43 protein-coding genes and 2 tRNA genes are annotated in these 47,256 nt (G+C 39.7%); 19 read left to right on the plus strand and 26 right to left on the minus strand.

Annotated features, from left to right (window positions below; translation table 11 throughout):
• The 5 genes from AAEY68_RS17245 to AAEY68_RS17265 form a co-directional block, all read right to left on the minus strand.
• A tRNA-Gly gene (locus tag AAEY68_RS17245) sits at positions 1–72 on the minus strand.
• 212 nt (positions 73–284) lie between these two features.
• A complete protein-coding gene (pgsA, locus tag AAEY68_RS17250) occupies positions 285–830 on the minus strand; it encodes a CDP-diacylglycerol--glycerol-3-phosphate 3-phosphatidyltransferase (RefSeq protein ID WP_032827134.1) in 546 nt (181 codons plus the stop codon).
• Between the two features lie 42 nt (positions 831–872).
• A complete protein-coding gene (gene uvrC / locus AAEY68_RS17255; RefSeq protein WP_350586535.1) occupies positions 873–2,696 on the minus strand; it encodes an excinuclease ABC subunit UvrC in 1,824 nt (607 codons plus the stop codon).
• A gap of 9 nt (positions 2,697–2,705) precedes the next feature.
• Positions 2,706–3,356: a UvrY/SirA/GacA family response regulator transcription factor gene (gene uvrY, locus AAEY68_RS17260; protein WP_002963136.1), complete on the minus strand. Its 651-nt coding sequence runs from the start codon at positions 3,354–3,356 to the stop codon at positions 2,706–2,708.
• A 108-nt stretch (positions 3,357–3,464) separates the two neighbouring features.
• On the minus strand, positions 3,465–4,616 hold the full coding sequence (locus tag AAEY68_RS17265; protein WP_007587010.1) for a dicarboxylate/amino acid:cation symporter: 1,152 nt from the start codon (positions 4,614–4,616) through the stop codon (positions 3,465–3,467).
• 362 nt (positions 4,617–4,978) lie between these two features.
• Here AAEY68_RS17265 and cysK point away from each other — a divergent pair, with 362 nt between their 5' ends.
• Both cysK and AAEY68_RS17275 read left to right on the plus strand, forming a co-directional pair.
• Complete coding sequence (gene cysK / locus AAEY68_RS17270; RefSeq protein ID WP_002963138.1) at positions 4,979–5,947, plus strand: cysteine synthase A; 969 nt, start codon at positions 4,979–4,981, stop codon at positions 5,945–5,947.
• Positions 5,948–6,089: 142 nt separating this feature from the next.
• Positions 6,090–6,524 (plus strand): hypothetical protein, encoded by a 435-nt coding sequence (locus AAEY68_RS17275; protein WP_007587009.1) that lies wholly within the window; start codon positions 6,090–6,092, stop codon positions 6,522–6,524.
• Positions 6,525–6,600: 76 nt separating this feature from the next.
• Here the strand turns inward: AAEY68_RS17275 and AAEY68_RS17280 are convergent, their stop codons facing one another.
• Entirely contained in the window at positions 6,601–8,877 is a 2,277-nt protein-coding gene (locus AAEY68_RS17280) for an acyl-CoA dehydrogenase (protein ID WP_350586538.1), read from the minus strand.
• A 167-nt stretch (positions 8,878–9,044) separates the two neighbouring features.
• On the opposite strand from AAEY68_RS17280, the gene AAEY68_RS17285 reads away from it, so the two are divergent.
• Positions 9,045–10,892, plus strand: coding sequence for a M2 family metallopeptidase (locus AAEY68_RS17285; RefSeq protein ID WP_350586540.1), 1,848 nt, complete (start codon positions 9,045–9,047; stop codon positions 10,890–10,892).
• 67 nt (positions 10,893–10,959) lie between these two features.
• Here AAEY68_RS17285 and AAEY68_RS17290 read toward each other — a convergent pair whose 3' ends face one another.
• The 8 genes from AAEY68_RS17290 to AAEY68_RS17325 form a co-directional block, all read right to left on the minus strand.
• Positions 10,960–11,763, minus strand: a complete 804-nt coding sequence (locus AAEY68_RS17290) for a putative porin (protein ID WP_024608066.1) — start codon at positions 11,761–11,763, stop codon at positions 10,960–10,962.
• Between the two features lie 666 nt (positions 11,764–12,429).
• Entirely contained in the window at positions 12,430–13,224 is a 795-nt protein-coding gene (locus tag AAEY68_RS17295) for a putative porin (RefSeq protein WP_024591302.1), read from the minus strand.
• A gap of 201 nt (positions 13,225–13,425) precedes the next feature.
• Positions 13,426–13,800 carry a PH domain-containing protein gene (locus tag AAEY68_RS17300; protein ID WP_007377979.1) on the minus strand — a complete coding sequence of 125 codons (375 nt, stop codon included), beginning with the start codon at positions 13,798–13,800 and terminating at the stop codon, positions 13,426–13,428.
• Positions 13,800–14,708 carry an ABC transporter ATP-binding protein gene (locus tag AAEY68_RS17305; RefSeq protein WP_024594118.1) on the minus strand — a complete coding sequence of 303 codons (909 nt, stop codon included), beginning with the start codon at positions 14,706–14,708 and terminating at the stop codon, positions 13,800–13,802. Before AAEY68_RS17305 ends, AAEY68_RS17300 begins: the two co-directional genes overlap by 1 nt.
• On the minus strand, positions 14,705–15,532 hold the full coding sequence (locus AAEY68_RS17310; protein ID WP_350586543.1) for an ABC transporter permease: 828 nt from the start codon (positions 15,530–15,532) through the stop codon (positions 14,705–14,707). Before AAEY68_RS17310 ends, AAEY68_RS17305 begins: the two co-directional genes overlap by 4 nt.
• Before the next feature lie 143 nt (positions 15,533–15,675).
• Positions 15,676–16,857 carry a cystathionine beta-lyase gene (locus AAEY68_RS17315; RefSeq protein ID WP_197189002.1) on the minus strand — a complete coding sequence of 394 codons (1,182 nt, stop codon included), beginning with the start codon at positions 16,855–16,857 and terminating at the stop codon, positions 15,676–15,678.
• Positions 16,858–16,866: 9 nt separating this feature from the next.
• Positions 16,867–17,787 carry an NAD(+) diphosphatase gene (gene nudC, locus AAEY68_RS17320; protein WP_024594120.1) on the minus strand — a complete coding sequence of 307 codons (921 nt, stop codon included), beginning with the start codon at positions 17,785–17,787 and terminating at the stop codon, positions 16,867–16,869.
• Between the two features lie 174 nt (positions 17,788–17,961).
• Positions 17,962–18,465 carry a LabA-like NYN domain-containing protein gene (locus AAEY68_RS17325; RefSeq protein WP_024594121.1) on the minus strand — a complete coding sequence of 168 codons (504 nt, stop codon included), beginning with the start codon at positions 18,463–18,465 and terminating at the stop codon, positions 17,962–17,964.
• Between the two features lie 150 nt (positions 18,466–18,615).
• Here AAEY68_RS17325 and AAEY68_RS17330 point away from each other — a divergent pair, with 150 nt between their 5' ends.
• On the plus strand, positions 18,616–19,239 hold the full coding sequence (locus AAEY68_RS17330) for a hypothetical protein (RefSeq protein ID WP_350586545.1): 624 nt from the start codon (positions 18,616–18,618) through the stop codon (positions 19,237–19,239).
• Positions 19,239–19,982, plus strand: coding sequence for a DUF3307 domain-containing protein (locus AAEY68_RS17335; RefSeq protein ID WP_350586547.1), 744 nt, complete (start codon positions 19,239–19,241; stop codon positions 19,980–19,982). The genes AAEY68_RS17330 and AAEY68_RS17335 overlap by 1 nt, the downstream gene beginning before the upstream one ends.
• Before the next feature lie 136 nt (positions 19,983–20,118).
• On the opposite strand, the gene AAEY68_RS17340 is transcribed toward AAEY68_RS17335, so the two are convergent.
• Together AAEY68_RS17340 and AAEY68_RS17345 are read right to left on the minus strand one after the other, a co-directional pair.
• Positions 20,119–21,513 carry a DEAD/DEAH box helicase gene (locus tag AAEY68_RS17340; protein ID WP_350586549.1) on the minus strand — a complete coding sequence of 465 codons (1,395 nt, stop codon included), beginning with the start codon at positions 21,511–21,513 and terminating at the stop codon, positions 20,119–20,121.
• Positions 21,514–21,713: 200 nt separating this feature from the next.
• On the minus strand, positions 21,714–22,553 hold the full coding sequence (locus tag AAEY68_RS17345; protein ID WP_007586986.1) for an isopenicillin N synthase family dioxygenase: 840 nt from the start codon (positions 22,551–22,553) through the stop codon (positions 21,714–21,716).
• A gap of 528 nt (positions 22,554–23,081) precedes the next feature.
• Between AAEY68_RS17345 and AAEY68_RS17350 the strand changes: the two genes are divergently transcribed.
• Positions 23,082–24,284: a bifunctional alpha/beta hydrolase/OsmC family protein gene (locus AAEY68_RS17350; protein WP_350586551.1), complete on the plus strand. Its 1,203-nt coding sequence runs from the start codon at positions 23,082–23,084 to the stop codon at positions 24,282–24,284.
• Positions 24,285–24,344: 60 nt separating this feature from the next.
• On the opposite strand, the gene AAEY68_RS17355 is transcribed toward AAEY68_RS17350, so the two are convergent.
• Positions 24,345–24,863, minus strand: coding sequence for a hypothetical protein (locus tag AAEY68_RS17355; protein ID WP_197184202.1), 519 nt, complete (start codon positions 24,861–24,863; stop codon positions 24,345–24,347).
• 12 nt (positions 24,864–24,875) lie between these two features.
• Positions 24,876–25,646, minus strand: coding sequence for an alpha/beta hydrolase (locus AAEY68_RS17360; RefSeq protein WP_350586553.1), 771 nt, complete (start codon positions 25,644–25,646; stop codon positions 24,876–24,878).
• 129 nt (positions 25,647–25,775) lie between these two features.
• Here AAEY68_RS17360 and AAEY68_RS17365 point away from each other — a divergent pair, with 129 nt between their 5' ends.
• Positions 25,776–26,099, plus strand: a complete 324-nt coding sequence (locus AAEY68_RS17365) for a hypothetical protein (RefSeq protein ID WP_007586981.1) — start codon at positions 25,776–25,778, stop codon at positions 26,097–26,099.
• Positions 26,100–26,171: 72 nt separating this feature from the next.
• Here the strand turns inward: AAEY68_RS17365 and AAEY68_RS17370 are convergent, their stop codons facing one another.
• The 3 genes from AAEY68_RS17370 to aspS form a co-directional block, all read right to left on the minus strand.
• The gene (locus AAEY68_RS17370) at positions 26,172–26,768 is read right to left on the minus strand and encodes a pentapeptide repeat-containing protein (protein WP_101163162.1); all 597 of its coding nucleotides are present in this window, start codon (positions 26,766–26,768) and stop codon (positions 26,172–26,174) included.
• 16 nt (positions 26,769–26,784) lie between these two features.
• On the minus strand, positions 26,785–27,015 hold the full coding sequence (locus AAEY68_RS17375) for a hypothetical protein (protein WP_007586979.1): 231 nt from the start codon (positions 27,013–27,015) through the stop codon (positions 26,785–26,787).
• Positions 27,016–27,133: 118 nt separating this feature from the next.
• Positions 27,134–28,912 carry an aspartate--tRNA ligase gene (gene aspS, locus AAEY68_RS17380; protein ID WP_350586555.1) on the minus strand — a complete coding sequence of 593 codons (1,779 nt, stop codon included), beginning with the start codon at positions 28,910–28,912 and terminating at the stop codon, positions 27,134–27,136.
• A 247-nt stretch (positions 28,913–29,159) separates the two neighbouring features.
• On the opposite strand from aspS, the gene AAEY68_RS17385 reads away from it, so the two are divergent.
• The 6 genes from AAEY68_RS17385 (at position 29,160) to AAEY68_RS17410 (ending at position 35,758) form a co-directional block, all read left to right on the plus strand.
• Complete coding sequence (locus AAEY68_RS17385) at positions 29,160–30,008, plus strand: DUF72 domain-containing protein (protein ID WP_350586557.1); 849 nt, start codon at positions 29,160–29,162, stop codon at positions 30,006–30,008.
• Positions 30,009–30,032: 24 nt separating this feature from the next.
• Positions 30,033–30,533: a M48 metallopeptidase family protein gene (locus AAEY68_RS17390; protein ID WP_007586965.1), complete on the plus strand. Its 501-nt coding sequence runs from the start codon at positions 30,033–30,035 to the stop codon at positions 30,531–30,533.
• Between the two features lie 230 nt (positions 30,534–30,763).
• On the plus strand, positions 30,764–32,938 hold the full coding sequence (locus AAEY68_RS17395) for a YbhB/YbcL family Raf kinase inhibitor-like protein (RefSeq protein WP_350586559.1): 2,175 nt from the start codon (positions 30,764–30,766) through the stop codon (positions 32,936–32,938).
• 69 nt (positions 32,939–33,007) lie between these two features.
• Positions 33,008–33,496 (plus strand): hypothetical protein, encoded by a 489-nt coding sequence (locus AAEY68_RS17400; RefSeq protein ID WP_350586561.1) that lies wholly within the window; start codon positions 33,008–33,010, stop codon positions 33,494–33,496.
• A 116-nt stretch (positions 33,497–33,612) separates the two neighbouring features.
• A complete protein-coding gene (locus AAEY68_RS17405) occupies positions 33,613–35,076 on the plus strand; it encodes an ATP-binding protein (RefSeq protein ID WP_502935712.1) in 1,464 nt (487 codons plus the stop codon).
• A 4-nt stretch (positions 35,077–35,080) separates the two neighbouring features.
• A complete protein-coding gene (locus AAEY68_RS17410; RefSeq protein WP_350586565.1) occupies positions 35,081–35,758 on the plus strand; it encodes a response regulator in 678 nt (225 codons plus the stop codon).
• 152 nt (positions 35,759–35,910) lie between these two features.
• Here the strand turns inward: AAEY68_RS17410 and AAEY68_RS17415 are convergent, their stop codons facing one another.
• A complete protein-coding gene (locus tag AAEY68_RS17415; RefSeq protein WP_007586957.1) occupies positions 35,911–36,597 on the minus strand; it encodes a DUF3334 family protein in 687 nt (228 codons plus the stop codon).
• Between the two features lie 116 nt (positions 36,598–36,713).
• Here AAEY68_RS17415 and cmoA point away from each other — a divergent pair, with 116 nt between their 5' ends.
• The 5 genes from cmoA (at position 36,714) to AAEY68_RS17440 (ending at position 41,061) form a co-directional block, all read left to right on the plus strand.
• Complete coding sequence (gene cmoA, locus AAEY68_RS17420; RefSeq protein WP_007378000.1) at positions 36,714–37,439, plus strand: carboxy-S-adenosyl-L-methionine synthase CmoA; 726 nt, start codon at positions 36,714–36,716, stop codon at positions 37,437–37,439.
• A gap of 12 nt (positions 37,440–37,451) precedes the next feature.
• Positions 37,452–38,420 (plus strand): tRNA 5-methoxyuridine(34)/uridine 5-oxyacetic acid(34) synthase CmoB, encoded by a 969-nt coding sequence (gene cmoB / locus AAEY68_RS17425; RefSeq protein WP_350586566.1) that lies wholly within the window; start codon positions 37,452–37,454, stop codon positions 38,418–38,420.
• Between the two features lie 190 nt (positions 38,421–38,610).
• Positions 38,611–39,663 (plus strand): phosphoribosylformylglycinamidine cyclo-ligase, encoded by a 1,053-nt coding sequence (gene purM / locus AAEY68_RS17430; RefSeq protein WP_002959993.1) that lies wholly within the window; start codon positions 38,611–38,613, stop codon positions 39,661–39,663.
• On the plus strand, positions 39,663–40,310 hold the full coding sequence (gene purN / locus AAEY68_RS17435) for a phosphoribosylglycinamide formyltransferase (RefSeq protein WP_002959994.1): 648 nt from the start codon (positions 39,663–39,665) through the stop codon (positions 40,308–40,310). The genes purM and purN overlap by 1 nt, the downstream gene beginning before the upstream one ends.
• Positions 40,311–40,326: 16 nt before the next feature.
• Positions 40,327–41,061, plus strand: a complete 735-nt coding sequence (locus AAEY68_RS17440) for a DUF3108 domain-containing protein (RefSeq protein ID WP_350586571.1) — start codon at positions 40,327–40,329, stop codon at positions 41,059–41,061.
• A gap of 309 nt (positions 41,062–41,370) precedes the next feature.
• On the opposite strand, the gene AAEY68_RS17445 is transcribed toward AAEY68_RS17440, so the two are convergent.
• On the minus strand, positions 41,371–42,135 hold the full coding sequence (locus tag AAEY68_RS17445; RefSeq protein ID WP_024591316.1) for a class II glutamine amidotransferase: 765 nt from the start codon (positions 42,133–42,135) through the stop codon (positions 41,371–41,373).
• 324 nt (positions 42,136–42,459) lie between these two features.
• Here AAEY68_RS17445 and fadE point away from each other — a divergent pair, with 324 nt between their 5' ends.
• Complete coding sequence (gene fadE / locus AAEY68_RS17450; RefSeq protein WP_007586946.1) at positions 42,460–44,916, plus strand: acyl-CoA dehydrogenase FadE; 2,457 nt, start codon at positions 42,460–42,462, stop codon at positions 44,914–44,916.
• On the opposite strand, the gene AAEY68_RS17455 is transcribed toward fadE, so the two are convergent.
• From AAEY68_RS17455 to AAEY68_RS17465, 3 genes are all read right to left on the minus strand, one after another.
• Positions 44,891–46,033: a DUF6136 family protein gene (locus AAEY68_RS17455; RefSeq protein ID WP_350586568.1), complete on the minus strand. Its 1,143-nt coding sequence runs from the start codon at positions 46,031–46,033 to the stop codon at positions 44,891–44,893. The two genes, fadE and AAEY68_RS17455, sit on opposite strands and share 26 nt — an antisense overlap.
• The gene (locus AAEY68_RS17460) at positions 46,030–46,620 is read right to left on the minus strand and encodes an ABC transporter ATP-binding protein (RefSeq protein ID WP_101163173.1); all 591 of its coding nucleotides are present in this window, start codon (positions 46,618–46,620) and stop codon (positions 46,030–46,032) included. The genes AAEY68_RS17455 and AAEY68_RS17460 overlap by 4 nt, the downstream gene beginning before the upstream one ends.
• Positions 46,621–47,175: 555 nt before the next feature.
• Positions 47,176–47,252: transfer RNA gene (locus AAEY68_RS17465), tRNA-Asp, on the minus strand.
• Positions 47,253–47,256: the final 4 nt, after the last annotated feature.

Raw genomic sequence — 47,256 nt, forward strand, 5'->3', positions numbered from 1 at the left:
GCGGTACACGAGGCTCGAACTCGTGACCTCGACCTTGGCAAGGTCGCGCTCTACCAACTGAGCTAGTACCGCATTTTATTTATCAGTTATTTGAATTAACACATGATGATTTATGTGAACATTCAGGTAACTGATTAATTACCGTTTTGTTTATCTCGGGGGCTATGCCCTCTCAACACGGACGCATTCTACAGAGATTATTAAACGCGTCAATACAAAAAATGCTAGTTTTGAACTGTTTGCTTGTTTTTTATCTAAAACGGTGCGTTATTATACATTTAGAGTTAATTTTTAGTCAATTCACCCCATGCTGCACGTAAATATTGCATCATAGAACTCAAGGTTAAAAAGGTCGCAATGTACAGTAGTCCAAAACTTAAATAGTTCATCCACGTATCATATTGCCAAATCAAACCGATAATGGCTAACATTTGTGCAGCCGTCTTTATTTTACCCATATTTGATACAGCTACATTACCACGCTTACCCTGCTCTGCCATCCATTCACGAAGTGCAGATATGATAATTTCACGGCTTATTATAATAAGAGCAGGTATTGTCATATACATTGACTGGTACTGATCAGATAACGCTACAAGTGCAGCACATACCATTACTTTGTCAGCAACAGGATCTAAAAAAGCACCAAAAGGAGTTGATTGCTCAAGCTTTCTTGCCAAATAACCGTCTAATATATCGGTGATCGATGCAAGCCAAAAAATAAAGGCGGCAGCAAAAAAAGCCCAGCTATAAGGCAAATAAAATATCACCAAAAAAACGGGGATAAGAAAAAGTCTAAATGTTGTGAGTGTGTTTGGAATATTCCACATAACTACTTGGATATGTCTTTTTTGCTATATTCGCATGTAGGGCTAGCCCTTGTCATGCAAATGGTTAAATATCTTCTCAGCCATGTCAGGGCTGATCCCAGGAACTTTCTTTAACTGTTCTATATTAGCAGCTTTTACACCCTGCATGCCCCCTAAATATTTTAATAATGTTTGGCGACGCTTAGAACCTACTCCATTTATTTCTTCTAGTAGTGATTGTGTACGTTGTTTTTGTCGTTTATTACGATGCCCTGCAATAGCAAAACGGTGAGACTCATCACGTATATGCTGAATCAAATGAAGCGCAGGCGCATCTGAATCCATCGAAATGGTTTTGCGTCCACCATCAATCAATAGTGTTTCAAGACCGGGTTTACGACTCGTTCCTTTTGCAACACCGACTAATAAAGGCATTTTAGTGTGCGGCCAATTAGAAAAGTACTGCTCAGCGCGTCCTAACTGCCCCTTACCGCCATCAATAAAGATAACGTCTGGAATTTTGTCTTCGTCTACTAACTTGTTATAGCGCTTGTTAAGTGCAAATTCCATTGCAGCATAATCATCGCCACCTGTAATACCTGTTACGTTGTAGCGCCTATACTCTTTTGTATTTGGGCCTTGTGAGTCAAATACAACACAACTTGCAACGGTGTTCTCCCCCATGGTGTGGCTTATATCAAAACACTCCATTCGGGTAATATCGTCAAGTCGCAGTGTTGCTTTTAATTGTGCATAACGTTTATTAATAGAGTCTTGGGTACTTTGTTTAACCGCAATACTGTTTAATGCATTTTTATTGGCCAGTTGTAAGTATTGCGCACGCTCACCACGAGTGACCACTTTAAGGATTACTTTGCGCTCACTTATTTGTGTAAGCGCTTCGCCTAGTGCCCCGCTCTCTTCTATTTCAAACGGTAATATGATTTCTTTTGCAATACGCCCTGTTGCTCCTGGCGCTAAATAGTACTGTCCTAAAAATGAAGTCAATATTTCTTGCTCACTCGAATCTTTAGGTACTTTTGGAAAATAGGTTTTACTACCCAGTACTTTATGATCGCGGATCATTAATAAATGAATGCCGTTTAACCCGTTTAAATGCGCAAAACCGACAACATCCATTTCTGCAAAGTTGCCAGAAATAAACTGTTGCTCCTGCATTTTACGAAGTAGCATTATTTGGTCGCGAACTTTTGCCGCCAATTCAAAGTTTAATTGCAGGCTGGCTGCTTCCATTTTTTTTATTAAATCAGCAATAACTTCGTGAGATTTACCCGTTAAAAATTTACGAACATAGTCAACTTGCTCACTGTAATCATCATCAGTTACTTTATTTACACATGGAGCTGAGCAACGTTTAAGTTGATATTGCAGACACGGGCGACTTCTTGCGCGGTAATAAGCATCTTCACATTGACGAACAGGAAATATTTTTTGCATTAAGCGCAAGCTTTCAGATACCGCTCCTGCGCTTGGGAAAGGCCCAAAGTACTCACCTTTAATTTTACGACTGCCACGATGAAATGCTAAACGAGGGTGTTTATGGCTAGTGAGTAAAATATAGGGGTACGACTTATCGTCGCGTAATAATATGTTGTACCGAGGCTGATATTTTTTTATTAGATTATTTTCAAGCAGCAGCGCTTCGGTTTCAGTATTGGTGAGGGTGACTTCAATGTTACAAATATTACTCACTAAAACGCGTGTTTTGCTATCGGTAATGTTACTTCTAAAGTAACTGCTCACACGCTTTTTTAGATGCTTTGCTTTACCAACATAAATAACTTGGTTGTCACTATCAAGCATGCGGTATACGCCCGGCTCACTTGATAGCGTTTTGAGAAAATGTACGTGATCGAATTCAGACATAAATTATAGTTAGTACGAAACGTCTATATCAATCATTTTATGACGAATAGCTAAATGGGTAAGCTCAACATCACCACCTACATTTAACTTTTCAAACATACGGTAACGATAGCTATTTACTGTTTTAGAGCTTAAATTTAAGCGTTCAGCTATATTTTGTGCTTTTTCACCTTTGGTGATCATAAGCATAATTTGCAGTTCGCGCTCAGATAAACTCTGAAAAGGGTTTTCATCTGTGCGGCCTGTCACTTGTGCAAGCGCTATCTGCTGTGCAATTTCAGGTGCAATGTAACGCTGACCAGCATGAACACAACGAATGGCACGAACCATTTCGTCAGAGCCTGCACCTTTAGTTAAAAAGCCATGTGCACCAATTTGCATTACCTTGCTCGGAAACGGGTCTTCACAATTAACAGTAAGCACAATAATTTTTACATCTGGGCAGTAACGACAAATCTTTTTAGTCGCTTCTAATCCGCCCATGCCTGGCATATTCATATCCATTAATACTATGTTTGGCGCATGCTGACGACAAAACTGTACAGCCTCTTCGCCAGTTTTAGCTTCGCCAATTACTTTAAACCCTCGTACGTCATCAAGAATACGCTTGATTCCTGTTCGTACAAGTTCATGGTCATCAACTAAAAGTACATTAATCAATGGAACATCCTCACTTACCTAACAACATGCAATTTAATTAAATTAATTTGCCACAGTAACATACATAAAGCGAAACAATAATTAATATTATTGCCTCGCTCTAATAGTTTAAGATGACGATTTTTCGCTAAATCTGTCAACCCATAACGCAATGATACCATCACCCGTTACATTACACGCAGTACCAAAGCTATCTTGTGCTAAATAAAGTGCAATCATTAATGCAACAGCACCTTCATTAAACCCAAGCATGCTTGTTAATAAACCAAGCGCCGACATGACTGCACCACCTGGCGCACCCGGTGCTGCAATCATTACTACACCTAACATCATAATAAACGGTAGCATACCCATCAATGAAGGAACTTCCATGCTTGGCGATAAAAACATAACAGCCATTGCACAGGTTACTATAGTGATAGTTGAGCCAGATAAGTGAATAGTCGCGCAAAGTGGCACTGTAAAGTTAGCTACATCTTCTTTAACGTTATTTGCTTTACTTGATTGAAGCGATACTGGAATCGTTGCTGCACTTGACATAGTACCTAACGCTGTAAAGTAAGCTGGTAGCATATTTTTAACTAATTCGATTGGATTACGTTTTAACAATATACCTGTCGCTATATATAAAACGCTTAACCATAACCAATGCATAACAAGCGCTGCAATTAGTACTACACCAAATGTTTGCAACGTATCTACCACAGTGCCTGCCACCGTCATTTCGGCAAATACGCCAGCAATGTAAAATGGTAAAGCAGGGATAATTACTTTTGATAATAACCCGTCCACTACATCACGACCCTGATCAGACACCTTTTTGAGCGTATCAAGTTCTAGTTGGCTCATGCCTATACCAAATACAAAAGCAGTCACTAATGCGGTCATTACACCCATCAGAGGTGGAATTTCTAAATCAATAAAACTACCTATTTCAGTAGCAACTTCTGCTTCAAATGTAATGCCACCACTTAAAAAAGGTATAACAGCACTTACTAATAAAAATGCAAGCGTACCTGCAATAATGGTAGAGCTGTAAGCAAACCCTACTGTTTTACCAAGTAAGTGACCAGACCCTTTTGGTAGGCCAGCAATACCCGATGCAATAAAAAATAAAATGATAAGAGGGATGGTAAAGGAGATAATTTGACCAATCAGCTCTTTTACTGTAAATAAAAGTTCAACACCAGTTATAGGTACATATAGTCCGACTAAGATACCGGCCACAATACCGGCAATTAATTTTAAGATTAACTTCATTGTGATTGCTTAATTGAATTTAGATACGTGTTTTTATCATGTTTTAGACGCATTGTGTGATAAAACTATTCAAGTTACATTCATATGCACAAATAACGAACAAATACAGCTTGATCCAATGCTCTTTCGAACATTTTTTGACTAAACGAGTTTTTACTCTTTAAATTTCAAATTAAGCCCGCACCTATAATAACTAAAGCACCGTTAATAATTGATTTTCATTTCGGCTGGTTATAAGCCCAATAGATATATGTTATAGCCAAACTTTACTTTAGTTTTTTTAAACTCACAGTAAAGTGTGTTTATATAGTTAGTAGCAAAGGCTATTAACACGTTGATCAGATTGCATCCAAAGGAACATTATGTCTACTATTTTTGAAGATAACTCACTAAGCATCGGTAATACACCGCTGGTAAAACTTAACCGTGTTACAGGTGGGAATGTATACGCTAAAGTTGAATCTCGTAATCCAAGCTTTAGTATCAAATGCCGCATTGGTGCATCGATGATTTGGGAAGCTGAAAAATCAGGTCAGCTTGTTGAAGGTAAAGAACTTATAGAACCAACATCGGGGAACACCGGTATTGCACTTGCATTTGTTGCAGCAGCACGTGGTTACAAGTTAACACTTACTATGCCAAACACCATGAGCCTAGAACGTCGCAAGCTATTAAAAGCATTAGGTGCAAATCTAGTGCTTACCGACGGTGCTAAAGGTATGAATGGCGCAATTGAAAAAGCAAAAGAAATTCAAGCAACAGCACCTGATAAGTATATTTTATTACAACAATTCGAAAACCCTGCAAACCCAAAAATTCACTTTGAAACAACAGGCCCTGAAATTTACGATGCGCTTGACGGCAAAGTAGACTTTTTTGTAGCAGGTGTAGGTACTGGTGGTACTATTACAGGTGTTAGCCGCTACCTTAAAACAGAAAAAGGTTTAAACGTTAAGTCTATTGCTGTTGAGCCAACTAACTCTCCTGTTATTAGCCAAACGCTTGCCGGTGAAGAAATTAAACCTGGCCCTCATAAAATCCAAGGTATTGGTGCTGGCTTTATCCCTGGCAACTTAGATATGGACTTAATTGATGGTGCCGAGCTTGTATCTAACGAAGACGCAATTGCAATGGCGCATCAGTTAATGAAAAAAGAAGGTATTTTAGTCGGTATTTCGTCAGGTGCTGCGGTTGTTGCAGCTAAGCGAATTGCTGAAAAACCTGAAAACGCAGATAAAAATATTGTTGTTATCCTACCTAGTGCAACTGAGCGTTACTTATCAAGCCCAATGTTTGATGAAGAATTTAGTGAGCAAGAGCTAGTACAATAAGTAATTTTAAGATTTTTAAAAGGATGCTTTAGGCATCCTTTTTTATTATTTATTATCCAATTTTCTATTTATTGCCCCCCATACCTTTACATCTTCCTAGATAAACCACACACTTTAGAAAAACTAATTAATAATAACTAATATGAAAAAAATCACGAGTTTATTAAGTTTGGTTATCTGTTTATTTTTATCAGCCTGTGGAGACGATACCAAAACACTTGGCGACACTCCTGGCGATACAGCAACCGCTTATTTTGATGCGCTTTATAACCAGCAAGACCTTCAAAAAGCCAGCACCATGGCAACACCCAATCTTACGCGCATCATGAAATCCTACGGCACTGCAAAACAGTTTTCCCGTAACTTAGTAAATATGCAATATGATGAAGTAACCATTGAAGTTGATATGACCAATATGAGCATCCGTGAACAATACGGTGATAACGCCAAAATAAACCTTATTTTTACCGGCTATTTAAATGGTGATAAAATTGACGAAATGCGCAGTGTAAAAATGCTTCGTAAAAAGGGCAAATGGTACATAGATAAAATAGTTGCCGACCCTTACGCTCGTTAAGATAAATGAATTAAACATAAAAAGGCCTTACATTTGTAAGGCCTTTTTCGCTTTAGTTAGTATTTAAAGTACTGCGCTACAGCTCACCTGGTTGAAAATTATCAACTGCAATGGCTTTCTTTCGTAACTTATTAGCGTGATGCATTGCATCAGCATCCGTTTGCTCTAATAACTTATTTTCAAGCGCATAATTTATAGCGCCTTCAATATCAAGCGTTGCAGGCACACTGCCCTTACGCTGCCATTGTTTTAGGTCTTTAAACTGCGCCTGCATATCATGCATAGCTAAAAATGCGCTTTCCATTACCCCTGTACCTGCATTTTCATCTACATAACATAAATGCGTTAAACGGTTTCTAAATACTCCAGGTTGAGTCATACGCTCGCAAATACTTTGTGCTATTTCATCACTTGGTCTGTGGTAATGATTTCCAAGCGGGAACACGATACGTTTAAGGGTAAAATTAACAACCGGATTTGAAAAGTTTTTAAAGAAGCCATTAAACGCTTGGCCAATTTCAAATAATGAGTTCTCAATTGCATATTTTACAAATGGTAAATCAGCTTGTTGGCGCCCTTCGTCTTCATAACGTTTTAAAACAGTTGATGCTAAGTACAAATGACTTAATACATCACCCAAACGTGCCGATATCATTTCTTTTCGTTTAAGCTCACCGCCAAGCATTAACATAGCCACGTCTGTGCAAATAGCTAAGCCTCGGCTCATTCTGCTCAGTTGCTTATAATAAACAGCCGTTTCACCACCTACAGGCGCTTTAACAAAGTAGCTACGTGTTAAGCCATGCACAAATGCCATGCCTGCATTACTTGCTGCAAATATAATATGGTTCATTAATAAACCATCAAATTGTTCAAGTGCTGCGTCGTCATCTTCCATTGCAGCGGCTTCCATTTCTTTTAAAACAAATGGATGACAGCGTGTTGCACCTTGGCCAAATATCATTAAGTTACGCGTTAAAATATTCGCGCCTTCAACCGTAATTGATACTGGGATACCCATATAGCCATGCGCCAAATAGTTATTAGGCCCTACTTGAATTCCTTTACCTGAATGAATATCCATTGCATCATTCATTACCGTACGACCCATTTCAGTCATATGGTATTTAGCAATCGCTGTTACAACCGACGGGCTTAATTTTAAATCAATCGCACCTGCGGTCATTAATCGGCACGACTCAAGTGTGTAAGTTAAACCACCAATACGTGCAAGTGCCTCTTGGACACCTTCAAACTGCCCTATAGATACACCAAACTGCTGGCGTACCATGGCGTATGCCGATGTCATTTTTGAAGCTAAATGTCCAGTTGCTGCACTTAATGCCGGTAGTGATATACCACGCCCTGCACTTAAACACTCAACAAGCATTCTCCAGCCACGCCCTGCACACTCTTGACCGCCAATGATCCAGTCCAGTGGTATAAATACATCTTTACCGTAAGTGGTACCATTCATAAAGGCCATATTAAGCGGATAATGACGCTCACCCGTTTCAACACCCGGATGATCGGTTGGTATTAGTGCACATGTAATGCCTAGCTCTTTCTTATCACCTAATAAAGCATCAGGGTCATACATTTTAAATGCTAAGCCGAGTACAGTAGCTACAGGTGCAAGCGTAATGTAACGCTTTGACCAATTTAAACGCAGGCCCATTACTTGCTCGCCATTGTGCTCACCCATACACACCACGCCCGAATCAGGAATGCTGCCAGCATCAGAGCCCGCCTCTGGTCCCGTTAATGCAAAACAAGGAACATCTGTACCATTAGCTAAACTTGGCAGCCAACGATCTTGCTGCTCTTTAGTACCATAGTGAAGAAGTAACTCGCCCGGACCTAAGCTATTAGGCACCATAACAGTGACTGCGGCTGTTAAGCTTTTAGTCGAAATTTTTGACACTATCGTTGAATTAGCAATTGCCGAGAACTCACGACCGCCAAATTTTTCAGGAATGATCAGCGCAAAAAAACCTTCTGTTTTTAGGTAATCCCACACTTCTTTTGGTAAGTCTTTGTCTTTTTGTACAATTTGATAATCATCAAGCATCGCCAATAAGGTTTCTACTTGGTTAGCCATAAATGCGTTTTCTTTATCGCTAAGCTCTGGTTTAGGAAAGCGGTGCAGTTTTTGCCAGTCTGGGTTACCACTAAATAACTCACCATCCCACCAAACATCACCTGCTTCCATCGCCTCTCGCTCTGTTTGCGATAATGGCGGAAGCACCTTTTTGAACATTTTAAACGTAGGACGACTAATCAAGTTTAGGCGAATATCTTTAACCGCAAAAATAACCACCACCACGACCAGCAATATTATAAATATTAACATGCGCACATTCCTTACACATTGAATGAAAATAGTAACTTAATTATGACCCATCTTAATTTAAATACAATCATTGCACGACGAGTCGTGAGCCTTAACGCATTCATTTTATTGTTTTAAACATCACTGCTATTATCAACGTTTTAATAACAATAAATTAAAGGAATAGCATGACCCCCTTTCGATTTAAACTAAGTATGAGCGCCTTAATGGTAGCAAGTACTCTTGCTTTAACGGCCTGCGATGCGCAAGTAACGATAGACACTACCGATTCACCACACACTAAAAAAGCTGTAACAGCTAAAGATGCAAAAACATTTATAACAAACACAGAAAAAGAACTGAGTGCACTTTATTTAGAATCGAGCCGTGCAGAGTGGATTTACGCAAACTTTATTACTCACGATACGTCGGCTCTATCGGCTGAAGTTAACCGTAAAATGACCGAAACAGTCGTGCGTTTAGCAAATGAAGCTGCAAAATACGACGAACTAGAGCTTGATTACGATGCTCGCCGTAAGCTTGATAAACTAAAACTAGCACTTACACTTCCTGCCCCACAAGACGCTGATAAAACAGCACAACTTTCACAAATTGTCGCAGAGCTTGGCGGGCTATACGGTAAAGGTGAATACTGTAAAGAAGACGGCACCTGTTTAAGCCTTGGCGACATGACTTCAAAAATGGCCACCAGCCGAGATTACAACGAACTACTTGATTTATGGCAAGGCTGGCGTCAAATATCAAAACCAATGCGCTCACTTTACGAGCAACAAGTAGTGCTGACCAACGAAGGTGCAAAGGAGCTTGGTTATGCCGATACGGGCGCTATGTGGCGCAGTAAATACGATATGCCTGCTGATGACTTCACCACTGAGCTTGACCGTATTTGGGGCCAAGTTAAACCACTGTATAACTCGCTACACTGTCATGTTCGCGCAAAGTTAGGTGAAAAGTACGGCACCGACAAAGTACCTCAAGATCAGCCAATACCAGCGCACTTACTTGGTAATATGTGGGCGCAAGCATGGGGTAATATTTACGATGTAGTTGCACCAGAAAACGCCGATCCGGGTTACGACGTAACCGAGTTATTAGCTCAAAATAATTACGACGAACTTAAAATGGTAAAAGGGGCTGAAAACTTTTTTACCTCAATGGGTTTTGACGCACTACCAGAGACATTTTACGAGCGTTCACTGTTTGTAAAACCAAAAGACAGAGATGTGCAGTGTCATGCATCAGCATGGAATATCGATAGCAAAGACGATTTACGCATTAAAATGTGTATTCAGCGCACAGGCGAAGAGTTTTCAGTTATTCACCATGAATTAGGTCATAACTTTTATCAACGCGCATATAACAAGCAGCCTTTATTTTATCAAGAAAGTGCAAACGATGGTTTTCATGAAGCCATTGGTGACACCATTGCCTTATCGGTTACACCGGGTTACTTAAAAGAAATCGGCTTACTTGAACAAGTACCTGATGAATCTAAAGATATTGGTTTATTAATGAAAATGGCACTTGATAAAGTCGCCTTTGTGCCGTTTAGCTTAATGGTTGATCAGTGGCGCTGGCAGGTATTTTCAGGGGAAGTAGCACCGGAAAATTACAATAAAGCATGGTGGGAACTACGTGAAAAATACCAAGGAGTGCAAGCTCCTATCGCACGTAGCGAAAATGATTTTGATCCGGGTGCTAAGTACCACGTTCCGGGTAACACGCCTTATACACGTTACTTTTTAGCGCATATTTTGCAATTTGAGTTTCATCGCAGCTTATGTGAAATTGCCGGTAACGATAAAGCCATTCATCGCTGCTCTATTTATAACTCAAAAGAAGCAGGGGATAAGCTAAACGCTATGCTTGAAATGGGTTCGTCTCGCCCTTGGCAAGAGGCGCTTGAAACTGTAACAGGTAAGCCGCAAATGGATGCAACAGCAATGCTCGATTACTTTGCACCATTACAAACTTATTTAGATAAACAAAACGAAGGCCGCAACTGCGGCTGGTAAATAGCGCTGAATAAAAAGCCCGCTCAAATGAGCGGGCTTTTTATTCATATTCTAATTTTCTGTTAAATTAGAACTGTAAGCTTACATTTGCAAAGTAGGCATCATAATCAGAATCATCCCAGTTATTGCCGTAACCTGCTTCTAAACCAACATTGTTGTTGAAAAAGTGTTGAGCACCAAGAGTGTAATCATCATTTTTATTAACTGTAACAAAAACCGATGTTGCTTTGCTGAAATAGTAGTTAGATGCTAATTCCCAGTTACTTGAACCGCCATCAACATCTTCAAATTTACCTTCAACAGTCAAGTAGTTACCTTGCTGTAAATCAACAAAGTACTTAGCTGCTACTGCACGGTAATCAAACTCATCATCTGCTGTTACTGTAAAGCCGATGTAATCAGTGCTGTTTAACTGATGGTTATATGCTAAGTCAAACACAAACTGATTGTCAGCATCTTCTACATCAACAAACGTTGCTTTTAATACAAGGTTTGGATTAAAGAAGTAACCCGCTGAAAGTTCAATTACATCCGTGCTTGAGCCAAAATCACTATCGAAATTATTGTACTGTGCACCTAATACAAAATCTTCTACAAAATACTCACCGCCAACGCTAGTAACATCTCCAAGATCATTATCACTGTATGCACCATAAACATTTGTTTGCTTATTGATGTATTCAAATTGATCGTAAGGACCTAAAGTCGCTTTTGGAGAAAAATAATATGTTGAGTCAACACTTACTGTGTCATCACCATCTACGTCCACATATCCTACATGGCTGATTGATTGGTAAGTATCTGCGGCTATTGCAGTGGTTGCAGCACTTGATAATAAAATGCTCGAAATGATAACGGCTAATTTTTTCATTTTAAATTCCCTATAAATATTACTTTTTATGCCTCAGCTGTCTAGCCAAAGTCGGGGCGCATCCTAACGCCAAAAAAATGAACAAAAACTGAATAAAAGGTCAGATTAAACCCGGCGGAGTTGTAATAATTTATATGCAAATGTAAATACAAAGTATCCATCAAATTTACAAGACAATATCATGTCATCATTTAAATTTAAAAAGTAACAAATGCGGTACAAACTGTCGCTAAATTGAACACAACTTAATTATTCGATAAACCTCATCAATATAATTTCCTCTCACTAAATTTTTCTAATTTCTCAAAAAAATTACTCTATTTAATTCATTATTTCTGTATTTATAATGAAAAATAGGTTTGTATCCGTGCATATTTTTATCTGTTTTTTCCAATAACCATTGTTTACTAGCAAAAACAACTCCAATACTTACTATTTTATAGCTATTATCATCGGCTGCACTTAATGACTTTAGTAATAATTAAGCCATTCATGGCGACTCTATTTATAACTTAAAATGAGTTATTTAGATGAGCAAAATAAAGGCCATAATTATGGCTGGTAAAAGTTTATAGTTAAAAGCTCAAACGTTTAAAAACGACAAAGCCCGCTAAATTTAGCGGGCTTTTTAATATTACTTTTGTATTAACTAAGTACGGGACTTAATTAAAACTGAAAACGCATGTTAGCAAAGTACGCATCGTTATCAGAATCATCAGCGTTGTTTTCGTAACCCACCTTTACACCAATATTTTTATTGATGAAGTGTTGAGCACCAAAGCTGTAAGTGTCTTGCTTGTTGTAGTTAGCAAATACAGATGTTGCCTTTGAAAAGTAGTAGTTAGTTTCTGCTACCCATTGGTTTTGGGCATCATCAATGCTTTCGTATTTACCTTCAAAAGTAAGGTAGTTACCTTGCTGTAAATCAATAAAGTATTTAGCAGCTACTGCACGGTAATCAAAATCGTCGTCTGATGTAAGTGTAACACCTACGTAATCAGTGCTGTTTAGCATGTAGTTGTAAGCTAAATCAAATAATGCGTAATCATCGCCGTCTTTGTTTTCAACTAGTGTTACTTTTGCAAGTAAATCAGGGTTGAAAAAGTAACCACCCGTCAGTTTATAAAGCTCACTGTTAGAACCTGAATCTGGGTCTAGGTTTTCGTAAGATGCGCCAACAACAAATTCATTAATGAAGTATTCACCACCAACTGATGTTAAATCGCCAAAGTCGTCATCTGCGTAGCCACCATATACGTTAGTTTGTTTATTGATGTATTCAAACTGATCGTACGGGCCTAAAGTTTTTTTAGGAGATAAGTAGTAAATAGAATCTACAGCAACGGTGTCGTTGTTATCGCTATTTTTATAGCTTAGGTTACTAATTGAATTGTAGCTGTCTGCAGCAGCCGCAGTGCTAGATAATAAAATGCTCGAAATAATAACTGCTAATTTTTTCATTGTAAGACTTCCCTATGTACATTGCTTTTTATGCTCTAGCTGTATTGCTAAAGTCGAGGCACATGCTAACGTTAGGAAACTGAATGAAAACTTAACTAACCAGTTGTATTTATTAAGTTAATTGTAAGGAAGTGTTGTAAACTGTAAAATTAAAGTAGTTGCAACATCTAGTCAACAACTACTTAAAACATGTACCGCAGCTTAAAGCGCGTGTTGGCTAATAATACGATAAACATCGTTAATATTATCGCCAGACTTAAACTCTTTACTAATTGGTGTTGGATCTGAGCCAACCCATATTTTTAGCTCGGCATCTAAGTCAAAATGGCCTGCACTTTCTTTACTAAACTTGGTAATTTTAGAGTAAGCAATACTCACCATTTCCATTTTAGAGCCGGTCATACCTTGCTTATCAATTAAGATTAAGCGCTTATTAGTAAAAATAAACATATCACGTACTACTTTATATGCTTTTTCTACTTGCTCGCCGTCAATTAATGTATTGGCGAGGATTTTCTCTAAATCAGAATCGTCAACTTCGCTTGCATTACCCATAAGTCCGCTAAGTAAACCCATTATACTTTCTCCTGTTTAAATATTTGATTCTCTAATGTGTGACCATTAACTAACTGCCTGTACTGCCAGTGTTGCTGATGACAAAAATTCAGTAGTGCAATATCAAGTGGATCGCTCGTTGGCTGATACTCAACAACATATTCTTTATGTTGGCTCATATACACCCGGCTCACCCCTGCAATTGCTTGAAGCTGTTGCTCAACATTTTGATAAGCTTCGCTTAGCATTAATGTATAAAAGTGTTTATCGGTATTGTTTGTTTTTGTTTGATGCTCGCTTAGTACGCCTTTATCTAAATGAAGCACCTGTGAGCATAGTCGTTCAAGCTCAGTTAAATCGTGAGAGCTTAAAATAAACGTAGCCTGTTCACTTAATTCAGATACTAGCTCGCGTACTTCTCTGGCATGAATCGGATCAAGCCCTGCGGTTGCTTCATCAAGCATTACAATTTGTGGCGCGCCAATAAGTGCTTGCGCTATCGTAACGCGCTTGCGCATACCGTGCGATAAATCCCCCGCACGCTGCTTTGCAATTTCTTTTAAGCCAACCAAGTCAAGTACACGTAGCGCCTCAGTTTGACTTTGCTTAGCATCCATACCTTGCAGTTTTGCATAAAAAGCGAGTTGCTTATCTATATTAAAACGAGGGTCAAGTTGCGCGTCTTGCGGTAATGCACTTACTTTATTAAATAAAGCAGCGCTCCCTGGCTTATGCCCTAATATTTCAAGGCTGCCTTTACTTGGCGCTATATAGCCGCACAACAAACTAAATAAGGTGGTTTTACCCGCACCATTTGGCCCAACAAGCGCCACTGGCGCGCCTTTATTAATCTCAAAGTCCACATTATTAAGCGCAAGTTTTGCACCATACGATTTACTCAAACCGCTGGCTGTAATTAATGGTCTCATAGTGAGCTCCTTGCAAAAATACGTTGAGCAACGCTTAGTAACACCGCAGTTTGCACAAGGGGAATAGCCACAGCGCTTAATAATGGTAAATTTTGCCCCGCTAATAACTCTATTTGCACACCCGGAAATAAATAATCAAGCAAGCCTAATGCGGGTATTTGCCATTGCAATATACCAACTACAATACCGCCTGCTGCAAAGTATAAAATTGCCAATACAATAGATAAACGCGATGAGCGAGCAAAGGTATTTATTAACGTCATAAGTGCTACAAATGGACACAGAGTAATCACTAATATTAAAAATATAGAAAGCGCACGGGCAAAACCACCAGCCAGTAAACTTGGATCTCTAAACCCTAGTACAGCAAGCGTAGCCACAAGAGTAATGCCCACTAAGCAGGCTAATACCGCTAATTGCCCTAAAAAACGACCAAACAGTATTTCAAAGCGAGTGGAGCGCAGTGATAAAAACCTTAGTGTGCCGCGCTCTCTATCGCCCACCGTTTGGTCGCTACAAATAAATAAACCAAAAACAGGAAAGCTATATAAGGCTATTAACCAGTACATAGCAAATTCGGCCTCAGGCCAATCAAGCAGCTTACTTAAACCAATGGAGCCTGATATATCAAGGGCTATTTGCTCAAAATCGGGTGCACTTACAATGCCTACTGCCTGCCCTATTGGGTAGCGCAGTATTATTAGCCACACCAATGCAAAGGCTGCTAATGCAATAAGTCCACGTTTTGTTAAAAACATACGTACAAGCTCAAATCCCGCTATTTGCGTTAATCGCCCTACGTTTATCGGTAATGGTGTTGCCATTGACTATCCTTAATGACTTTTTATTTTCTGTGTATTTATCCACACTAAGTGTAAACACCTTGAATTACCAGCAAAAAAAAGCCCACCTATGGTGAGCTTTGTAACAATACATTTAAATGTAACAGCATAAATTGCGATATAAATTATAAATGCTGCTTATAAACCTCAAGTGCTTGGCTTAAATCGCTAATTAAATCTTCAACATCTTCAAGACCAATATGCAAGCGAATAACCGGGCCTAAATCCCAACCTGTATTTGAACGCAGCCCTTTCATAGTTAAATTAGCGGTTACTAAACTTTCAAAACCGCCCCACGAAAAGCCCATTTTAATATGCTCAAGGCTATCTAAAAATGCATCAATCGCTTTTTGATTACCGGTTTTCATCACAAATGAAAACAACCCATTACTGCCATCAAAATCACGTTTAAAAAACTCATGCCCTGGGCAGGTTTCAAATGCAGGGTGGCGAATATGATCAACAAGCTCATGTTGTTCAAGCCATTTAGCTACTTCTATTGCTGCTTTTTCATGTTGATTTAAACGCACACCCATTGTACGCAGGCCTCTAAGCGCTAAATACGCATCATCGGCACTGGTACATTGCCCTAGTAAGTACGAGTTTTCGCGCAAGGTTGGCCAGTACTTTTTATTAGCAACAGCCACCCCCATCATCACGTCCGAATGGCCGACAATATACTTCGTTGCAGCCTGAATACTAATATCAACACCGTGCTCTAGCGGACGATAATGCAAACCGTTGCCGTAGGTATTATCAAGTATGGTCATTACGTTATGCTCATTGGCTACTTTTACCATAACAGGCACATCTTGCACTTCCATCGTAATAGAACCTGGAGATTCTAAAAACAATACTTTGGTATTTGGCTGAATGTAGTCTTTAATACCTGCGCCAATGGTTGGCGGGTAGTAGGTTGTTGTAATGCCCAGCCCCACTAAAATTTTATCGCAAAAATCGCGAGTTGGTTCGTACACGTTATCAACCATTAAAATATGATCACCGGTTTTTAAAAACGATAAAAATACTTGGCTAATCGCCGCCGCGCCACAAGGGTATAGTGCACAGCCTTCGCCGCCTTCAAGTTCTGTAATCGCTTCTTGTAGCGCAAAGTGTGTTGTTGTTCCCCGGCGCCCATAAAATAACGTTTTATCGCCACGGGTTTTAGCAGCTTCTTTTAAATCTGCTACAGTATCAAATACAATGGTAGATGCACGCTGTACAACGGGATTTACTACGCCATGTGTATAGGCTTTTTTGCGCCCTGATGATACCAGCTGAGTGTTTTTATTACTTTTACTCGACATTGTTAATCCTTAAGGGTTTGTGCGCCAATGCTCAATTAAATAACGAGAGATAGAGTCGGTTCTAGGCAGCTTTAAATGCTCCCCTTCTTCGTGCCAATTACCAAATTGCTCTAAGTCTTCACGACTAAACCATTTTGCATCGTCTAGCTCTTCTTTATCTACGTTAATTTGCTCAGATGTCGCCTCTGCAAAAAAACCAAGCATAATGGACGATGGGAACGGCCATGGCTGAGATGCAACATAACGTACGTTATCAACCTCTATACCTGCCTCTTCTTTAACTTCACGCGCAACAGCTTGTTCCAGTGTCTCCCCTGGGTCTACAAATCCAGCAAGCGACGAATACATACCAGTGGGCCACGCGGCTTGGCGACCTAATAAACAGCGTTCTACTCCGTCAGCAAAGACTTTAGTAACCACCATAATTACCGCAGGATCGGTGCGCGGGAATGTAGGATGCTTACAGTTTTCGTTTTCACACACTCTAGAGTGCCCGGCTTCCACTGAACGGTTTTTACTACCGCAGCGCCCACAAAAACGATGCGTGGCATGCCAATAACATAACCCTCTCGCAAGGGCGGCTATTGAGGCATATTTAATGGTTACTTGAGGCCCATATTGGCGAATATCAAAAAACTGAGCGCCCTCTATTAAAGGCGTAAGTACGCTTTCATCCAGATCAGAAACATCCAATGCAAACACACCATGTTTAGCATTATTTAAACCAACAAAAATAGCACTCGTTAAATCTAAATGCGCCACTTGTTGATACGTTAAATAGCTTACTTTAGGGGTATCTTTAATAAATAGGGTTTGATTATTTTTAACTAAAACCCATTTACTTTGCGCCGACATTTGCGCTTTAAGCCACGATGGGTCTTTACGAAAATTTGAGCCTCTGTCTAGTGGCATGTTGCTATAATGAAGCATGTAAGTCCTTGGTAACTCGTTATGCTTTAAAATTACCATAATCATTTAGCAAACCCAATTGATTACAGTAATAAAAAAAGCCTATATAAGGCTTAATTCATCTATTACGGCTTTGTATTAAAATCTCTCATGTTGCAGGCACTTAGCTTGCACTTTTTTAACTATTTTTTACTGTTAAAGTAGCAAAGTATTATCAATTAAATGAAATTGCTCAGCGCTTTGTTTTAATACCTCTGCAGTTAACCGGTCAGCACCGTAAACATCGCACGGTACATTATATTGATTTTTTAAATGCCCAAGTAACAAAGCAAAGTCACCATCGCCAGAGAGCAAAATAACCTTATCAAGATTCTTACCCTGCTCTAACATGTCTATTGTTATGCCTACATCCCAATCGCCTTTAGCACTTCCATCACGGCGTTGAATAAATGGCTTTAGCTTTACGTCAAAACCAATCGCACGCAAAATATTTTGAAACTGATTTTGCTTTTCATCTCCTCGATAAATAGCATACGCAAAAGCACATTCAATATTGTATTGTGCCTGCATTACCCGCCAAAACGCATTGTAGTCAAAGTTTTTTCCGTAACTCTCGCGGCACGTGTAATAAATATTTTGCACATCAACAAAAATACCTACGCGTGGTTTCGTGCTTTGCTGCTCGTTTTGTAAAGTCATTTAGTGTCCTAGTGAGGATTAATAGCAATAAAAGTAACGTTATAAAATAAGTGTACCTTGCAATTTATATTTAAGTAACCTAAATTAGTTACATACCCTTATGTAACCAATATTGGTTACATATTAAAAAGTAACCATTTTGAGATTTTTATGATTGGTGTGATCAGCGGCGATATTATTAACTCGCAAACAATCCCTAAGCAGCAATACGATGCCATGCTTTATCAACTAGAGCAAAGTTTGCGAAACATTTCGGGGGAGCAAACACTTTGGAATATATACCGAGGCGATGCCTTTCAGTTACAAGTTAATAATCCTGAGCTCCTTTTTAAAAATGCCATACTTGTATATTTACACCTTAAATCGTCAGGTTATGAGCTACGGCAAAGCTTGGCACTTGGGCAAATAGATAACCCACGTAGCGATATAAAAACAGCAACCGGTTCTGCTTTTACCCTTTCGGGGCAAGGCCTTGATAAAATAGGTAATCAACGCTTTGTTTTTAATATTAATGAGCAGCAGCTTGATGAAAGCTTAAATCTTAATTTAGCCTTTGCCGACGTCTTACTCACTAAAATCACGCAAAAACAAGCAAATGCCCTGTATGTCTATTTAACATCACCAGACAACAGCCACGCGGCACTGGCTAAAGAGCTTAAAACAAGTCGCGAAAATGTAACAAAACTACTAAATTTAGCGCACTACCAACTTATAGAACGCTTTATTAAGCACACACAACACGTTATAAAAAATATAATTAAAGGAGGTGAATAATGGAGTTTTCACTTTTACTGGTCGCGCTTATTATTGGCCACTTACTCGCTGATTTTTACTGGCAACCTATGAGTTGGGTAAACGACAGAAATACCCGTCACTTTAAAGCCAGTAAGCTTTATTTTCATGTACTAGTGCATGGTGTAACAAGTGCACTCATTATTACCTTGTGGGAATACACATTCGGGTGGCAGCAACTAAGCAGTGTTTTAATTGCCACGGCGAGCATTATGCTGAGCCATTACTTTATTGATATAGCTAAATCGTATTCTAATAAAGGCGTGGTGCCTTTTTTACTAGATCAAATAGCGCACATACTCGTTATTATTGCGCTCAGTATTTGGCTAACTGATAACAATAGCTTTATGGCTGCAATTAATAATATGCTCACTGATCCCAAAATACTGTGGGTGGTATGCGGTTATTTAATTATTTTAAGTCCCAGCGCCGTATTTATAAGAATGATGTTAGAGCGTTTAACAAGTAACTTTTCAAGTACTGGTAGCTTACCACTTGCAGGGCAAAGCATAGGTATGCTTGAGCGCGTACTTATGCTGAGCTTTATATTGCTTGACCAATTTGCAGGGCTTGGCTTTTTACTTGCGGCAAAGTCGGTATTTAGGTTTGGTGATTTAAGTGCAAGCAAAGATAAAAAACTTACCGAGTACGTCATGCTAGGCACATTACTTAGCGTAAGTGTTACTTTATTTGTCGGCTTGGGTATTAACTATTTAATTAGGTAGGCAATACAGTAAGTACAAATTACAGACAATAAAAAACGCGCTACTTCTATTTATTTAAAGAAGGGAGCGCGTTTTTTGTATCAACCTTTAACCAAGTTCTAAATTAATTAAACGCCAATATAATCATTAACAATGATTAATCGTTACTTGTGCGACGACGGCGCTGGCCATTACCGCCAACAGATTCACGCTTTGCCCATGGGTTTTGCGCATTATCATCTGTTTTAGCTGCTGGCTTTTTAGAACCACCACGACGAGGGCCGGTACCATTACCACCATTGTTCGGCTTTTTACTGTTAGGCTTGCTGCTATCAGATTTAGGCTTATTAAAAGGCTGCTTTTTCTTAGGCTTTTTAGACGGCAGTGGGCGAGCATCTAATGCGCGCTCTGCTACTGGGTTAATAGGCTCAAAACCGTCTTCTTCAGCACGTGGGATAAGCTCACCAATAAAGCGCTCAATACCGTATAAATCAACAGCATCTTCTGTTGTTACAAACGAAATCGCATGACCCGACGCACCGGCACGGCCTGTACGGCCAATACGGTGAACGTAATCTTCATATACATTTGGTAAGTCGTAGTTAACAACATGCGGTAATTCAACAATGTCTAAACCACGTGCAACAATGTCTGTTGCTACTAGTACGCGTACTTCACCACTTTTAAAACCATCAAGTGCTTTAACACGTGCGCCTTGTGATTTATTACCATGGATAGCCGCGCCTACAATGTCATCGCGCTCTAGTTGTTTAACTAAGCGGTTAGCACCGTGCTTTGTGCGGCTAAACACTAATACTTGTTGCCAATCGTTAGTGCGAATCAAGTGGCTTAGCAATGCTGTTTTACGTGTTTTATCTACCGCATAAACACACTGAGTAACACTTTTTGCAGTAGTATTTTTTGCAGCAACTGAAATTTCAACAGGGTCATTAATTAACCCTTTTGCTAATGCACGAATTTCGTCAGAAAATGTAGCCGAAAACATCAAGTTTTGACGTTTAGCAGGCATTTTAGCAATTAAGCGTTTAATGTCATGAATAAAGCCCATGTCTAACATGCGGTCAGCTTCATCGAGTACAAGCACTTCAACGCTATCAAATTTAACTGCATTTTGATTATGTAAGTCGATTAAACGACCCGGCGTTGCTACTAAAATATCAACACCTTTACGAAGACGCTGCATTTGTGGGTTAATTTTAACGCCACCGTAAACTACAAATGAGCTCACATCCGAATGCTTAGCGTACTCTTCAACGTTTTCGCTTACTTGCAAAGCAAGCTCACGTGTAGGCGTTAAAATAAGTGCACGTACGTGGTTACTTTTAGCTTTAGGGCCTGACGACAAACGCTCAATAAGTGGTAATGTAAAACCCGCTGTTTTACCTGTACCTGTTTGCGCTGCTGCCATAACATCACGGCGTTCAATAATTGCAGGAATTGCTTGAGCCTGAATCGGCGTTGGCGTTTCATAGCCCTTTTCTAAAACCGCATTAACCAAAGACTGTGATAAACCTAAACCTTCAAAACTCATATAAACTCTCTTTTAAATTAGGCTACATTAGCCAGTTGCGCGCATTATACCTGTAGTAGCTAAGAATGCATGCCATTATTTACGTTGCGAGCAATTGAGCATAGCTTAATAAAATTAAACCTGTGCTCAAGTTGCTTAAAAATGCAAAAAACGGCCATAAGCCGTTTTATATTTATACTCAATTACTCTAAGTATAAGAGTTACTTAACACCTAACTCACGCAGGCGTTCTTGCAAGTAGCTATCTGCCGTGTAGCGCTCTGAAAGCACAACATCTGGATGCGGGTGTAAAAATAACGGTAGTGAAATACGCGATTTAGTAGATGCTTTACCCGTTGGGTTAATTACACGGTGAATTGTCGATGGGAAATACCCGCCCGACGCTTCTTGTAACATGTCGCCGATATTAATAATTAAGCTGCCAAAATCACATGGCACGTCTAACCAGCCGCCATCTGTTTTTTGAACTTGTAAACCAGGCTCATTAGAAGCTGGTAATACAGTCAATAAGTTAATATCGCCATGGGCTGCTGCGCGAATAGCACCTGGCTCTTCATCACCCGTCATAGGCGGATAATGTAGGATACGTAACAATGTTTGCTCAGAGCCTGCAATCATGTCTTTTAAATCAATCGAAAACTTAGCACGTACATCAGCCGGAGATTCAGCCTGAACCCAGCTTAACAATGTGCCAGCAAATTCACTTGCTAAACGGTAGTATTCACGTACATCAGCTTCAAGCTCTGCAGGAACGCGACCTTTAGGGTACACATGGAAGTACTCTTTAATGTCTTTTATTGTAAAGCCTTTCGCTACTTCAGATACTGAAGGCGGAAAGTAACCGTCTTGAGTGTCTTTAGAGAATAAAAAGTCGTGCTTTTGCTCTGAGTTAAAAAAGTCTTGCCAATTTTTGTAAATAGACTCAACTAAAGACTGTGGGATTGGGTGGTTTTTTAAAACGCCAAATCCAGTATTTCTTAACGATTCAACAAATTGTGCAGCCGCATCGGGAGCTTTATAATCAACAGTAGGTAATTGCATTGTACGTTCCAGTGAATAGGTTGTGTGAAGTGAGTTGCTTTTAATAGTGCTAAATTACTTATATAAAGTAGCAAAGCCTTCATTATAGCGCTATGCGAGGATAGACAAATGACCTCAAAAACATAAGGACATATGTCCGCAAAGCATAGTCACCGCCACTTGGCTTGATCAAGATCAACTTATAAAAAAACGTTGAATTTGCAAGGTTTAGTGCTTATATATGGTCTACTAGGGCGTGCTGACCTTTGGTGGGTGAATTTGTAGCAGACTGTTTGGTATTTAAGCAAGGCAGAGCCTGTGATGTGTGGTTGTTCCCCATAAATAGGCGATAACGCAGCATAAATGCCAAACATGCGCTACCCTTTGGGTTCTTTCTAGGGACGATTAACTCTTTGTTGCTCGGTTTTTACTTAGTCCACTAGGTTACAAACCTCGCGCCGCGATTAAATCGCCCCTAGATTGAACAAATTTCAATCCACAACGGTCAACACGCCCTAATATATTTTATTTGTGTAAATAAGGCTCCCCATGCGACAAAAAGTATCTTTTAAAAGCGGCGATTTAGAACTTGCCGGCCAACTTGAACTTCCCTCTGGTGACGTTAAGTTTTACGCGCTATTTGCACACTGCTTTACCTGCGGTAAAGACATTGCAGCAGCCACTCGTATTAGCCGAGCTTTAACACAACAAGGCATTGCCGTACTACGTTTCGACTTTACCGGTTTAGGTAATAGCGATGGCGACTTTGCTAACAGTAACTTTTCATCAAACATTCAAGATTTAGTATCTGCGGCAAATCATTTACGTGAGCATTTTGCGGCGCCGCAACTACTCATTGGCCACAGTTTAGGCGGGGCTGCCGTTCTTGCTGCTGCGGAGCATATTCCTGAAGTATCGGCTATTACAACCATTGGTGCACCGTCAGATGCGCAGCACGTAGCGCATAATTTTAAAGCACACCTTGATGAAATTAACGCAGCAGGTGAAGCTAAAGTAAACTTAGCCGGCCGTGAATTTACCATTAAAAAGCAATTTATTGACGATATAGCCAAGTACGATAAAAGCCACATAAGTAAACTTAAGCGCGCATTATTAGTAATGCACTCCCCTATTGATGCGACGGTAAATATTAGTGAAGCTGAAAAAATTTATGCATCAGCCAAGCATCCTAAAAGCTTTATTAGCCTAGATAACGCCGATCACCTTTTAACAAATAAAAACGATGCCGACTACGCAGCACAAATAATTGCAACGTGGGCAAACCGTTATGTTAAGTACGACAAAACTAAATACACGGCAAGTTTAACGGGTGGCAATGTACTCGTTGAAGAAAAAGACCATGTATTTACTCAGCACGTAAGTACAAAAGATCATACTTGGCTTGCAGATGAGCCAATAAAAGTAGGTGGTAAAAACTTAGGTCCTGATCCCTATCATCACTTATTAGCGGGGCTTGGTGCCTGTACGGCCATGACACTGCGTATGTACGCTACACGTAAAAACTTACCACTGGAGCATGTAAAAGTAGAGCTTGATCACACTCGCGATTACAACAAAGATTGCGACGATTGTGAGCAAACAGGTAACCTTGAAGCAATTACCCGTAAAATCACCTTACGTGGCGACTTAACTGAGCCACAGCGCCAGCGTTTACTCGAAATAGCCGACAAATGCCCTGTACATAAAACACTGCATAACAACCCGGTTATTGTAAGTGAACTGGTAGAGTAACTACCATAAAATTAATATAGCGCAGCTAACACTGCGCTATGCTTTTAAATATAAGATTGATTAAAATTTATTAAAAAATTGTATAGCTTCAATATTAACCAAAGCTGTAGGATCACACGTATACTCAAATTCTTCCATCTGCTCAGTACTGTGCTTATTCGGTGATGAGAGAATTGCGGACTCTGGGGCATAAGCTTTTAAGAGAACACCTCCTGATTCAATTGCGTTTAGACCACTACCAAACATCTCTGCAACACTTTGCAAAGGAGTCCAACAGAAACCAATCTTATTTTGATCATATAAAAATTGGCACTCACCACGATATAGTACCAATGCTTTCCCGGTGTATTTTGGAAGAGTCAACTTTAAGACACTGAGTAAGAGTTTATCATTTGAAAGCTTACGCCTTAATTGCCCTCCGTTCTCAGTCCAAATAAGATGAACTTTATCTTTTTTAATATGTAACTCGTCATATGATCTTAATATAAATTTAAAAGCTTCTGTCCAAATTGAACCTTTGAGATCACAAGTATAAATGCCAGTTACAAATTTACGGCCTACTTGCTCATATAATTCCATTGTTACTCGTTCCTAAAGCTTATTAGTATCTAAAAACGCCCCTACTTCTTTACTCATTCTATCCACCAGCCATTTTGGTCCACCATCGTACATATCGTTATGGCGCGATTTTTCTATTAGTGTTTGTGTAACAGGAAACGCATCCAGCTCTGAATCGTTTAACAACACATTCGCATCAGCTGGGTAATCACTACCCCGTAGAGTAAGTACGCGAATGCTTTTATTGCGCGGGATCAACATGCGGCGATGATCGAGCGTAATAATAGTGCTAACTTCGTTTGGATAAATAGAGCCATATAATGCGGAAATATCCCCGCCATTAGAATGCCCAAATAAGGTGAGCTTTGTAAAATCATACGCTGGGTATTTACTCGATAGCTCATTAACTAAAAACTTAAGCGTCACTACGCCACGGTGCCAGTTTTCCATGCGAGTGGTTAAGTAAGGTTGCTCACGATTAAGGTCAGGGTCAGTTTTTAATTTATGTGCAACGGCTACTGTTAAATATCCACGCTGACTAAACGCATTACTAACAAACGTGTATTCGTTATGGCTAATCCCGTAGCCCGCATTAATAAACGCTACAGAGCATTTTACTTGAGCTGTACACTTAGCATTGTTACTTGGCAATGTAATATTGATAGGAATAGTGCGATTGCGGCTTTCATCGGTTATAACGCCATCGTTTGCATAGCTTGTTGCGCCTATTACTGATGTGCTTATAACTGATGTACTTAGAGCTAGTGCGCTTAATATAAAAAGCTTTTTAAGTGTTTTTTGCATATTTAAACTTATATAAATTATTGTTTTTAATTAAAAATAACTTTTACTTTATAGCTTTGCGTTCTCTATTGTCAAACTATGCGATAATAGCCGCCATTGTTTAAATATATTTAGTAAAAGATCCAATAAATGAAATCATACAATAGCATTCAAGAACGTATAGAAATTTTAGAAGACAAACTAACCGAGATACATGACGAAATCGAAACCTTAAAAGCACCTGCTAAAAACAACAATGAACGTATTATTTTTAAGTTTATTGAAACAGGCAGCACAGGTAAAACGAAGGATTTTGTTCGTGAGTTAGGTATTAAATCACCACGTGACGGTTTGTTTTCATCAGGTGACGTTACAAAACTAATTAAAGATGGCGCTGAAGATATTTCACCTGCGTTATTAGAAATCGCAAGACAGCTTGCCAGTGCACGTAATAAAAATGGCCCAAGCCGTTAATTACACAGTCACGCAGTATCTAGAAGCCCAGCCAAGCTGTCGCTTCTAGATATGTAATCATATTAAACTAAATTAATCACATAGTTCTATATTAAGGCTGGTAAGCAAATTAAGTGCTTCGAAGCGATCAAACTTAGCATTCGCTAAAATATTATTATTCAAATCTATATTAAACGCTGTAGCACCTACAAAATCACATTTTGTTAAGTTAGTTTGAAAAAACTCACTATCGCGAAAATCTGTTCCTGTAAATTCACTACCGCTTAAATCAGCGTGTCTAAAATCAACATTTTTGGCAAAGCAGTGTGTTAGTTTGAGGGCTTTGAGAGTTAATTCAAAAAAAGAACTATTACTGAGCTCACAATAATTAAAACTCACCGGTGCGTTAATACTAAGCGCTGGCCAATCTACATCAGCCCATTGCAAACTATTTAATTTACAGTGGCTAAAACTTACATTTTCAAGCGAACTGTAGTTCCATTTTAGTGACGATAAATTACAGTTTTTAAAACTACATTCTATAAATCGGCAATTTTTAAACTGCCCGCCTGAAAAGTCGCAATCGATAAATATACACTCTTCAAACTCAGAGTTTTCAGTTAGCTGCTCTGCGTACTGCAAAGCATTAAATTGCTCATCAAAATACTGGTTATTATTACTTAACAACACAACTCACCTATTAAATTTAACCCGTGTAGCCATTACTTTTAGGTAAATCTTTTTTAAGCGCAAGCACTGCAATAAAAATCAAAGCAAATAGTGGAAATAGCGCTAAACAGCCACCTACAAAAGCTAAAACACCTGGCATAGTACTTTTACGCTTACCTATTTTGTAGCTAATTACAGCAAAAATAGGAATACACAGCACAATAATAAAAACTAAAAACTCACCAAATAAGGTTGCATTGATCGACATAATAATTCCTTTTCATCTGTTCGTTTAAAACACACTCTGCTATAAATTTAACCATAAAAAAACCCTTAAGCATATAACTTAAGGGTTTTTAAATTTAGCTCAAAAAAGCGAAACAAGATTACTCTTCGTTAGGTATCGCTTTTTCTACAACACTTATTGCAAGTTCAGCTAACGAATCAAGGTTAGGTTTGCTTGGCGCGTTGGTTAATAAACACGACGCTTGTGTTGTTTTAGGGAAAGCAATAACGTCACGAATGTTATCGGTACCACATAAAAGCATTGCTAAACGGTCAAGACCAAATGCTAAACCTGCATGTGGTGGTGTGCCGTATTTAAGTGCATCAAGTAAAAAGCCAAACTTGTCTTGTTGCTCTTGCTCGTTAATACCTAAAATTCTAAATGCAGTTTCTTGCATATCTGCATTATGAATACGTACCGAACCGCCACCCACTTCGTAGCCGTTTAATACCATGTCGTAGGCATCTGAAATAGCAGCTGCTGGGTTTGCTTCAAGCTCACAGGCGTTAATGTCTTTTGGTGCAGTGAATGGATGATGTACAGCATGTAATGTGCCTTCGTCATCTTCTTCAAACATTGGGAAGTCTACAACCCAAAGTGGTGCCCAGCTATTAAGGTTAGTAATTTCTAAATCAACACCAATCTTAACGCGCAGTGCGCCCATTGCTTCATTTACTGTGTTGCGCTTATCGGCACCAAATAAAATGATATCGCCAGACTGTGCATTAGTACGCTCAAGTAATTTAGTGATTACGTCTTCGCTTAAAAACTTAGCTACTGGTGATTGAACACCCTCAGCGCCTGCAGTGTGGTCGTTTACTTTCATCCACGCCATGCCTTTAGCGCCGTAAATACCAATAAACTTAGTGTAATCGTCAAGCTGTTTACGAGAAAGCTTAGCGCCACCCGGTACAGTTAACACAGCAACGCGACCTTTTTCGTCGTTAGCCGGACCTGAGAAAACATTAAACTCTACGTCTTTAACTAAATCTGCAACATCAACCAATTTCATTGGGTTACGTAAATCTGGCTTATCAGAACCGTAAAGGCTCATTGCCTCGCTGTAAGGCATGATTGGAAAATCGCCTAAATCAACGTTTAGCAATGTTTGCCACATCTCGCGGATCATTTTTTCAGTCATACCACGTACTTGATCAGAGCTCATGAACGAGGTTTCTATATCTATTTGGGTAAATTCTGGTTGGCGATCGGCGCGTAAATCTTCATCACGGAAACATTTAACAATTTGGTAGTAACGGTCAAAACCCGACATCATCAACAATTGCTTAAACAACTGTGGTGACTGTGGTAAAGCGTAAAAACTACCTTTGTGAACGCGGCTTGGTACTAAATAATCGCGCGCACCTTCTGGCGTTGCTTTAGTAAGTACAGGTGTTTCGATGTCTAAAAAGCCGTTTTCATCTAAAAAGCGACGAACAAAGCTGCTTGCTTTAGCACGTAATTTAATACGGTCACTCATTTCTAGACGACGTAGGTCTAGGTAGCGGTATTTTAAACGACGCTCTTCAGAGTTTACTTGGTTAAAATCAAGCGGTAATGGCTCTGAGCGGTTAATAATATTAAGCTCTTTACCTAAAATTTCGATCTCCCCTGTTGCCATGTCTTTATTTACTTGGCTGTCTGGGCGTGCGCGAACAATACCTTTTAACTGAACACAAAATTCTTGACGAAGTGTGTTAGCCGAACTCATTAACTCTTCAATGTCAGAGTCGAATACAACTTGTACTAAACCTTCTCTATCGCGTAAATCGACAAAGATAAGTCCACCAAGGTCACGTCGTTTGTTGATCCAGCCACATAGTTCAACTTCTTGATCTACGTGAGTTTTATTTAGCTGTCCGCAATATATAGAGCGCATAGTTTTCCTGTCAGATAAAAGGCTTAAACGGCTAAACTTATTTGTTTTAAGGCGTGTGATTTAAAAAACAGGTCACCACAATACAAATAAAGCCGCTAGCAATCTAAAAATAATCAAATTAAGCCCTGCATTATACTCAACTAACATTAAGATGCTAGGGCGTGTGCCGCTTTTGCCCTTGAATTTACAGCAGCTCGTTTTGTTATTTGGTACACTATCGCCACTTTATAATAAGGCGCTAGTTTGTATGTTATATATTGGATGCCCTCAGTGGTCGAGCAACGCATGGAAAGGCAATTTATTTTCAAGCCAATGTAAAAACGCCGATATGCTTAGCCAATACGCACAACATTTTAATTCTGTTGAAGGCAATACCAGCTTTTACGCTGATCCTTCGCCAAGCACCGTATTGCGTTGGGTAAACAGCGTACCTGACGATTTTAAATTTACTTTTAAGTTTAATCGTCGCTTTAGCCACGAGCTGCACCTAACTAATGTTCAAACCGAGCTTACTGATTGGCTTAACTTGTTCTCCCCTATTTTAGAAAAAACCGGGCAAATCATGCTGCAATTACCTAAAGCATTTGGTCCTGGTGACTTACCCAAACTCGCACAATTTATTAGCCTATTACCAAAAGAGGTTAATTACGGTGTAGAGGTACGTCATACTGCGTTTTTTCAAAAGGGCAAAGCCGAAATAGCGCTTAATCAGTTATTAATGGCAAATAACATAAATCGCATATCGATGGATACTCGCGCCCTATTTGCGGTAAAACCAACCACCGAAGCGCTAATAGATGCACAGCAAAAAAAGCCGCATTTACCCGTGCATGCCATTGCTACAAGCACGCAACCCATGGCGCGCTTTGTTATCGCCGATTTACAAAACGACTATAAACCCTTTTATAAACCGTGGCTGAGTAAAGTAAAACAATGGCTTGATGAAGGAAAAACGCCCTATGTGTTTTTTCATACGGCAGATAACCGAGAAGCGCCATTATTAGCAAGGCAGTTTTGTAAAGACCTTGGTTATAATCACAAAGCATTAAACCCATTCACTGGCGAAAAAGAAGCCCACCAGCAAGCACTTTTTTAAAAGTAAAACGACAGAGAAATAATAATGAGTGAATACGCACGTTACTTTACCGGTTACCCAGCTAACATTGTTGAGCAAGTATTAAGCCTTATAAATAACAAAAAGGTATGTGACTACTTACTTAAAAAGTATCCGCAAGCACACACTATTACCAGCGATAAACTACTTTATAGCTATGCAACCGAGCTTAAAAAACAATATTTAAAAAATGCGCCACCATTTGGGCGCGCTGCTTTTAAAAAGCAAGGCGATATGGTCACCAATGCACTCGGTACACATACGTATCGAATGCAAGGTAAAACCCGTAAGCACGATTTAGCGATAAACAGCGACTTGCTCCGCGCTCCCGAGCCGTTATTAAAAGCGTTAGTGGTACATGAGCTCGCCCACTTTAAAGAAAAAGACCATAACAAAGGCTTTTATCAACTTTGCTGTCATATGGAACCGAGTTACCACCAGCTAGAGTTAGATCTAAGAATTTTTTGTGTGGTAGTGGCGATGGGTGAAAATCCTTATTTAAAATAAAGGTTTTACCGTTGTTTAACTGAGTGAAAATAACGCCCATGCTTAAGTTAATATTTCCTTCCATAACCAAGCGTTCATACCCAGTCTTTTATCCCCGTAAGCAACTCACAACTTAACGCCTGCCCTTAATAAAAACAAAAAAGTTTAAAACTACATAATTGCCCTACATTTGAGAACTACACTCTTAATAGCTAATTCTTTCTATGTACTCTTAATCTTTGGAGTTTTAAATGATGAAAAATACCTATGCCTTTTTACTCAGTGCACTGTGCTGTGTAACCTTAAGTGCCTGCAACGAGCAAAACAGCCAATCACTTGAACAATCAAGCCTCAATGATTTTACTCTAACAAGCTCAAAGGTAAGCGATGGCGGTAACTTGCCTATTACTTATACGTGCGATGGGCAAAGCATTAGCCCTCCACTTAACTGGAGCGGTGCACCTAACACAACCAAATATTATGCGTTAATTATGGATCATAAAGCGCCAGAGGGAATGCATTGGTATTGGACCATGTACAATATTGCCGCCGATAAAACACAAATTAAAGCAGGCGAAACTCTCGGTGAAGTAGGCTCTAATAGCGTAAACGATTTAAACCAATACGCGCCACCTTGCTCTAAAGGCCCGGGTGAAAAAAGCTATACTTATACTGTGTACGCATTATCTGCACCGGTTACCTTTAATAGCGATACAAAAGTAGATCGCTCAGCATTACTCGCCGCTGTAAAAGATATTACTCTCGATACTGCAAGTATGACGGTCAAATACTCGCGAAGCGCCAGTAGCGCCGGGCACAAACCGGATTCAAAACCAAAGCCAAACGAGCAACCAAAGCCTGATAAATCATATTTAACCGCTAACGTAAAATCACCTCGTTGTGATGCTATTACACAATCAGTAAGTAATGCAGGGTTTGATCAAAGCGTATCTGTTACGTGCGATGAACAATATGCTTATATTGCCTCATCTACTTATCCTGATCATGACGTAATGACTGGTATTACAGGTACTAACGAGCAAATACCCGTTCCAGCTAAAGACTACGCCGCACCTATAAAACTAAACCCTAAAAAAGCAAAAACAATTACAACAATTGATGCAGCCGTAGGTGTTGCCGTTAATGGCGTACCAATATACGACTATTCTTCGCAAGGTGAACTGGACGTAAATAGCTACGATGAAAAACACGACACTTTAGCACTCGGACAGTTAGATATATGTGGCGGACACGCAGGACGAGGTGATGACTACCATTATCATGTATCGCCAACGTGTATGATTGACACAATGAAAAACCAATCAAGCGATGCCATTATTGGTTGGGCTTACGATGGTTACCCGCTGTATGGCAGTAAAAACCCAGACGGCAGTGCAATTGCCAAAGGTGACCTTGATGTATGTAACGGACAAACCGACGACACATTTGGTTATCGCTACCAAACATCAGCTACACCGCCGTATATTATTCAGTGCTTAGTAGGTGAAGTAGATACCGCAAAATTACCAAGAGTGTCACCACTTAGTGGCGATACTCAAGGTATAAGAGCCGATCTGCGCCCGCCACAAGGAGGCGTTGAAAACTTAACGCACGCAATCTCTGAAAATGGCAGCCGTACAATGAGCTATTCATACAAAGGTGAAAACTACTTTACTACCTACAGCCCTGCATCACAGGGAAAAGACTGCTATAGCTTTAAACAAAAAACCATCAGTAATGGTGGCAAGGTTCAAACAGGTACATTTTGTAGAGGCCCGCAGCCAAATCACCTTACTCCAACAGTCACTAAGCAAAATACAAATCCTGCCATTACAGGCAAGCATAACTTAAAGCTAGAAGCATGGGCTGATAACTGGTTTACAGCCTACATAGGCGAGCAGTTACTTGTTGAAGATTCGGTGCCTATAACCACAGAGCGCTCATTTAATGCACAAAGCATTACGTTTTCTGCAAACTACCCTATTGAGCTTAATTTAATAATTAAAGACTTTAAGCAAAACGACACTGGGCTTGAATACATCGGTGCTAAAAATCAGCAAATGGGTGATGGCGGTTTCATTATGCAACTTACCGACACCGATACAAATAAAGTAGTTGCCGTAAGCGATCAAAGCTTTAAATGCGAAATACTTCACAAAGCGCCGCTTAACAAATTATGCGAAAGCGAATCAAACCCTGTCGCAGGCGAAGGTGTTTGTACATTTATGTCAAAAGAAGCGCCAACTAACTGGCTGCAAAGTAACTTTGATAACGCAAACTGGGCTAATGCAGTAGAGCACAACTTTGCCGATGTAGGACCAAAAGACGGTTACGACGACATTAACTGGGATGAAAATGCAAAATTCATATGGGGCGAAGACTTAGAAACCGACAACACCCTTATTTGTAAAGCAACTATTGAGTAACCTCAATAAAAAAAAAGGTCAACCGCCTCAATAAAAGGTAGTAATTATGTATTTTTTTAAAAAATTAAAATGGCTAATGCTAGCGTGTATTTTAACAAGTATGAGCGCTCAAGTGAGCGCCCATACTTGTTAAAATACACAACAGCCCAAGTAATTTTAAGAGACGGGCAAGTTGAGGTTAAAGTATTAACTAATGCTGAGCATTTAATTTCAGCGCTGCAAAGCGAGCAAGCATGGCTTATGGGCGATATTGATAAGCTTATGCCTACAAACTTAAGTGCAGAGCAACAAGAAGAGTTTGTAAAAAATGCACTTAAACAAAAAACGAGCTTACGTGTAAATCAGCAAGTTATCGTGTTTGAACGCGTCGCTTTTACCACCAGCAACAACAACGAAGCGAACGACCTAGAAATTGTTTTTCAAGCGAAGCACACATTTACAACAGTAGATGATCTTGCTATATCGTTCCCTAAAAGTTTAGGTGCAGTACACGCAAGCTTTGTAAAACCACAATATAAGTTACTGGGTGCTGGCGATACCGCAAAAATAAAGTTCTAGTCCAAATATCAACATACCTAAAAAGCTTACTTAAAAAGGATTTTAGTAAGCAACTCCCTAAATACGCTAATTGTAGGCACATAATCAATATGCAATACTGCTTGGTACGTTAACACATGATTTTTACTATTTGCCAATCAGTGAAATTAATACATAAATTCTTTTTAGCTTTTTTTATCACTAATATCGCCCTTGTTGGACTTATGTTTGTGTTTATATACATGACCTTTTCGTCAGGGTTTAACGACTTTGTTGAACAAGAAGAAACAAAGCATGTCGCAATGGTTAAGCAGCAACTTATTGAGCTTTATAGCGAATTAGGCAGTTGGCAACCCATTACGCAAAACACGCAATTATGGCGCTCTATTGTGGAGCCGCAAAAAAAGCCAGGCGAACCTAAAACTAATAAACACACAAGCACCCCACCCAAACCAAATAGCAGTAAAGCAACGCCCTCTTTATTGTGGGTACACTTACCTGCGGGTTCCCTTAAAACAGGGCAACGTATAAGTTTATATGATCAAAATAAAAAAGTTGTTGTTGGTAGAACTAATTTAAATGATAACCCACATATAGAGCCTATTTTATTAAACAATAACGTTATAGGCTGGATAGGTTTAGTACCTTCAAAACTTGTGCAAAGTAGCCCAGCAAAAGCATTTTTAGCAGCGCAATTTCATAACTATTTTATGATCACATTACTCGTTATTGCGCTCGCATTTATTATGGCTATTGTGTTATCTCGCCATTTAATAAAACCAATAAAGCAAATAGTAACTGGCACCGATGAGTTAACAAACGGAAATTTTGCCAGCAGAATATCCTCCTCTAGTAAAGATGAGCTAGGTACCCTATCCAACAATTTTAACGCCTTAGCCCACACGCTTGAGCAAAACCAACAAATGCGATTTCAATGGGTGTCAGACACATCCCACGAATTAAGAACCCCACTTACCGTACTACGCTCGCATTTACTAGCCGTACAAGATGGCGTATTTACAGCCGATACAAAGCGCATTAATTTACTCATAAACCAAGTAGATAATTTAAGTCACATTGTTGACGACCTAGCTCAACTAGCACAAACAGATAGCGTTAATTTAACCTATAGCAATGCACGCATTGATTTAATAAACATTTTTGAGCAATCAATTGAAAACTACACCGCTCGCTTTAAAGAGCGTGAATTAAATGTAGACAGCAAAAGCTTAACCAAGGCCGGCAAATGTATAATAAATGGCGATAAAGAACGCCTTGTGCAATTATTTTCAAACCTGTTAGAAAATACCTGCAGATACACGCATAAAGGTGGGCAAGTAATAATACTTGCCAACAAAACACCCAATAATATTGAGCTTATTTTACAAGACTCAGCACCAAGTGTTTTACCAAACGACTTACAAAAATTGTTTGAGCGTTTTTATCGCGTTGAAAAATCTCGAAGCCGAGAGCACGGCGGCTCGGGCTTAGGGCTTGCGCTTTGCAAACAAATAGTAGAGGCACATGGCGGTCAAATATCGTTGTACAACTCACCACTTGGTGGGCTAGAAGTAAAAATAACGCTGACACTTTTAGGTTAAAATAATGGCATCACAAAAAATACTTATCGTTGAAGACGAAGAAAACATTGCAGAGGTACTTATTGCCTACGCTAAGCAACAAGATTACGAAACTGAGCACTTTAATAGTGGCAAAGGTGTAGTTAGTTTTGTAAAACAAAACGCTGTAGATTTAATACTTCTTGATTTAATGCTGCCAGATGTTGATGGCACAGAGCTATGTAAGCAAATTAGAGCATTTTCAAGTGTGCCTATTATTATGCTTACCGCAAAAAGTGAAGAAATATACCGCTTACGGGGTTTAGAGCTCGGCGCCGATGACTACATATGCAAACCCTTCAGCCCTAAAGAAGTTATAGCGCGCATAAAAGCCGTACTAAGAAGAACCAGCCAGCCTAAAACCAACATCATCAATCACAATAATTTCCAATTACACAAAGACGATTACGAAGCCCGCCTAAACGGCAAAAGTATTGGCTTTACCGCCGTCGAGTTTAAAATATTTTTATTATTTATAAGCCACGTAGGTCGTGTTTTTACCCGCGAAGATATTATTAATAACGTATACAGCGACACAACCGACATATCCGATCGCAACATTGATACACACATTAAAAATATACGAAAAAAGATTAACGACATTCAAGCAGGACTAAACCCAATAGCAGCGGTTTATAGTGTGGGTTATAAGTTTAAAGAGTAGGTTTACTTATTCAAATAAAGCTAACATGACGAAAAAGCGCGATATAAATCGCGCTTTTATTTTAATCACTAACCTGAGCACTCATAACTAAAGATTAATAGCAGAGCAAACGTTGGGTTTCGTTTCACTCAACCCAACCTACGTAAATAGACTTAAAGCCCTAAGCCTGCCATAAAGTCGTCATCGGCATCGTCTTGCTCTACTGCTGTAGATGCTTTTTCTTTATCCGCTTTTTTACGTGCTTCGTTTTCAATTATGTCATCTGGGTCTAGTGCTTCTGCAATATCAAAGTCGTGTAATTTAATAAACTCTGTTTTATCCATCGCTAATTCCAAGTAAAAGATATTTTGCTTACTTGTGGTGAATGTTACGCGGCGAGCTTGCGGGCGATCCATCGTGGTATCTACCGATATTTGCACTTGCTTGTTTATTGCCATCATTTTTGGCTGGTTTTGCGTAATCGAGGTATGTAATTGCTCGCGCACTTTAGACGTAAAGTCGCCAACAATTTGATTCATCAACTCGCCTAGTACGTTTGATACGTCGTCTGATAAATGGCTATGCGCTATTTCATCTTCTGGCATTCCCATGTTACGCATGTAATCGCCATAAATTTCCATCGCCGCTTGCGAAGTAAAGTTGGTAATTACAAGCCCTGTAAAACCGCCGTCAAATAAAACAAAGCAGCCAATATCTGGTCGCATACATGTACGTGTTATTTTTTGCACCATGGCTGAGTAACTAATACCATTACCGCTGGCTGATGTGAGTACGCCTGTCACTGAATGACAAAGGGTTGCTAATATATCGTCTGTGCTGATGACCTTACTTTTGCTCATTTAATCTTCTCTTTTATACTTATTATTCATAATTCTAGTCAAGCTACTGAATTTATCACTGACTATCCAGTATAAAATGTTAAAATAGCGCCATTATTTACAAAGAGACTGCCTTCGTGACCATAAAAGACAGTATTTATGCCTCTGAGCAACAAGTAAAAGATTTTAGCTTTGACCAAAATGTAGTCGAAGTTTTTCCAGATATGATCCAGCGCTCTGTCCCTGGCTACGCAACGATTGTCAGTACAATGGGTAAACTTGCCGGTGAATACGCACAAAGTAACTCAAATCTTTATGATTTAGGCTGCTCACTTGGCGCAGTAACACTTAGCATGCGACGAAATATTCGCACCGATAACTGCCATATAATAGCGGTAGATAATTCTCAAGCTATGGTTGAGCGTTGTAAGGTACATTTACAAGGCTTTAAATCAGATGTGCCTGTTACTGTTACTTTGGGCGATATTAACGAGCTTGAGATTCAAAATGCCTCAGTAGTAGCAATGAACTTTACGTTGCAGTTTATTCCACATGCGCAGCGCCAAGCTGTGCTGGAAAAAATATACGCTAATTTAAAACCTGGCGGCGTATTACTGTTAAGCGAAAAAATTAAAGCTGAAAACGAGCAATGCGACAATTTATTGATTGATTTGCACCACGACTTTAAACGACACAATGGTTACTCTGAGCTTGAAATAAGCCAAAAGCGTACCGCCATCGAAAACGTTATGCGCCCAGATACACTAAGCGCTCACTTTACTCGCTTACAAGATATTGGTTTTAGCCAAACTCAAGTGTGGTATCAATGTTTTAATTTTTGCTCAATGGTAGCAATTAAATAAAGAGAGTCATCCATGTCTCAATGGTTTAACCAATTTTACGCATCTATCGCACAAAGCCCACTTAGTCATTGGCTAGAAACCTTGCCTGCACAATTAAAACATTGGCAAAACGAGGCTAGCCACGGTGATTTACCTAAATGGCAAAAAGTACTTAAAAACTTACCAGAGGTGGCAACTTCGCACGTTGATATTTCTACTAAGGTAGAAATTGGCGCCCCAGGGGAGATGAGTGATGGCGAGCAAAAGCAAGCCATGCATTTATTAAAACGCATGATGCCATGGCGCAAAGGCCCATTTAGTGTGCACGGTATTGAAATAGACACAGAGTGGCGCAGTGATTGGAAGTGGGACAGACTCCTGCCTCATATTGAGCCATTAAAAGGTCGCACTGTTTTAGATATTGGTTGTGGTTCAGGTTATCATTTATGGCGTATGCGCGGTGAAGGCGCAGAGTTTGTAGTGGGTATTGATCCGTCTGATTTATTTTTATGTCAGTTTCAAGCAATTAAACACTACAATCCAGACGAAAACGTGCATTTACTGCCACTAGGCGTTGAAGCATTACCTGAGCTTAAAGCGTTTGATACGGTTTTTTCGATGGGCGTACTTTATCATCGTCGCTCACCTATCGACTTTTTAGCGCAGTTAAAGGCGCAGCTTCGCCCAGGCGGCGAACTTGTACTTGAAACGCTAGTAATTGAAGGTGATGAAAACACAGTATTAGTCCCTACCGACCGCTACGCTAAAATGCGCAACGTTTGGTTTATTCCAAGTACTGCAGCATTAAAACTGTGGATGGAACGCGTTGGCTTTAAAGATGTGCAAATAAAAGATTGCGCTATTACCACGCTTGAAGAGCAACGCAAAACCGATTGGATGGAAAACGAATCGTTAATCGACTTTTTAGATCCAAACGATACAGGTAAAACAATTGAAGGCTACCCCGCTCCACTTCGAGCCATATTAACCGCAAAAGCATAGCTGTTAATTTAACGCCTTTAATACTAAAAAAGCGCCTATGGGCGTTTTTTTGTTTATTTAAACAACAGACAGCGGACAAGTGTCCTTGTTAATTATTTCAAAATTACATTTGAGCTAGCCGCGACCTTGCAATTGTTGTAAAATACGCGCGTTTCTAAGCAACCCAAAACAACTATTTTGAGGAAAACCTGTGAGCGAACAAAAACAGTCTCTAAGCTATAAAGACGCGGGCGTAGATATCGACGCTGGTAATGCACTTGTTGAGCGTATTAAAGGCGTAGTTAAAAAAACTCGTCGTCCTGAAGTAATGGGCGGAATTGGTGGTTTTGGCGCACTTTGCGAAATTCCTGAAGGCTACAAGCAACCAGTATTAGTTGCAGGCACAGATGGCGTTGGTACTAAACTACGTTTAGCAATCGACTTAAAAAAACACGATACTGTTGGTATTGATTTAGTTGCAATGTGTGTAAACGACTTAATTGTTCAAGGTGCTGAACCCCTGTTTTTTCTAGATTACTATGCAACTGGTAAACTAGATGTAGACACAGCAGCTGACGTAGTTACAGGTATTGGCAAAGGTTGTGAAATTTCAGGTTGTGCCCTAATTGGTGGCGAAACAGCTGAAATGCCAGGTATGTATGATGGTGAAGACTACGACATGGCAGGCTTTTGTACCGGCGTTGTAGAAAAATCAAAAATTATTGATGGTACAAAAGTAGCAGCAGGCGATCAGCTTATTGCACTTGCTTCAAGTGGCCCTCATTCAAATGGCTTCTCTTTAATTCGTAAAGTACTTGAAGTGTCAAAAGCTGATACCAGCGCTGACTTTGAAGGTAAAACTTTAGGCGAAACCTTACTTGAGCCTACACGTATTTACGTAAAACCTTTACTTGAGTTATTCAAAAACGTTGACGTACATGCGCTTTCGCATATTACTGGCGGCGGTTTTTGGGAAAACATTCCACGCGTATTACCCGCTTCAGCAAAAGCTGTAGTTAAAGGTGATAGCTGGCAGTGGCCACCTATTTTTAACTGGTTACAAGAAAACGGTAATATTACTACGCACGAAATGTACCGTACATTTAACTGTGGTGTAGGTATGGTTTTAGTAGTCCCTGCAGACAAACTTGAGCAAAGCTTAACAATGCTAAAAGACTTGGGCGAAAATGCATGGCACCTTGGTGAAATTCAAGATGCAGCAGCTGGCGAAGAGCAAGTTGAAATTGTAGGTGGTGCTAAGTAATGGCACCGACTCGTCTGGTAGTTTTAATCTCAGGTAGTGGCTCTAATTTACAAGCCATCATAGATGCCTGCGAACGTGGCGAGATAAACGGGCATATAGCGGCTGTTATTAGTAATAAAGCAGACGCTTATGGCCTAGAGCGTGCAAAACAAGCAGGTATTGCTACAAAAGTGCTCAGTCATAAAGATTTTGACTCGCGCGAAGCGTACGATGCGCAATTAATGAACGTTATCGACTCTTTTATGCCAAATCTAGTTGTATTAGCTGGGTTTATGCGTATTCTTACTCCTGGCTTAGTGCAAAAATATGTTGGAAAAATGTTGAACATTCATCCATCTTTGTTGCCTAAGTATCAGGGGCTGAATACCCACCAAAGAGCAATTGATGCAAAAGACGATGTTCATGGCGTAAGTGTTCACTTTGTTACTGAAGAATTAGACGGCGGTCCCGTTATTCTTCAAGCGCAAATACCTGTACTCAAGGATGATACAGCAGAAACATTAGCAAAACGCGTGCATGAGCAAGAGCATATAATTTATCCTTTGGTGGTCAAGTGGTTCAGTGAACACAGACTTACTATGGAAGCAGATTATGCAGTTCTTGACAAAAAACAACTTCCTGCACACGGCGCGCACTACCCACAATAAAAAAATAAGTGCCCTGTTGTTATGTGCGGGCGCTTTACTTCCAACTAGCCTAATTGCAGGCGAATTGACCCAGTATCAAGCTAATTACGATATTTTACGCAAAGGTAAAAATCATGGTGAGGCTGTTCGTGAGCTCAAAAAAACGGGCGACGATACTTATGAACTTACATACCACAGCAATATTGAGTGGATGATTTTCTCTGACTCTCGTGAAGAAACATCAAAGTTTACTTTTAAAGATGGCAAGGTTACCCCGCATCATTACAACATGATTCGTACAGGGACAGGCCCAGATAAAGATTACAAAATTGATTTTGATACAACAAACAAAGTAGTGACTAGCAGCGCTAGTGAATACCCACTTAAATGCGAATGGACTGATGAATTTCAGGATGCTATTTCGTACCAAGTGCAAGTGCGCGAAGGATTGAAAAAAGGCGAAACAAGCTTTTCATTCCCCCTTATAGATAAAAAAGGTAACCGCCGCGACTACAACTTTGAAGTTGTTGAAAAAGAGATGATCTCCTTACCTATCGGTAATGTAGAAGCCATTAAAGTGAAGCGTTTATACGATAACGATAAACGCCAAGCAATTGCATGGTTCGCGCCAGAAATGGATTACATGCTGGTACGTATGTGGAAAGGCGAAAAAGGTATGGAGCAGTTTGAAGTTCAAATGAATTCATTTACTGTTACTGCGCCTACAGCTGTTGCGCCTGCTACAGCACAAAAACCTCAAGGAGCTAACTAAGTTTAATTAAACCAAAGTTAAGCTAGGACCTGTTGACCTTTCAGGATTAAAATTTGTTCAACCTAGGGGCTATTTAATCGCGGCGCGAGGTTTGTAACCTAGTGGGCTAAGTAAAAACCGAGCAACAAAGAGTAAATAGCCCCTAGGCAGAACCCTTCGGACAGCGTATGTTTGGCATTTATGCTACGTTATCGCCTATTTATGGGGAATAACCACACTACATAGGCTCTGCCTTGCCTAAATACCAAACAGTCTGCTGCAAATTTAACCTCGAAAGATAAACAGGTCCTAATATTTAAAATAGGTGGGCTAAATTAGCTCACCCATTTTAAACAATGCAAATTCCCCAGGCTCCATTTTTTGCCAACGCTCATCATTCGTCAAAGGCCTTGTAGCTATAACTGTTACTACATCGTTTGGTGTGGTCTCTTGTTGAAAATCAACCACCATGTCGGCGTCAATCAACGTTGCTTTACCAAATGGCGCACGGCGCGTTATGTAATGTAAGTTATTAGTGCAATACGCTAAAACAAACACCCCATCGGTCAATAACATATTAAACACCCCTTTTTCACGAAGGGTATGCGAAAGCTTAGCGGCGTATCTAAAAACCGACGCCATATTACTTGGACGCTTTGGGTATTTTTCACGAATTTTATCAAGTAACCAACAAAAAGCGAGTTCGCTATCGGTGTTACCTACTGGGCGATAGTACTGCGGTTTTAAATCATGATAATTAGATAGCTGCCCGTTATGAGCGTAAGTAAGCTCGCGCCCCCATAACTCTCGCGTAAAAGGATGAGTATTTTCAAGGCATACTCTCCCGCGGTTACCTTGGCGAATATGGCTAATAACCGAGACACTTTTAATGGGGTATGCTTTGACGAGCTTTGCAATTTCAGATTGATAACTCGGCTCAGGATCTTTAAAGGTTCTACAGCCTTTACCTTCGTAAAATGTAATACCCCAACCATCTTTATGTGGTCCCGTGTTTCCGCCACGCTCTAAAAGGCCTGAAAAACTAAAACAAATATCGGTAGGCACATTGGCTGACATGCCAAGTAATTCACACATTAATAAAATAACCCTTAAAAACCATACATTAAAATAAATAGCGTTATATTTGTGTATTAAGCGTACACTAATTTGCAGCCCGCTATAACGGCTATACTTACTTAAAAAGTGTCATTTTGCTATTAGATTTATTTATTTTTACGTTAACACTACTTACGGTTAATGCTTTGACTATACGATAGTTATTGTGCGTTCCTCTGTCGGGTAATTAAATATCGTATTTAAGTTACTTTCTACTACAATTTAACATCGTTATGTACTTGAAAATTACTGTTACTAGCGCTACTCTAAGTGAGGTGGTCTGACCTCTATTAAGGAATAAAAATGACACTCATATTTACACTGGTTCTAATCGCGTTGCTTTGCACTGCGGTTTACCACAGAGCAAGTTGGAACACAGCACTTGGTGTTTCGGCTATAACTTTATTAATTGGTACCTTTGCAGGTGCTTTTGGTTTAATTAGCTGGTTGATCTTTTTGATCATCGCGGTTCCTCTTTCTGTTACTGGCCTTCGTCAGCAATATATCATCAAGCCTATTTTTGCTACGTTTAAAAAAGTAACGCCAAGCATGTCTGATACTGAAAAATCAGCTATTGATGCCGGTACGACGTGGTGGGAAGCTGACTTATTTTGCGGTAACCCAGATTGGAAAAAACTTCACCAATACCCAGTTCCTAAACTTACTATTGAAGAGCAAGCCTTTGTTGATGGCCCTGTTGAAGTAGTATGTAGCATGTTGGACGATTGGGAAGCAACGCACGAACTAACCGACCTTCCTCAAGATGTATGGCAATATCTAAAAGATAATAAATTCTTTGCCATGATCATCAAAAAAGAATACGGCGGTTTAGAGTTTTCTGCATTTGCACAATCATGTGTACTTCAAAAACTAACAAGTAAATCAACATTACTTTCGTCAATTGTTGGTGTACCGAACTCTTTAGGCCCAGGTGAATTATTACAACACTATGGTACAAAAGAGCAAAAAGATCATTACTTACCGCGCCTAGCGAGCGGTCAAGAAATTCCATGTTTTGCATTAACTTCGCCAGAAGCGGGTTCTGATGCAAGCTCAATTCCAGACTACGGTGTGGTATGTAAAGGGCAATGGAATGGTGAAGAGGTTGTGGGTGTTAGTTTAACGTGGAATAAGCGCTACATTACACTTGCCCCAGTGGCTACCGTACTTGGACTTGCGTTTAAATTACAAGATCCAGACGGCCTAATTGGCGACAATAAAGAGCCAGGCATCACCTGTGCACTTATTCCAACGGATACTCCTGGAGTTGAAATTGGTCGTCGACATTTCCCGCTTAACGTACCATTTCAAAATGGTCCTACTCGCGGTAAAGACATTTTCGTACCACTTGATTATATTATTGGTGGTCCAGATATGGCTGGTCAAGGCTGGCGCATGTTGGTTGAATGTTTATCGGTTGGTCGTGCAATTACATTGCCGTCAAACTCTGCCGGTGGCATTAAAATGATTGCTATTGCGACAGGTGCTTATAGCCGCATTCGTCGTCAGTTCCGTTTACCTATAGGTAAAATGGAAGGTGTTGAAGAGTCACTAGCTAAATTAGCTGGTTACGCTTACAGCTCTGATGCTGCGGTTAGCATGTCTACGGGTGCGGTTGATTTAGGCGAAAAGCCATCTGTAGTTTCTGCCATTATTAAATACCACCTGACAGAGCAAATGCGTGATGCAACTATTCATGCAATGGATGTACTTGGCGGTAAGGGCATCATGCTTGGGCCAAATAACTATTTAGGTCGTGGCTATCAAGGTGCACCTATTGCCATTACCGTTGAAGGTGCAAACATCTTGACCCGTAATATGATTATTTATGGTCAAGGTGCTATTCGCTGTCATCCATTTGTACTTACCGAGCTAGGTGCGTGCGAAATTGAAGACCGCGAAGAAGCGCTTAACGTATTTGATAAAGCGCTAATGGGTCACATTGGTTTTACTATGTCGAACCTTGTACGTACTAAGTGGCTTGCTCTTACCGGCGCTCGTTTTACAAGTGTGCCGTACAACGACGAAACCGCTGAGTTTTACCGTATAGCGTCACGCTTTAGTGCATCACTTGCTCTTATGTCAGACATTAGCATGGCAGTATTTGGTGGTTCACTAAAACGTAAAGAACGTATTTCAGCACGTTTAGGTGACTTACTTAGTTACTTATACTTAGTGTCTGCAACGCTTAAGCGTTACAACGATGAAGGCCGTAAAAAAGAAGATTTTGCTCTAGTAAAATGGAGTTGCCAAGATCACCTTTACCATTGCCAACGTGCACTTGCTGATTTAATTAATAACATGCCTTCGGCTCCACTACGTGCCGTGTTAAAAGTATTGTTATTCCCGTTTGGTCGCCCGGTTCGTAAACCAACTGACCAACTTGAGCATAAACTTGCGCAACTACTACAAGTACCTAGTGAAACGCGTAACCGTTTAGCAAGCTATGTATACTTAACAAATGAGCCGCTTAACCTTGTAGGTCGTCAAGAGCAAACGCTTAAAGACGTACTTGCTGTTGAGCCATTATTTGACCGTGTATGCAAAGAAAAAGGTCTTAAACTGCCATTCTTCCAGCTTGATAAAGTAGCGCAAATGGGGCTTGAAGCAGGCATATTAAGCCAAGCAGAGGCTGATAAACTAGCTGCTGTTGAGCAATCTCGTTTAGATGTTATTAACGTTGATGACTTCGACCCTGCTGACTTACTTGCAGGCAAAGCCGCACGTAATAGCGTTAAAAAAGAAGCTGATGCTGCTTAACTAATTTAGTAAAGCAAGCACCCCAGCTGTAAAAAAAAATCCAAACCAGCGCATAATGCGCTGGTTTTTTTTGTGCAAAATTAACCTGCAACAAACACCACGGTAAACCTAAACTCAACAAAATAATGTTTAATCTCTCAAACGTAATGCTGTAAGTTACAAAGGTCGCTAAAAACAACAGCATACTAGGTATAAACTGGCTAATATAAAACGTCCGTGCTTTTTGGCATGTATTAAAAAACAAGCGATATTGTGTATAAATTTTAGCGCAATCAAATTGTAATGAGCTGCAAAATAATACAATAAAAGCCATCGCCACAGCATCAAGTATATTAACGAGATCAGCACGCTCAGCAGCTAACGTAGTCGAGGCCATAAACACACATAAAAGTAACGACATACGCCATACCAGTGTCCAGCTGTGATTTATAAAGTAGCAAGACCAAAAACCAAACAGTGACCGAACACTAACACGCCCATTTATATTAACTCTAGGTATAAGCAAGCTAATGCTAAAGATGATTGAAAAACCAATATGATAAATAAGCGGCGGTATGTTGATGGGAGTGAATAAAAAAAGGCCGCTTAACATAAAACCATAAACTAGTGCGCTAGGTTTGTATAAACACACAATGCCTAATCCTAACTGAATAAACATAAATACTATAAAATGCGGCACCTTTAACCACTGTTCAAAGGTAAGATCAAGCGCTATCAACAAACTAGCGATAAGCCAGCCATTGCTGATAAATAACAATTTAATATCGGCAAGGTGAAGCCAGCTAGAGTGAGCGATCGTAAGTTGAAACAGCCGTTGGTTACTATTTTTAATCGCCAGTTTCATTGCGCTTATCATCACGCTTTGCAATAACAAGTAAAATAGTGCCATTTGCGCGCCATATAAAGGCGTATCTGCACTATCTATAATTTTCCCTAAGCCTAAAAAAAGCAATAATACAAAACCAAGAGCGGATGATCCCAACACCACTAAAAATAACAAACCAAAGTTTTTTAGCTGTTGAAGCAATTGCTTAAGCTCAAACGTGTACGCTAAATACCGGTAACCTATAAACGCGAGATACTGATTAAGTTTGCTTTTTATGCTTATGATACTCATAGCGAGACACACTTAAAACCATGCTCAATAAACACAGCGGGCTCATGGCAAGTAATGATAATTTGCCCATTGGGTTTGTCAGCCAAATAAGCATCGAGTTGGCTTAAAAGAGTGTGAATACTGGTTTGATCGAGCGCAGCACTTGGCTCATCTAATAATAAATAAGGTGATTTACGCATTAATGCTAAAATTAGCTGGCATTTTTTTTGATTGCCCGACGACAGTGCTTCGAATCGCGTATTTAAAAATGCATTAAAGTTAAACCCGTTAACCAGCGAATGGGGCCAATCGCAACCTAATGTGTTAACAGATAAATCAATAATTTGATTTGCAGTTAAAAAATCTGGTAACGCAATACGGTCACTGGCAATTGCTACGGTTTTTGTTGGAGTGTTCAATCGGCTACCAGCAAATAAAAGTGAACCACTTTGCGGCTTTTCAAGTCCTGCTAGCATCATCAGTAATGTCGTTTTTCCTTGGCCGTTAGGCGCTTCAATACACCCCTTTTGATCTGAAAAAACTTTGTTGTAATCCTTAAAAACAACATTGCCTGAAAATTGCTTATTTAAGCTTATGACTTCAATCATAAAATATCCCTCTAAACTGACTATTCATTATAAGAATTCTGTTATGAGAAACAACTAATACCAATTCGCTTAATTAAGTGATCTATTTTGAGGATGGAGAAACGTGTTGATAGCTAGGCAAAAAATTCGCTATTTAGTTTTTCTAAATGAGAATTTTTTAACACAGGTAGCGACACGTTTAGCCCCGCAAAATGATTAAGTATTATTGCGGATTGGTATAATGATTGGAGTGGTGCTGTAGCTCACACTGCATACCACCCATGAAAAAATTAAGGTGGTTAAAATCGCTGAAATAGCTTCTGGCACGAGTAAATACTTTAACTAGCCGTTATAGCCGATAAGAGCTAATTACGTCATGTGTGACACCATGGGGCAATTTAAGACTGGAGCGGTATTCAGTGCTAAGTGTTTAACTATTCATGGAGATAGAAGAAGATGAATATTTAGGAATAAGAGGAATATTAAAAAGTCGATTTTTTAGCTGATAGCCAAAGAATGTTTTACTAAATTATTTAATCAAGGATTTTATAAACTTGTTATTGAGGAAATAACAAGTGGCGGAGTGGACGGGACTCGAACCCGCGACCCCCGGCGTGACAGGCCGGTATTCTAACCAACTGAACTACCACTCCGCAG

The sequence above is a fragment of the Pseudoalteromonas sp. RB2-MNA-CIBAN-0110 genome (genome assembly GCF_040309305.1).
GTDB classification, from domain to species: Bacteria; Pseudomonadota; Gammaproteobacteria; order Enterobacterales; family Alteromonadaceae; genus Pseudoalteromonas; species Pseudoalteromonas arctica.

Excerpts from the sequence above, each read along its gene's own strand:
- pgsA (WP_032827134.1), bottom strand. The coding sequence starts at position 830 with ATGTGGAATATTCCAAACACACTCACAACATTTAGACTTTTTCTTATC.
- uvrC (WP_350586535.1), bottom strand. The coding sequence starts at position 2,696 with ATGTCTGAATTCGATCACGTACATTTTCTCAAAACGCTATCAAGTGAG.
- AAEY68_RS17265 (WP_007587010.1), bottom strand. The coding sequence starts at position 4,616 with ATGAAGTTAATCTTAAAATTAATTGCCGGTATTGTGGCCGGTATCTTA.
- cysK (WP_002963138.1), top strand. The coding sequence starts at position 4,979 with ATGTCTACTATTTTTGAAGATAACTCACTAAGCATCGGTAATACACCG.
- AAEY68_RS17275 (WP_007587009.1), top strand. The coding sequence starts at position 6,090 with ATGAAAAAAATCACGAGTTTATTAAGTTTGGTTATCTGTTTATTTTTA.
- AAEY68_RS17280 (WP_350586538.1), bottom strand. The coding sequence starts at position 8,877 with ATGTTAATATTTATAATATTGCTGGTCGTGGTGGTGGTTATTTTTGCG.
- AAEY68_RS17285 (WP_350586540.1), top strand. The coding sequence starts at position 9,045 with ATGACCCCCTTTCGATTTAAACTAAGTATGAGCGCCTTAATGGTAGCA.
- AAEY68_RS17290 (WP_024608066.1), bottom strand. The coding sequence starts at position 11,763 with ATGAAAAAATTAGCCGTTATCATTTCGAGCATTTTATTATCAAGTGCT.
- AAEY68_RS17295 (WP_024591302.1), bottom strand. The coding sequence starts at position 13,224 with ATGAAAAAATTAGCAGTTATTATTTCGAGCATTTTATTATCTAGCACT.
- AAEY68_RS17300 (WP_007377979.1), bottom strand. The coding sequence starts at position 13,800 with ATGGGTTTACTTAGCGGACTTATGGGTAATGCAAGCGAAGTTGACGAT.
- AAEY68_RS17305 (WP_024594118.1), bottom strand. The coding sequence starts at position 14,708 with ATGAGACCATTAATTACAGCCAGCGGTTTGAGTAAATCGTATGGTGCA.
- AAEY68_RS17310 (WP_350586543.1), bottom strand. The coding sequence starts at position 15,532 with ATGGCAACACCATTACCGATAAACGTAGGGCGATTAACGCAAATAGCG.
- AAEY68_RS17315 (WP_197189002.1), bottom strand. The coding sequence starts at position 16,857 with ATGTCGAGTAAAAGTAATAAAAACACTCAGCTGGTATCATCAGGGCGC.
- nudC (WP_024594120.1), bottom strand. The coding sequence starts at position 17,787 with ATGCTTCATTATAGCAACATGCCACTAGACAGAGGCTCAAATTTTCGT.
- AAEY68_RS17325 (WP_024594121.1), bottom strand. The coding sequence starts at position 18,465 with ATGACTTTACAAAACGAGCAGCAAAGCACGAAACCACGCGTAGGTATT.
- AAEY68_RS17330 (WP_350586545.1), top strand. The coding sequence starts at position 18,616 with ATGATTGGTGTGATCAGCGGCGATATTATTAACTCGCAAACAATCCCT.
- AAEY68_RS17335 (WP_350586547.1), top strand. The coding sequence starts at position 19,239 with ATGGAGTTTTCACTTTTACTGGTCGCGCTTATTATTGGCCACTTACTC.
- AAEY68_RS17340 (WP_350586549.1), bottom strand. The coding sequence starts at position 21,513 with ATGAGTTTTGAAGGTTTAGGTTTATCACAGTCTTTGGTTAATGCGGTT.
- AAEY68_RS17345 (WP_007586986.1), bottom strand. The coding sequence starts at position 22,553 with ATGCAATTACCTACTGTTGATTATAAAGCTCCCGATGCGGCTGCACAA.
- AAEY68_RS17350 (WP_350586551.1), top strand. The coding sequence starts at position 23,082 with ATGCGACAAAAAGTATCTTTTAAAAGCGGCGATTTAGAACTTGCCGGC.
- AAEY68_RS17355 (WP_197184202.1), bottom strand. The coding sequence starts at position 24,863 with ATGGAATTATATGAGCAAGTAGGCCGTAAATTTGTAACTGGCATTTAT.
- AAEY68_RS17360 (WP_350586553.1), bottom strand. The coding sequence starts at position 25,646 with ATGCAAAAAACACTTAAAAAGCTTTTTATATTAAGCGCACTAGCTCTA.
- AAEY68_RS17365 (WP_007586981.1), top strand. The coding sequence starts at position 25,776 with ATGAAATCATACAATAGCATTCAAGAACGTATAGAAATTTTAGAAGAC.
- AAEY68_RS17375 (WP_007586979.1), bottom strand. The coding sequence starts at position 27,015 with ATGTCGATCAATGCAACCTTATTTGGTGAGTTTTTAGTTTTTATTATT.
- aspS (WP_350586555.1), bottom strand. The coding sequence starts at position 28,912 with ATGCGCTCTATATATTGCGGACAGCTAAATAAAACTCACGTAGATCAA.
- AAEY68_RS17385 (WP_350586557.1), top strand. The coding sequence starts at position 29,160 with ATGTTATATATTGGATGCCCTCAGTGGTCGAGCAACGCATGGAAAGGC.
- AAEY68_RS17390 (WP_007586965.1), top strand. The coding sequence starts at position 30,033 with ATGAGTGAATACGCACGTTACTTTACCGGTTACCCAGCTAACATTGTT.
- AAEY68_RS17395 (WP_350586559.1), top strand. The coding sequence starts at position 30,764 with ATGATGAAAAATACCTATGCCTTTTTACTCAGTGCACTGTGCTGTGTA.
- AAEY68_RS17400 (WP_350586561.1), top strand. The coding sequence starts at position 33,008 with ATGGCTAATGCTAGCGTGTATTTTAACAAGTATGAGCGCTCAAGTGAG.
- AAEY68_RS17405 (WP_502935712.1), top strand. The coding sequence starts at position 33,613 with ATGATTTTTACTATTTGCCAATCAGTGAAATTAATACATAAATTCTTT.
- AAEY68_RS17410 (WP_350586565.1), top strand. The coding sequence starts at position 35,081 with ATGGCATCACAAAAAATACTTATCGTTGAAGACGAAGAAAACATTGCA.
- AAEY68_RS17415 (WP_007586957.1), bottom strand. The coding sequence starts at position 36,597 with ATGAGCAAAAGTAAGGTCATCAGCACAGACGATATATTAGCAACCCTT.
- cmoB (WP_350586566.1), top strand. The coding sequence starts at position 37,452 with ATGTCTCAATGGTTTAACCAATTTTACGCATCTATCGCACAAAGCCCA.
- purN (WP_002959994.1), top strand. The coding sequence starts at position 39,663 with ATGGCACCGACTCGTCTGGTAGTTTTAATCTCAGGTAGTGGCTCTAAT.
- AAEY68_RS17445 (WP_024591316.1), bottom strand. The coding sequence starts at position 42,135 with ATGTGTGAATTACTTGGCATGTCAGCCAATGTGCCTACCGATATTTGT.
- fadE (WP_007586946.1), top strand. The coding sequence starts at position 42,460 with ATGACACTCATATTTACACTGGTTCTAATCGCGTTGCTTTGCACTGCG.
- AAEY68_RS17455 (WP_350586568.1), bottom strand. The coding sequence starts at position 46,033 with ATGAGTATCATAAGCATAAAAAGCAAACTTAATCAGTATCTCGCGTTT.
- AAEY68_RS17460 (WP_101163173.1), bottom strand. The coding sequence starts at position 46,620 with ATGATTGAAGTCATAAGCTTAAATAAGCAATTTTCAGGCAATGTTGTT.